General features: G+C 71.0%; 36 protein-coding genes and 2 pseudogenes (1 of these 38 running past the window's edge). 28 read left to right on the top strand and 10 right to left on the bottom strand.

The annotated features are described in order from the left end of the window. A protein-coding gene (locus D7X30_RS36040) for an NmrA/HSCARG family protein (RefSeq protein ID WP_199724644.1) crosses the window boundary here: on the top strand, positions 1-23 show its end. It extends 904 nt beyond the left edge of the window; the window shows 23 of its 927 coding nt (coding positions 905-927); the start codon falls outside the window, past its left edge; the stop codon is at positions 21-23. A 113-nt stretch (positions 24-136) separates the two neighbouring features. Next, positions 137-853, top strand: a complete 717-nt coding sequence (locus D7X30_RS36035; RefSeq protein WP_233592015.1) for a hypothetical protein — start codon at positions 137-139, stop codon at positions 851-853. Here the strand turns inward: D7X30_RS36035 and D7X30_RS36030 are convergent, their stop codons facing one another. After that, positions 854-1,153, bottom strand: a complete 300-nt coding sequence (locus D7X30_RS36030) for a hypothetical protein (protein WP_199724643.1) — start codon at positions 1,151-1,153, stop codon at positions 854-856. Positions 1,154-1,302: 149 nt separating this feature from the next. On the opposite strand from D7X30_RS36030, the gene D7X30_RS36025 reads away from it, so the two are divergent. The 3 genes from D7X30_RS36025 (at position 1,303) to D7X30_RS36015 (ending at position 5,214) form a co-directional block, all read left to right on the top strand. Further along, entirely contained in the window at positions 1,303-2,844 is a 1,542-nt protein-coding gene (locus D7X30_RS36025) for an FAD-binding oxidoreductase (RefSeq protein ID WP_120567503.1), read from the top strand. 120 nt (positions 2,845-2,964) lie between these two features. Beyond that, a complete protein-coding gene (locus D7X30_RS36020; RefSeq protein ID WP_120567502.1) occupies positions 2,965-3,903 on the top strand; it encodes a hypothetical protein in 939 nt (312 codons plus the stop codon). 123 nt (positions 3,904-4,026) lie between these two features. Next, a complete protein-coding gene (locus tag D7X30_RS36015; protein ID WP_120567501.1) occupies positions 4,027-5,214 on the top strand; it encodes a tetratricopeptide repeat protein in 1,188 nt (395 codons plus the stop codon). Positions 5,215-5,238: 24 nt separating this feature from the next. Here D7X30_RS36015 and D7X30_RS36010 read toward each other — a convergent pair whose 3' ends face one another. Beyond that, on the bottom strand, positions 5,239-6,201 hold the full coding sequence (locus D7X30_RS36010; RefSeq protein ID WP_120567500.1) for an ornithine cyclodeaminase family protein: 963 nt from the start codon (positions 6,199-6,201) through the stop codon (positions 5,239-5,241). A 242-nt stretch (positions 6,202-6,443) separates the two neighbouring features. Here D7X30_RS36010 and D7X30_RS36005 point away from each other — a divergent pair, with 242 nt between their 5' ends. After that, on the top strand, positions 6,444-8,498 hold the full coding sequence (locus tag D7X30_RS36005; RefSeq protein WP_120567499.1) for an ATP-binding protein: 2,055 nt from the start codon (positions 6,444-6,446) through the stop codon (positions 8,496-8,498). A 7-nt stretch (positions 8,499-8,505) separates the two neighbouring features. On the opposite strand, the gene D7X30_RS36000 is transcribed toward D7X30_RS36005, so the two are convergent. Beyond that, entirely contained in the window at positions 8,506-10,134 is a 1,629-nt protein-coding gene (locus D7X30_RS36000) for a Sapep family Mn(2+)-dependent dipeptidase (protein WP_120567498.1), read from the bottom strand. 108 nt (positions 10,135-10,242) lie between these two features. Between D7X30_RS36000 and msrA the strand changes: the two genes are divergently transcribed. The 6 genes from msrA to D7X30_RS35970 all read left to right on the top strand — a co-directional run bounded on the left by msrA (position 10,243) and on the right by D7X30_RS35970 (position 17,879). Next, positions 10,243-10,899, top strand: coding sequence for a peptide-methionine (S)-S-oxide reductase MsrA (gene msrA, locus D7X30_RS35995; protein WP_120567497.1), 657 nt, complete (start codon positions 10,243-10,245; stop codon positions 10,897-10,899). A 110-nt stretch (positions 10,900-11,009) separates the two neighbouring features. Next, positions 11,010-11,534: an aminoacyl-tRNA deacylase gene (locus D7X30_RS35990; protein WP_233592014.1), complete on the top strand. Its 525-nt coding sequence runs from the start codon at positions 11,010-11,012 to the stop codon at positions 11,532-11,534. After that, the gene (gene argH / locus D7X30_RS35985) at positions 11,531-13,054 is read left to right on the top strand and encodes an argininosuccinate lyase (RefSeq protein WP_233592012.1); all 1,524 of its coding nucleotides are present in this window, start codon (positions 11,531-11,533) and stop codon (positions 13,052-13,054) included. Before D7X30_RS35990 ends, argH begins: the two co-directional genes overlap by 4 nt. Positions 13,055-13,103: 49 nt before the next feature. Continuing rightward, positions 13,104-14,186 carry a cysteine synthase family protein gene (locus D7X30_RS35980; protein ID WP_233592010.1) on the top strand — a complete coding sequence of 361 codons (1,083 nt, stop codon included), beginning with the start codon at positions 13,104-13,106 and terminating at the stop codon, positions 14,184-14,186. Continuing rightward, a complete protein-coding gene (locus D7X30_RS35975; RefSeq protein WP_120567495.1) occupies positions 14,186-15,445 on the top strand; it encodes an ATP-grasp domain-containing protein in 1,260 nt (419 codons plus the stop codon). The genes D7X30_RS35980 and D7X30_RS35975 overlap by 1 nt, the downstream gene beginning before the upstream one ends. 10 nt (positions 15,446-15,455) lie before the next feature. Next, positions 15,456-17,879 carry a M20/M25/M40 family metallo-hydrolase gene (locus tag D7X30_RS35970; protein WP_120567494.1) on the top strand — a complete coding sequence of 808 codons (2,424 nt, stop codon included), beginning with the start codon at positions 15,456-15,458 and terminating at the stop codon, positions 17,877-17,879. Between the two features lie 6 nt (positions 17,880-17,885). Here the strand turns inward: D7X30_RS35970 and D7X30_RS35965 are convergent, their stop codons facing one another. After that, positions 17,886-18,641, bottom strand: coding sequence for a thioesterase II family protein (locus tag D7X30_RS35965; protein WP_120567493.1), 756 nt, complete (start codon positions 18,639-18,641; stop codon positions 17,886-17,888). Between the two features lie 46 nt (positions 18,642-18,687). Between D7X30_RS35965 and D7X30_RS35960 the strand changes: the two genes are divergently transcribed. The 4 genes from D7X30_RS35960 to D7X30_RS42105 all read left to right on the top strand — a co-directional run bounded on the left by D7X30_RS35960 (position 18,688) and on the right by D7X30_RS42105 (position 24,219). Next, the gene (locus tag D7X30_RS35960; RefSeq protein ID WP_120567492.1) at positions 18,688-19,545 is read left to right on the top strand and encodes a bifunctional 2-polyprenyl-6-hydroxyphenol methylase/3-demethylubiquinol 3-O-methyltransferase UbiG; all 858 of its coding nucleotides are present in this window, start codon (positions 18,688-18,690) and stop codon (positions 19,543-19,545) included. Between the two features lie 108 nt (positions 19,546-19,653). Then, on the top strand, positions 19,654-20,526 hold the full coding sequence (locus tag D7X30_RS35955; protein WP_233592009.1) for an ABC transporter ATP-binding protein: 873 nt from the start codon (positions 19,654-19,656) through the stop codon (positions 20,524-20,526). After that, the gene (locus D7X30_RS35950) at positions 20,519-21,616 is read left to right on the top strand and encodes an ABC transporter permease (RefSeq protein ID WP_233592008.1); all 1,098 of its coding nucleotides are present in this window, start codon (positions 20,519-20,521) and stop codon (positions 21,614-21,616) included. The genes D7X30_RS35955 and D7X30_RS35950 overlap by 8 nt, the downstream gene beginning before the upstream one ends. Before the next feature lie 11 nt (positions 21,617-21,627). Then, a complete protein-coding gene (locus D7X30_RS42105) occupies positions 21,628-24,219 on the top strand; it encodes a DUF5916 domain-containing protein (protein ID WP_158619449.1) in 2,592 nt (863 codons plus the stop codon). 76 nt (positions 24,220-24,295) lie between these two features. Here the strand turns inward: D7X30_RS42105 and D7X30_RS35940 are convergent, their stop codons facing one another. Then, positions 24,296-25,369, bottom strand: coding sequence for a cupin-like domain-containing protein (locus D7X30_RS35940; protein ID WP_158619448.1), 1,074 nt, complete (start codon positions 25,367-25,369; stop codon positions 24,296-24,298). Positions 25,370-25,553: 184 nt separating this feature from the next. Here D7X30_RS35940 and D7X30_RS35935 point away from each other — a divergent pair, with 184 nt between their 5' ends. The 4 genes from D7X30_RS35935 (at position 25,554) to D7X30_RS35920 (ending at position 46,900) form a co-directional block, all read left to right on the top strand. Further along, positions 25,554-34,085, top strand: coding sequence for a non-ribosomal peptide synthetase (locus tag D7X30_RS35935; protein ID WP_158619447.1), 8,532 nt, complete (start codon positions 25,554-25,556; stop codon positions 34,083-34,085). Then, positions 34,082-36,928: an amino acid adenylation domain-containing protein gene (locus tag D7X30_RS35930; protein WP_120567488.1), complete on the top strand. Its 2,847-nt coding sequence runs from the start codon at positions 34,082-34,084 to the stop codon at positions 36,926-36,928. Before D7X30_RS35935 ends, D7X30_RS35930 begins: the two co-directional genes overlap by 4 nt. Before the next feature lie 29 nt (positions 36,929-36,957). Continuing rightward, entirely contained in the window at positions 36,958-38,082 is a 1,125-nt protein-coding gene (locus D7X30_RS35925; RefSeq protein WP_199724642.1) for an inosamine-phosphate amidinotransferase 1, read from the top strand. Positions 38,083-38,143: 61 nt separating this feature from the next. After that, complete coding sequence (locus D7X30_RS35920) at positions 38,144-46,900, top strand: non-ribosomal peptide synthetase (RefSeq protein WP_120567487.1); 8,757 nt, start codon at positions 38,144-38,146, stop codon at positions 46,898-46,900. Positions 46,901-46,906: 6 nt separating this feature from the next. Here the strand turns inward: D7X30_RS35920 and D7X30_RS35915 are convergent, their stop codons facing one another. Both D7X30_RS35915 and D7X30_RS35910 read right to left on the bottom strand, forming a co-directional pair. Beyond that, positions 46,907-47,431: a hypothetical protein gene (locus D7X30_RS35915; protein WP_147443404.1), complete on the bottom strand. Its 525-nt coding sequence runs from the start codon at positions 47,429-47,431 to the stop codon at positions 46,907-46,909. A gap of 314 nt (positions 47,432-47,745) precedes the next feature. After that, on the bottom strand, positions 47,746-48,711 hold the full coding sequence (locus D7X30_RS35910; RefSeq protein ID WP_233592007.1) for an AraC family transcriptional regulator: 966 nt from the start codon (positions 48,709-48,711) through the stop codon (positions 47,746-47,748). 55 nt (positions 48,712-48,766) lie between these two features. On the opposite strand from D7X30_RS35910, the gene D7X30_RS35905 reads away from it, so the two are divergent. Further along, on the top strand, positions 48,767-49,855 hold the full coding sequence (locus D7X30_RS35905; RefSeq protein ID WP_120567484.1) for an alkene reductase: 1,089 nt from the start codon (positions 48,767-48,769) through the stop codon (positions 49,853-49,855). Positions 49,856-49,873: 18 nt separating this feature from the next. Beyond that, positions 49,874-50,737 carry a pirin family protein gene (locus D7X30_RS35900; RefSeq protein ID WP_120567483.1) on the top strand — a complete coding sequence of 288 codons (864 nt, stop codon included), beginning with the start codon at positions 49,874-49,876 and terminating at the stop codon, positions 50,735-50,737. A 21-nt stretch (positions 50,738-50,758) separates the two neighbouring features. Here the strand turns inward: D7X30_RS35900 and D7X30_RS35895 are convergent, their stop codons facing one another. Then, positions 50,759-51,133 (bottom strand): DUF962 domain-containing protein, encoded by a 375-nt coding sequence (locus D7X30_RS35895; protein ID WP_120567482.1) that lies wholly within the window; start codon positions 51,131-51,133, stop codon positions 50,759-50,761. Between the two features lie 242 nt (positions 51,134-51,375). Here D7X30_RS35895 and D7X30_RS35890 point away from each other — a divergent pair, with 242 nt between their 5' ends. The 4 genes from D7X30_RS35890 (at position 51,376) to D7X30_RS42100 (ending at position 55,791) form a co-directional block, all read left to right on the top strand. Then, positions 51,376-52,446: a hypothetical protein gene (locus D7X30_RS35890; RefSeq protein WP_199724641.1), complete on the top strand. Its 1,071-nt coding sequence runs from the start codon at positions 51,376-51,378 to the stop codon at positions 52,444-52,446. A gap of 215 nt (positions 52,447-52,661) precedes the next feature. Next, positions 52,662-54,332 carry a hypothetical protein gene (locus D7X30_RS41765; protein ID WP_147443403.1) on the top strand — a complete coding sequence of 557 codons (1,671 nt, stop codon included), beginning with the start codon at positions 52,662-52,664 and terminating at the stop codon, positions 54,330-54,332. 30 nt (positions 54,333-54,362) lie between these two features. Continuing rightward, on the top strand, positions 54,363-55,439 hold the full coding sequence (locus D7X30_RS41760) for a hypothetical protein (RefSeq protein WP_147443402.1): 1,077 nt from the start codon (positions 54,363-54,365) through the stop codon (positions 55,437-55,439). A 208-nt stretch (positions 55,440-55,647) separates the two neighbouring features. Further along, entirely contained in the window at positions 55,648-55,791 is a 144-nt protein-coding gene (locus D7X30_RS42100) for a hypothetical protein (RefSeq protein WP_158619446.1), read from the top strand. Between the two features lie 79 nt (positions 55,792-55,870). On the opposite strand, the pseudogene D7X30_RS35885 reads toward D7X30_RS42100, so the two are convergent. After that, a pseudogene (locus D7X30_RS35885) lies at positions 55,871-56,152 on the bottom strand (transposase domain-containing protein); the annotation flags it as partial. 79 nt (positions 56,153-56,231) lie between these two features. Further along, positions 56,232-56,474, bottom strand: a pseudogene (locus D7X30_RS35880) (transposase domain-containing protein); the annotation flags it as partial. Between the two features lie 418 nt (positions 56,475-56,892). Between D7X30_RS35880 and D7X30_RS35875 the strand changes: the two are divergent. Next, positions 56,893-57,207: a hypothetical protein gene (locus D7X30_RS35875; RefSeq protein WP_120567480.1), complete on the top strand. Its 315-nt coding sequence runs from the start codon at positions 56,893-56,895 to the stop codon at positions 57,205-57,207. 4 nt (positions 57,208-57,211) lie between these two features. After that, positions 57,212-57,577, top strand: coding sequence for an IS66 family insertion sequence element accessory protein TnpB (gene tnpB, locus D7X30_RS35870; protein WP_147443401.1), 366 nt, complete (start codon positions 57,212-57,214; stop codon positions 57,575-57,577). Positions 57,578-57,671: the final 94 nt, after the last annotated feature.

Below are 57,671 nucleotides of genomic sequence, written 5' to 3'. Positions count from 1 at the left end.
AACCGGTGACGCCCCAGCCCTGAGAGACTCGGGGGTGAAGAGCCCTGTCCCGCCCGCCCGCTGCCCGGGTTGGAGCACGAGGCATGTCATCCCCTGAACGCCGCACGCCCTACCTTGAAGTGCGAGGAGGCATGCGATGCGGAGAGCACTGGGAGTGGGGGCCCTGGGGTTGATGCTGATGGCGGGCTGCGCGGCGGAGACGAAGCTGCGGCCCATGCCGGAAGCGGGAGTCCTCCAGGGAGGCAAGAGCAGCGCCATCAAGGAACAGGAGGGTGTGCGGCTCACGGCGGACGGCTCGGCGTGGAAGGGCTCCCCATCCGACCTGGAGCGGCGTGTCACCCCCGTCTACGTCCGGCTGGAGAACAATGGGGACCGCCCGCTCCGCCTCCAGTACAAGGACTTCGCGCTGGTGGGCCAGGAGTCGCGCTTCCGCTACAGCGCGCTGCCGCCCCTGGCGCTGCGGCAGGCCACGTCCTCGAATGATTCGGAGGCGCCCGCGCGCATCAGCCCGGTGATGTACCCCGGGGGCAGGGCGTGGGCGGGCGGCGGCTACGGCTACGGGCCCTGGCGCGGCGGCTGGGGACCGGGCTGGTACGGCGGGCCCTGGGGCTGGGGCAGCTCCTTCTACGGCGCGCCGTACTACTACGAGCCGCCGCTGCCCACCGAGGACATGCTCAACAACGCACTGCCCGAGGGCACGCTGGAGCCCGGCGGCACGCAGGAGGGCTTCCTCTACTTCCAGGGCGTGGCCCACCGCGAGAACGCGGTGACGCTCCAGCTGAAGCTGGTGGACGCGGAATCAGGGGAGCCTTTTGGTTCGATGGGCATCCCCTTCCAGGTGAGCACGAAGTAGCTAGTGCAGCAGCGTGCTGGGCGGCGCGTAGGGAGAGCGCCCCCCGTCGTGCGCCAGGTCGAGCAGCGGTGCTTCCTCCGGCTGCCCCAGCGCGCGCCGCACGTCCGCGCCCTTCAGGGGCAGGCCCATCAGCGGCCCCAACGGGAACAAGTCCAGCGCGCCGGTCAGGAGCGGCAGCAGGCCCGTCAGCGCCACCATCGCGCCCCGGGGCGTGCCCGTGCCCAGCCCGCCCAGGACCATGCCCGTGCCCGCCAGAATCCGAATCCACCGTCCGTTGCGCGAATTGATGAAGCCGACCATGAACACCTCCCCACGCCGAAGATGAACACGCGGCAGGGAGCGACCATGGCCGGTGTCCACCCGGCGACCCTCCCCGCCCGGGGCCCGCCCGCCCGCTCGCCGCCCGGGGAGCCAGCGGGGGGACGCCCGCGCGGGCATACTGCGGCCCCGTGAGCGAGACCGAAGCGAAGGCCCCCCCTCACCCCGGTGACCCGCAGGCGGCCCTGGCCGCGTGGCGGGAAGCGGTGGGTGAAGCGCACGTCATCCTGGATCCGGAAGCGCTGGAGGCCGCCCAGACGGCCACCTTCGCCACCACCCAGCGCATCCCCGCCATCGTGCGGCCGGCGGACACGGCGCAGGTGCAGGCGTGCCTGCGCATCGCGACCGCGCACCGCGTGCCGGTGTACCCGGTGAGCGCCGGCCGCAACTGGGGCTACGGTTCGCGCGTGCCTCCCGGCGACGGCAGCGTGCTGCTGGACCTGGGGCGCATGAACCGCATCCTCGCGCACGACGAACAGCTCGCGTACCTCACCGTGGAGCCCGGCGTGACGTTCCGCCAGGCCTACGAGTACCTGCGCGACAAGGGCTCCTCCACGTTCATCACCACCATCGGCGGATCACCGGACGCGAGCATGGTGGGCAACGCGCTGGAGCGCGGCGACGGGGCCGGCCCCAACGCGGACATCTTCCAGAACGTGTGCGCGCTGGAGGCCGTGCTCCCCACGGGCGAGCGCGTGGAGACGGGCCACGCGCGCTTCCCTGGCGCCCGCTCCGCCCCCGTCTTCCGCTGGGGCCTGGGCCCGGTGCTGGACGGCCTCTTCAGCCAGTCGTCACTGGGCGTGGTGACACGGATGACGTTCTGGCTGGCGCGCAAGCAGCCCTGGCTGCGCGACTTCTTCTGCGCCGTGAACGACGACGCCCAGCTCTGGGACATGGTGGACCGGCTCCAGGCCCTGGCCCTGGACGGCACGCTCAAGGGCAGCTTCTTCTTCTGGAACGACATCAAGGCGTACAGCATCACCCAGCAATTCCCCTACCCCTCCGTGGGCCGGGCACCGCTGCCGGACTGGGCCCGCGAGAAGCTGCGCGAGGGCTTTGGCCGCTGGGCCATCAGCGGCACCCTCATCGCCCCGGACGCGGAGCTGGGCGCCCTGCTGGAGAAGCGGCTCGCGCGCGCCGTGGAAGGCGCCTTCCGCCCCCTGTCCTTCGGGCCGGTGGCCCCGTTTGGCGAAGGCACGCTCCAGGGAGTCCCCACCGAAACCAACCTCGCCATGGCCTACTGGCGCAAGCGCACCCCCAAGCCGGAGGACCCGCACCCGGACCGGGACCGCTGCGGCTTCATCTGGTGCTCCGTCGCCGTCCCCTTCACCGGCCCGGAGGCGAAGCGCGCCACGGACATCGCCGACCGCGTCCCCCGCCTCTTCGGGTTCGAACCCAACCTGGCGCTCCTCGCCCACTCCCCGCGCTGCGTCTACCTGGTCACCGCGCTCGCCTATGACCGGGACGTCCGCGGCGAGGACGCCCGCGCCCAGGCCTGCTACCGCGCCCTCACCCGCGAACTGGCGGACGCCGGGTACCACCTGACCCGAGCCGGACTCCAGGCGCAGGACGCCGCACCGCCCGTGCGGGACGACTCCGCGGAGGTGCGCAAGCGGCTGAAGTTGGCGTTCGATCCCGAGGGAATCCTGGCTCCCGGGAGATCCGAACCCTGAGGGCTCGGGCGGATCAGAAAGAAAAAAGAGGAGCGGAAACTTTCTCGGGTGGGCGCTCGATACTCTCTCAAGTCACAAGATTTCCCACCGCGCTTTGCGCCCGCCGGAGCACCCTCTTCCATGGCCATCGAGACCAACCGCTACCGCCCCGTGTTCCGGAACCCCGCGAAGCCCACTCCGGCCAACGGGATGCAGACGCGCCGTGAGGTCCAGGCTCACACGGAGAACCGGGCGCAGGGCGAGGCGACCCTCGATCTGACCCGCGGCGCGAAGGGCAACCGCGTCACCACCAGCAACAAGGCCAACCCCAACACCACGGCGGACATCCAGAAGCAGCTGGAGACCAGCCGCTTCGACAAGACGGTGGCCCAGGGTGAGTGGAACAAGAACTGGACCGCGGCCTCCGGCTCCCACACCTCCGGTGACGTGAACGGCAACTTCCACAACACGGTGGAAGGCCAGGTGCTGACGGCGGACGTGGCCGCGCAGGGCAGCGTCTCCATCGACCCGCTGCACGGCAAGATTGGCGCCGAGGGCTCCGTGGACGTGCGCGCCGACCTGGTGCGCGGCTCCGTGGAAGGCCACGCGGACACCGCGCTGGGCCGCTCCGAGTGGGGCGCCGAGGGCAACGTGGGCGCCGAGGCGACCGCCACGGGCCAGGTGGTGCTGGATCCGCTGCACGGCCAGGCCGCCGCCTCCGTTCACGGTGAGGCGTTCGCCGGCGCCCGCGCCAGCGCGGAGGTCACCCAGGAGATTGGGCCCGCGACCGTCACGGCCGGCGCGGAGGCCTTCGCCGGCATCGGCGTGGAGTTCGAGGCCAACGTCGGCCTGAAGGACGGCAAGCTGTCCGCCAACTTCGACGTGGGCGCGGCGCTGGGCATCGGCGCCAGCCTGGAGTTCGGCTTCTCCGTCGACGTGGGCAAGGTCGGCGACGCCGCCAAGGCCGCCGTCGAGGGCGTGGGCAACGCGGTGCAGAACGTCGGCGAGGGCATCAAGAACGTCGGCGAGGGCATCAAGAACGTCGGTGAGGGCATCAAGGACGTGCTGACCAAGTGGTAGCGGCGGGCCGCCTCCGGCCGCCTCCCACCTGAAGCTCTTCCCAGGGCCTCGTCCATCCGGGCGAGGCCCTTCCTTTTTCCCCGTTGCTCGACAGCCCCCGCCCCCTGGGGGACACTTTCCATCATGAACTCTCTGGAAACCCTCCTCGCGCAGGGTCAGGTGACCCAGGCCAAGGCCGAGGCCGAGAAGCTCCTCGCGAAGAACCCCAACCACCGCGACGCGCTGGTGGTGATGGCCAAGCTGGCCCTGGTGGAGAACAAGGTGCCCCAGGCGGAGGGCCTGCTCGCCAAGGCGGAGGCCCAGGGTGCCACGGCGGAGACCGGCCTCGTGCGCGCGAACATCGCCGCCCAGAAGGGCCAGCTCGACGCCGCCCTCAAGGCCTACCAGGGCGTGCTCGCGGTGGAGCCGAACCGCGCCGAGGCTCACTTCGGCAAGGGCATGATGCTGATCAAACAGGACAAGGCGCCCCAGGCGCTGGAGGCCCTGTCCCAGGCCGCGAAGCTGGCGCCCCAGAACCCGGTGTTCCGTTACCGCCTGGGCCAGGTGCAGCTGGAGGCCGGCCAGACGGACGCCGGCCTCGCCACGCTGCGCGAGGTCCTCACGCTGGCGCCGCGCTTCGTGCCCGCGTACCTGAGCCTGTCGCACGCGCTGTCCGCCCAGGACAAGCTGGTGGACGCGCGCAAGGTGCTGGAGCAGGGCCTCAAGGCGGTGCCCTACCAGCCGCGCCTGCTCGCGTCCGTGACGGTGCTGTCCATGGCGCTGCGCGACCTGCGCACGTCCTACGAGGCGGCCTCCGCGCTCGCGGCCCAGCGCCCGAAGGACGCGGATGCCCAGGCGAACCTGGCGCAGCTGATGCTCGCGCGCGGTCAAGTCGAGCAGGCCCGCTACGTGTGCCAGACCATGGCGTCGCAGGGCGTCGCCAGCGAGTCGCTGAAGATGGCGGAGGCCACCTGCTTCGAGTCGCAGGAGCCGCCCGCGTACGACAAGGCCATCGCCGCGTACGAGCAGGGCATGGGTCTGGCGCCGGACGGCTGGCGCGCGGCGAACAACCTGGGCCAGCTGCTCCTGCGTGTCCCCACGGAGCCGGCGAACACCCACCTGCCGCGCGCGGTGACGGTGCTGGAGGAGGCCGTGCGCCGCGCCCCGGACCGCCCGGAGCCGCTGCTCAACCTGGCGCTCGCGCAGGCGCGCCTGGGCCAGGAGCAGAAGGCGAAGGAGCTGGTGCAGAAGGTGCTCGCCATGCCGCTGGCGGAGGACACCGACCTGCACGAGGAGGCCGTGCGCCTCTCGAAGACGCTGTCCAAGGCCTGAAGAAGGCCGGACGGACGGCCCGCGCTACTCGTTGAAGTCGAGCGTGGGCACGTCCTCGTCGCCGGTCGCCGACTGGTACACGTGCCAGGCGGCGGCCAGGTCCTGGAAGGGCAGGCCCACCCCGGCGAACACCGTCACCTGGTCCTGGGACGTGCGCCCGGGCTTGAGGCCCGCGAGGACCTCGCCCAGCTCCGCGTGGATGGCGGCCTCCGTGAGCCCCACCGCGCCCGCCGCGCCGGTGGAGACGCTCAAGCCGCGGTGGTCGCAGACGAACAGCGATTGCTCGAGCAGGTCCTGGGACAGCTCCGCCTTGCCCGGCTCGTCCGCGCCCAGCGCGGTGATGTGCGTGCCCGGCCGCACCATGCCCGCGTGCAGGAAGGGCTGGTGGCTCCACGTCGCCGTCACCACGATGTCCGCGTCCGCTACGGCGTCCGCCACGGACGTCTCCACGCGCACGGGCAGGTTCAGCTCCTGGTACATGCGCTGCGCGTAGGCGTTCGCGTGCGCGATGTTCGTGTCGTAGACGCACACCTGGCTGAGCGTGCGCACCAGCCGCAGCTGCTTGAGCTGGAGCACGCCCTGTCTGCCGGCGCCAATCACCGCCACGCGCGTGGCGTCCGGCCGGGCCAGCACGTCCGCGGCCAGCGCGCCCACCACGCCGGTGCGCACGGCGGTGAGGTGGCCGGAGTCCATCACCGCGAGCAGCCCTCCCGTCACCAGGTCGTGCAGGTGCACCACGCCCTGGATGGCGGGCTTCTGGGCCGGGAACTTCGCGTGCACCTTCACCGTGTACGCGGGGATGCCGGGCACGCAGCCGGGGAAGAGCACCATCGCGGTGCCCACCGAGTGCAGCGGCGCCCGCACGCGCTGCGGGGCCACCGTGCGGGCCAGGACGTCGGTACGGAAGGCCTCGCGCAGGTCGTCCAGGAGCAGGAGCGCCTGGATGTTGCGGGCCACGGCGGAGCGGTTGAGCAGGAGGGTGCGCATGCTTTGACGGCCACCCTACCCGAGCGTGCGCATGCCCTGGGGCGCGAACGTCCCCAGGGCCAGCCGAGCGCACGAAGGTGAACGGCGCGCCGGGCGGTGCGTCCGGGGCCCGGCCCGGAACTGGCGGCCGAGGGCTCGTGGCGAGCCCCCATCCGCCACGGGGGCGAAGCGCGCCGGGAGCACCATGCGCAGACTTTCCGCGAGGGGCGGCGCAACCGGGCGAGGGCCCGGGGAGACGGGCGATGCAGGAGCCGGATTCACACTCCGTGGACGAGGATGCGCGCGGCGGCCCCCGCCCGTCCGCGGCGGAGTTCCTGCGCGCGAATCACGACGCGCTGCTGACGGACTGGCAGCAGGCCGTGTTCGAGCACCTGGGCCGGACGGACTCCGCCCGCCCTCCCTGGCTCATCGACCACATGCCGGAGCTGCTCACCGCGCTGGCGGACGCGATGGAGCTGGGGCCGGAGGCGCTGGACGAACGCCTGGAGGCGGCGCACGCGGCGGCCCGGCTGGACGCGGGCTTCAACCTGGGCGAGGTGGCCCAGGAGTACGCGCTCCTGCGCCGCTGCATCCTCCACCGGCTGGAGGCGCGGGAGCAGCGGCTGCGGCCCGGGGACCTCACACGGCTGGAGGAGACGCTCGACCGGGTGGTCACCCGGACGATGACGTTCTTCTGGGACATGAAGCAGCGCATCCTCCAGACGCTGGACCGCATGTCCGAGGCGACGCTGGACGACCCGGACATGGAGACGCTCCTGGAGCGCCTGCTCACCCGGCTGATGGAGTCCGCGCTCACCGTGGACACGGCGGCGGTGATGCTGCTGGAGGACGACGCGCTGGTGGTGCGCGCCTCGGTGGGCCTGAGCACGGACGAGGTGAAGGGCCTGCGCGTGCCGGTGGGCCAGGGCGTGAGCGGGCTGGCGGCGCTGGAGCGGCGGCCCTTCTTCGTCCGCTCGGCCGCCACGGACCCGCGCGTCCTCTTCGGGCCGCTGCGCCGCGCGGGGCTGCGCGCGCTGTACGGCCTGCCGCTCATGGACGGCGAGCGGCTGTTGGGCATGGCGTACATGGGCTCGCGCACGGCCTTCGCCTTCTCCGACGCGGACGTGCTGCTCTTCCACGCCGTCGCGGAGCGGTCGTCCGCGCACATCGCCCAGACGGAGCTGCACGCGCGCGAGCACGAGGCACGCCAGGAGGCCGAGCGGTCGCTGGCGCTGCTGGACTCGCTGCTGGAGGCGGCGCCCGTGGGCATCGCGTTCCTGGACCCGGAACTGCGCTACCTGCGCATCAACGGCACGCTGGCGCGGCTCAACAACAAGCCCGTGGAGGACCACCGGGGCCGCACGCTGCACGAGATGGTCCGCATCGGCGCAGTGGCCCCCATCGAGCGCGCGCTGCGGCAGGTGCTGGACACCGGGCGGCCCGTGCAGGACGTGCTCCTCGAAGGGCCGGATCCAGTGCGGGGCCGCGCGGGAATCTGGCGCGCGGACTACTTCCCGGTGCGCACCTCGGACGGCGTGCTGCTCGGCGTGGGCTCCACGGTGGTGGACATCACCGACCACAAGCGCGCGGAGACCGCGCTCCAGCAGGCCATCGACTTCCGCGAGGAGCTCATCGCGGTCCTGGGCCACGACCTGCGCAACCCGCTGCACGCGGTGAACGCGTCGGCGTTCATGCTGGGGAAGGTCCCGGCGCTGGACACGACGGCGCGCCGGTCCGTGGACCGCATCCGCAAGGCCACAGCGCGGATGACGCGGATGATCAACGACATCCTCGACTTCGCGCGCAGCCGCCTGGGCGGAGGCATCCCGGTGACGCGCCAGCACGTGAACATGGAGGAGCTGTGCCAGGGCATGCTGGAGGAGCTCCAGGTGGTCTACCCGGAGCGGCCCCTCGTGCTGGAGGTGCACGGGGATGACCTGTGGGGGGACTGGGACCCGGACCGGGTGACGCAGGTGCTGGGCAATCTGGTGGTGAACGCGCTGCAACACGCGAAGAGCGACACGCCCGTCGTCACCACGCTCACCAGCGAGGCCAAGGACGTGGTGATGCGCGTGTGCAACGAGGGGGACCCCATCCCGCCGGAGCTGCTGCCGCACCTGTTCGACCCGTTCAAGCAGTCGAGCGTTCCGAAGGCGGGCAACAAGCACCGCAGCCTGGGGCTGGGGCTCTACATCGTGAGTGAGATCGTCCAGGTGCACCGGGGCAGCGTCCGAGTGGAGACCGCCGCCGGGGACGGCACGGCCTTCACCGTGCGCTGGCCCCGCATCCCCCCGCCCCTGGGCTACCTGACGCCGTGAGCCGCCGTCACGGCGCGGCCTTCACCTCGGACGCGGGCGCGATGGCCAGCGTGTGCACGGCCTCCGCGAGCATGCGCGTGCCCAGGTCCAGCGTCTCCAGCGCGATGGATTCATCCGGGGCGTGGCCGGTGTAGGGCTCGTTGGGGAACGCGGGCCCGAAGTCCACGGCGCGAGGAAAGAGCCGCGCGTAGGTGCCGCCGCGGATGGAGCCCGGCACCGCGTCCGGCGCCTTGCGCTGCCGCTGGTAGATGTCCATCAGCGTCTTCACCAGCGGGCCGGACGTGTCCGCCACGTGCGGGTCGCCCAGGTAGCGGCCGGCGCCCTCCTTCACCTGGCCCCCGGAGTCCTCGCCCACGCGCTTCGTGGCGGCGTCCAGCGACGCGTTGAAGGCCGCCGCGTCCTGGCCCTGCGGCCGGCGCATGTTGACGCCCAGGGACACGGTGCCGTCCTTCACGCGCAGCACGGTGGGCGCCACGAGCAGCGGGCCCATCAGCGCGTCCTGGTACTTCAGGCCCAGCTTCTCGCCGTGGTGGTCGCCGTCGAAGCGCTTCGCCACCACGCGCAGCAGCGCCGCGATGCCGTTGTCCTCCAATGACAGCCGCGAGGCCACGGCGGACACGTCCCAGAGCGCGTTGTGGCCCTCGTCCGCGACGGACGAGTGCACCGCCACGCCATGGGTGGTGAGCACCACCGTATTGCCCTCGCGCTTCGCGTCGGCCTTCAGGTCCTTGCGCGAGGAGGATTCCTGGGCGATGGCGGCCTTCACGGCGGCGAGCACCGTCTCCGGCGTCTGGCCCTTCACGGGCGCGAGCTTCAGCGTGGCGGTGCCGGGCACCTGGGTGAGGAACTCGCCCGCGCTCACGTCCACGGCGCGCGCGACGGTGCCCTCCTTCGGCGTGGCGAGGGCCGCGCCCACGAGCGCCTCCAGCGTCCACGCGACGAAGCCGGACTGCGCGGCCATCACCGGGTAGCCGGAGTCCACGGAGATGACGTGCGTGGGCTTGGGCTGCGTGTCCGCGTAGTTCTTCATGCCGGACCAGTCGCTCTCCTCGCCGTTGCCGATGATGATCAGCACCTTGCCTTGCGGCTTGAGGCCCAGGTCCTTCGCCATGGCCAGCGCGACGAGCCCGGAGGCGATGGGGCCCTTGTCGTCCTCCACGCCGCGGCCGTACAGGCGGCCCTTCTCCACCACCGGCTTGAAGGGCGCGCGCTTCCACTCATGGGCGGGCGCGGGGACGACGTCGCCGTGGAACACGAGCCCCAGCAGCGGCTCGCCCTCGCCCCAGGACAGTTCGAAGACGTCGTTCTCTCCCACGGTGCGGAAGCCGAAGCCGTGCTGCTTCGCCCACGCCTCCAGGGCGCGGCCCATGGCGGCCACCTCCGGGTTCTTCGCGGCGGGGGCTTCGCTGCTCACCGTCTTGAAGCGGACGAGCGTCTGCGTGAGGGCCACCACGTCATCCAGTGCACACGCCTGGACGTAGGCGGCGTAACGCTCCGCGGCGGAGGCGCCCTTCAAGGCGGTGTCGGAGAAGCGGGCGGCGCGGGCGGCGGGCTTGCCGGCGCAGCGCGGGTCCTTGGCCGCGAGGGCGGCGGTGGGGGCCAGGAGACAGAGGGCGGCGAGGAGGCGGGTGCGCATGGGAGGCCTGGGGAACCGTCGGGGGGACGGGGCATTCCTGGTGGGAGGGCGGGTGGGCGGGCGTGCGCCGGGCGTGAAAATGGGAAGGCTCGGGGCTAAAGCTAGAGCATGTTCTTCACGTCCCCGAAGAAGTCGAGGCTCCCCACTCCGCAGGAGGCGCTGCCGGGCCGTCCGCAGGAGATGCCGGTTCCGCAGAAGCACACCGTGTTGGGCACCCCGCTGAAGGGGCCGGTGCCGGAGGGCTTTGAGACGGCCGTCTTCGGCATGGGCTGCTTCTGGGGGGTGGAGCGCAAGTTCTGGCAGGTGCCGGGCGTGTACTCCACCGCGGTGGGCTACGCGGGCGGGCTGACGCCGAACCCCACGTACGAAGAGGTCTGCTCCGGGCTCACCGGCCACAACGAAGTGGTGCGCGTGGTGTTCGACCCGGCGAAGGTCACGTACGCGCAGCTGTTGAAGGTGTTCTGGGAGAACCACGACCCGACACAGGGCATGCGCCAGGGCAACGACGCGGGCACGCAGTACCGCTCCGGCATCTACTTCGCGAACGACGCGCAGAAGCGCGCCGCGGAGGAGACGCGGCAGGCGTATCAGGCCGCGCTCAACGCGAAGGGCCTGGGCGACATCACCACGGAGGTCCTGCCCGCGCCGGCCTTCTATTACGCCGAGGATTACCACCAGCAGTATCTGCAGAAGAACCCGGGGGGTTATTGCGGCGTCGGTGGCACCGGCGTGAGCTGCCCGATTGGCGTCGGCGTCAGCGCGTGACACTCGCGCGCACGACGTGAAACACGCGTGCGGAGCGGATCCACCGCCACGGGTTCCGCTCCGCGGGCACTCTGTACGGGAGAAGGGAATCCTTTAAAATCGCGTCCGTCATGCACACGACGGATGAGCCTTCCCGACGCGAGTTCTTGGAGCGGTACCTGCGTGATTCCCAGGTCGCCGCGACGCTGATCAACCCCGGCTCGGACATGCCCACGGTGCCGCTGGCGGCAGCGGCGCTGGGCGTGACACCCGCGCAGATCGTCAAGACCATCGTCTTCGAGGGGAAGAAGGACGCGTCCCGCGCGTGTCTGGCCATCGCGCCCGGCGACATCCGCATCGCCACCGCGAAGGTGGCCGCCGCGCTCCAGCTCACGCAGCTCAAGCTGGCCAGCGCGCAGACGGTGCTGCGGCTGACGGGCTACGCCGTCGGCGGCGTTCCTCCGGTGGGGCACGCGACGCCGCTGCCCGTGGTCATCGACTCGCGCGTGCTCCCGTACGACGTCGTCTTCGGTGGCGGCGGGGATGATCAGCACATGCTGCGCATCTCGCCGCGGGACATCCAGCGGCTCACCGGCGCGGTGGTGGCTGACATCGCCGCGGAGGACGCAGCGGCTTCCCCGGTGGACGCACGATGAGCGCGCAGACCCTGGGCCGCGTTTCGCTGCCGCCCCACCCCGTCCTCTTCCGGCTGTTCTACGAACCGGGCTTCGCGGACGACCAGCGCACGGTGCTGCCGCACCTGTTGCGCATCGACGCGGCCCACCTGGTGATGCTCGCCCACCGGGGCATCCTCCCCGCGGAGACCGTGGCGCGCCTGCTGTCCGTCAACCGCGACCTGCGGCTGCGCTCGGACGCGGGTGAGACCGTGTTCGAGACGCCCGCGTCGCACCGCGGCCTCTATCTCACGTACGAGAACGAATACATCCACCGGCTGGGAGGCGAGGTCGGCGGATCCGCGCACGTGGCCCGCAGCCGCAACGACATCAACGCCACCGTGACGCGGATGCGGCTGCGCACGGAGCTGCTGGGCGTGCTCGCCGGCTGCGAGTCCCTGTCGCGCACGCTGAGCACGCAGGCGCACGCGCACGCGCGCACGGTGATGAGCTCCTTCACCCACCAGCAGCCCGCGCAGCCCTCCACGTTCGGCCACTACCTGACGGCGGTGCTGTCGGAGTTCGTCCGGGGCACCACGTGGCTCGCCGCCAGCTACGGCACGGTGAACCGCAGCCCCATGGGCGCAGCGGCCGGAGGGGGCACGTCGTTCCCCATCGACCCGCACGAGGTCGCGCGGCTGCTGGGCTTCTCCGCGCCGGTGCACAACTCGGCGGACGCCGTCGGCTCGCGGGACTTCGTCATCCAGGTGCTCGGGCCCCTGGCGCTCATGGGCACCACGCTTACGCGGCTGGCCAACGACCTGCAGGCCTGGGGCAGCCTGGCCTACGGCTTCCTCGACTGGCCGGATGACCTGGTGAGCACCAGCTCCATCATGCCGCAGAAGCGCAACGCCTTCGTCCTGGAGCACATCCGCGGACAGGCGGTGCACCCCACCGGCGCGCTGATGAACGCCTTGATGGGCCTGAAGAACACGCCCTTCACCAACAGCGTGGAGGTCAGCGGTGAAGTCTCCGCGCACCTGTGGCCCGCGCTCCGGGGCATCAGCAAGGCGCTCCAGCTGATGGACCTGCTGCTCCAGCACGTGCGCGTCCGCCCGGAGGCCATGCGCTCCTTCCTGGTTCACGCGGACACGACAATGACCGCGGTCGCGGACCACCTGGTCGCGCGGCACGGGCTCGCGTTCCGCACGGCCCACGACGTGGTGGCCCGGCTCGTGGCGCGCAGGACGGGCGACGCGCCCCTCACCGCCGCCGATGCCCGGCGCGAGCTGGAGGCGCTGCTGCTCGAAGTCACCTCGCGCGCATTCACGCTCGACGAGGCGGAGCTGGCGCGCGCGCTGGAGCCCGCCACCTGCGTGGAGGCGTCCGCTTATGGCGGAGGTCCCGCGCCCGCCTCCGTCCTGGTCCAGCTCGCCGCGCTGGAGGACCCGGGCCTCACCGCCTCCCTCCATGGCTGGCGCGTCGAACAGGAAGACGCGCGCGGACGGCTGGACCACGCCGTCACCGCGCTCCTCACCGCCTCCGGATTTCCGACCCCCTAACCCTGCCCGTCCTCTCGCCATGCTCAAGGTCTCGTCCGTCCTGGAGTTGATGAAGAACACCCCCCTGGTCTCGCTGCGGGGCCGCGCCGTGAACCGGCCGCGCGCGACGCTGTGGGGCAAGCTGGAGCTGTCCATGCCCGGGCAGATGAAGGACCGGGTCGCGCTCAAGATGGTGACCGACGCGGAGGCCCGGGGCGACCTCCAGCCCGGCGGCACCATCGTCGAAAGCTCCTCCGGCACCATGGCGGAGGGCCTGGCCCGCGTGGGCACCCTCAAGGGCTACCGGGTCATCATCGTCACCGACCCGCGCATCGACGTGAGCACCGCCGCCAAGCTGCGCGCGCTGGGCGCGGAGGTCCTGGTGGTGGACGCCTACCACCCCACGGGCGGCTGGCAGCAGTCGCGGCTGGAGCGCCTGCGGGACGTGCTGCGCGATGTGCCCGGCGCCTTCTGGCCGCGCCAGTACGACAGCCCCAGCAACCCGGGCGCGTACAACAGCGCCATGGCCCAGGAGCTGGCCGAGGCGCTGGGCGGCAACATCGCCGCGCTGGTGGCCAGCGTGGGCAGCGGCGGGTCCCTCAGCGGGACGGCCGCCGCGCTCAAGCAGCGCCTGCCGCACGTGCGCGTGGTGGCCGTGGACGCGGTGGGCTCCGTGCAGTTCCACCAGCCCAACCGCCCCCGGCTCCAGAGCGGCCACGGCAACAGCATCATCGCGGGCAACATCAACTACCGCGTCATCGACGAGGCCCACTGGCTGTCTGACGGCGAGGTGTTCCAGGGCTGCCGCGAGCTGGCCCGGCGCGAGGGCATCTTCGCGGGCGGCTCGTCCGGCGCGGTCTACATCGTGGGCTCGTGGCTGGCGGAGCAGTTCGGCCCGGACGCCCACGTCGTGGGCATCTTCCCGGACAAGGGCGACCGCTACGGGGAGACCATCTACTCGGACGACTACCTGGCGAAGCACCACATCGCCGGTCCGGAGTGCGCCGCCGCGGCGGCCCCGCAGGCCATCCGCTACGGCGTGGACGTGGCCGAGCGCTGGAGCCACGCGCCGCTGCCCCACGACGGCGGCGTCCCCTACCACGCGCCCGGCATCACCCTCAGCGGCGACCTCACCCGGGACCTGGGGCTGTGATGCGCGCCCACTTCGCCTTCATCGAGAGCAACACCACGGGCACCGGCAAGCTGGCCGTGGAGCGGCTGGTGGCCCAGGGACAGCAGGTCACCTTCATCACCCGTCAGCCCGGCAAGTACCCCTTCCTCGCGAAGCTCGCGGGCAGCCCGGGCCTCCAGGTGCTGGAGGCGGACACGAACGACCGGGAGGCGATGGACGCCTGCGTGCGGGCCCTGACGGAGCGCACGCGCGTGGACGCGATGCTGACCTTCTCCACGTTCTACGTGCCCCTTGTCGCGGAGCTGGCCGCCCGGTACGGCTTCCGCTACCTGAACCCGGACGCGGCCCGCATCTGCCATGAGAAGCACGAGTCCCGGAGGGTGCTGCGCGCCGCGGGCCTGCCCACCCCGGACTTCTGGCTCGTCACCTCCGAGGCCCAGGCGCTCCAGGTGAGCCGCGAGGCCACCTACCCCTGCGTGGTGAAGCCCACCGCGGAGAGCGGCAGCACCGGCGTGCGGCGCGTGGACTCGCCCGAGGCGCTGCTCGCGCACTACCGGGCGCTCGCGTCGCGCCGGGTGAACGAGCGCGGCCAGGCGCTGGCCGGCGAGGTGCTGGTGGAGGGCTTCCTCACCGGGCCCGAGTTCAGCGTGGAGACCGTGACGCTCGCCCGGGGCGACACACGCGTCATCGGCGTCACGCGCAAGCACCTGTCCGCGCCGCCCCACTTCGTGGAGCTGGGCCACGACTTCCCGGCACCTCTCGACGCCAGCGAGCGGCAGGCGCTCGAGCGCGCCGTGGTGGCCGCGCTGGACGCGGTGGGCTTCGACCTGGGCCCCGCGCACACGGAGATCCGCCTCTGCCCCCAGGGCCCGGTGGTCATCGAAATCAACCCGCGGCTGGCGGGCGGGATGATTCCGGAGCTGGTGCGCCACGCGACCGGCATCGACCTGCTGACGGTGCTGCTGGAGCAGCTGCTCGGGCGGCCCGTGGACCTGACGCCCCGCCAGGAGGCCACGGCCTCCATCCGCTTCCTCACCGCGCCCGGCGCGGGCCGGCTCGCGGCGGTGCACGGCGTGGAGGGCGCACGTCAGGAGGACGGCGTGCGCGAGGTGTCCGTGGACAAGGCGCCGGGAGTCACCGTGCGTCCGCCGGAGAGCTCCGGAGACCGGCTGGGCCACGTCATCGCGAGCGGCGAGGACCGCGCGCACGTGGAGCGCGCGGTGACGGAGGCGCTGGGGCGGATCCGCTTCGACGTGGTGGCCCCGGAAGCGGCGGCGTGAGGGTCCGCGCGTGAGCCCCCGCCTCGCCAGCCTCGCGGCCGTGGTGCTCACCGCGCTCACCGCCGCCATCGCCCTGCACTTCGCCTCCGCGCCCCGGGCGCTGTCCGCGACAGCGCCCCCGGAGGTGTTCTCCGCGGGGCGTGCGCGCGAGCACCTGGCGCGCATCGCGGCCCGGCCGCACCCCGTGGGCTCTCAGGCCCACCGCGAGGTGCGCGAGTACCTGGTGGACACCGTGCGCGGCCTGGGCGTCACGCCCGAGGTGCAGGCCACGGCCGCCATCCACCCGGACATGGAGGAGAACTCCATCCCGGGCGCCACCGTCCACAACGTGCTCGCCCACGTGAAGGGCCAGGACAGCCGCGGCCTCATCGCCATCGTCGCGCACTACGACTCCGTGCCCACGTCGCCCGGGGCCTCGGATGACGGGGCCGGCGTGGCGGCGATGCTGGAGACGCTGCGGGCGCTGCGCACGGGCCCGCCGCTGCGCAACGACGTCCTCTTCCTCTTCACGGACGCGGAGGAGACGGGGCTCGTGGGGGCACGGGCGTTCGCGTTCCATCACCCGCTGGCGGAGCAGGTGTCCGTGGTCCTCAACTTCGAGGCCCGGGGCTCGCACGGGCCCTCGCTGATGTTCCAGCCGGGCCCCGGCAACCGCTGGCTCATCCAGCACCTGGCGCGCTCGGGGGCGCCCGCCCAGGCCAGCTCGCTGTTCGACGAGGTGTACCGGCGGCTGCAGAACGACACGGACTTCTCCGTCTTCCTCCAGCGGGGGAAGACGGGCCTCAACTTCGGCTTCCTCGACGGGTTCATGCGCTACCACGCGCGCACGGACGACCTCGCCCACTTCGGCCTGGACAGCCTCCAGCACCACGGCGAGGTGATGCTCGCGCTCGCACGGCACCTGGGCGACGACGCGCTGGAGCCCGCGCCCCCGGAGGACGCCGTCTACTTCAACGCCGGGCCCTTCCTCGTGCACCACCCTGCCACCTGGGCCCCGCCCATCGCGCTGCTGGCGCTGCTCGCGGTGGTGGCGGTGCTCGTCATGGGACTGCGCCGTGGCCGGCTGCGCGCGTCCGGGCTGGCGTGGGGTGCGGGTGCGTTGCTCGCGGCGGCGGTGGCGGGCGCGGCGGTGGTGCAGGCCGCGTGGTGGCTGGTGCTGCGCGTCGACGGGGGCCTGGGCGTGCTGCCGCAGGGCGACGCCTACCACGGCGACTTCTTCATCGCGGGACTGCTGGCGCTCACGCTGTCGGCGGTGGTCGGCGTCCAGGCACTCTTCCTGCGCAGGGCACGCGCGGAGGAGCGGGTGGCGGTGTCCGTCCAGTCGCTCTCCCCGCACGGGGCACTCGCGGAGGAGCGGGTGGCGGGGGCCGGCGTCCAAGCGCGCTTCCCGCGAGGGGCGCTCTCGGAGGAGCTGGTGGCGGGGGCGCTCTCGGTGTGGGCCGTGCTGGGCGTGGCCAGCGCATTCGTGGCGCCGGGCCTCAGCTACCTGTTCGCGGTGCCCGCACTCTTCGGCGCGTTGGCGCTCGGAGGACGGCTTCGCGGGCCGACGGTGCAGCCCTCCGCGCGAGGCCGGCTGCTGCTGGCCTTGAGCGCCATTCCGGCCCTGCTGCTGTGGGTGCCGCAGGTGATCAACCTCCATGTCGCGCTGACGCTCGCCCTGGCACCGGTGGCGACGCTGGCGGTGGCGCCCTGGCTCGCGATGCTGTGGCCGCAGGTCTTCGCACCGATGGCGCGGCCCGGCCGGACGGTGGCGCTGCCCGTGCTCGCGCTGGCGTGCGTGCTGCTGGGCGTAGGCGTGGTGCGGGAGCGCTTCGACGCGAGCGACCCGCGCCCCAGCAGCGTCGCCTACGCCGTGGATGCAAACCGGGGCGAGGCGTACTGGCTCTCCAGCGACTTCGAGGTGGACGCGTGGGCCTCGCGCTTCGTGAGCGCGGATGCTCCGGCGCGCCGCCTGGACAGCTACCTGCCCCGCTTCTGGCGCGACGTACGCGTGGCACCCGCGCCACACCGGCCCCTGCCGGCCCCCAACGTGCGCGTGACGAAGGACGAGACGCGGGACGGACTGCGACGGCTGGTGCTCCTCGTGGAGTCCGTGGAGAAGGCGCCGCTGCTCCAGGTCCGGTTCGGCGCGGGCACGCCGCTGCGGGCGCTGACCATCGCCGGCCAGCCGGTGGACTCGAGCGCCGTGGCCCGGCTGCGCGACGTCCCAGGCGGAGGTCTGCTGGAGTACTGGGACGTGCCGCCGGGAGGCCTGCCGCTGGAGCTCACCGTGCCCGAGGGCGCGCGGGTCCAACTCCGCGCGACCGCCGTGCGCTACGACCTGGACCAGGCCCCCGGCACTCCCGCGGCCCAACGTCCGGAGGACACCATGCCGGTGCCCTTCGGCTTCGCGGTGACGGACGAGACGCTGGTGAGCGTGACGGGCGAGTACTGACGCGCTTCAGAGTCCCGGCACGGCCGCGCGCAGCTTCCGCCACAGCACCTGGATGACGGCGGGATAGCCAGCGCGGATGAAGAGGTGTCCCCCGGGCAGCATGTGCTGGGAGAACGCGCCGCGCGTCCGCTCACGCCACGCGCCCAGCTCCTCCCGGGAGACGGCCGCGTCATCCAGCCCTCCGAAGGCGGAGAGGGGAACGTCCACCGGCTCACCGGGCCCGGGGGCCGCGCTCTCCGCCAGCTGGAGGTCCGCGCGCAGCAGGGGGCCCCACGCGTCCAGGAGCCCCGCGTCCGGGAGCCCGTCGAAGGCCCCCGCGCCCAGCTGCCGCACCACCTGGAGGAACTCCGGCTCCGGCAGCGCGTGCAGCAGGGGGCCCGTGCGCGGCAGGCCGGGCGCGGGCGCGCCGGACACGAAGAGGTGCAGCGGCGCGGGCCCGCCTCGCTGGCGCAGGCGCCGCGTCCACTCGAAGGCCACCAGCGCCCCCAGGCTGTGTCCGAAGAAGGCGAACGGCCGGTCCTCCAGCCAGGGCGACAGCGCCGCGTCCATTTCCTCCAGCAGCGCGGGCAGCGACGTGAAGGGCGGCTCCGCCAGGCGCTCCTCGCGTCCTGGCGGCTGCACCGCGGCCAGCTCCATGCCCTCCGGCAGCACGCCGGCCCAGGGACGGAACACGGACGCGCCACCGCCCGCGAACGGGAAGCAGAACAGGCGCACCCGGGTGCCGGCGCGGGCCCGGTGCAGGGGCAGCCAGGAGGAAGTCACCCCTCCCTTCTACCCTTCCCCCCCGCACCCCTGGAATCATGGCCCCATGGCTCCCTCCAAAGAACTGCATGAAGCCAACCGGCGCTCGTGGAACGAGGCCACCCCGGCACACAACAGCCACAAGGGCGACCAGGCCCGAGCGCTGCGCGAAGGCCACTGCACCCTCTTCCCCGAGGAGCGGGAGCTGGTGGGGGACGTGCGGGGCCGGTCGCTGGTGCACCTCCTGTGCAACAGCGGGCAGGACACGCTGAGCTTCGCGGCCCGGGGCGCGCGGGTGACGGGCGTGGACATCAGCGACGAGGCCATCGCGTTCGCGCGCTCGCTCTCCGACGCGTCCGGCCTCCCGGGCACCTTCGTGCGGCAGGACGTCTACGACTGGCTCGCCGCCGCCTCCGCGGAGGGCACGCGCTACGACGTCGCCTTCTCCTCCTACGGTGCGATGTGCTGGCTGTCCGACCTGGGCGCGTGGGCCCGGGGACTCGCGGGCGTGCTCGCGCCGGGAGGCCGCTTCGTCGTCGTCGACTTCCATCCGCTGGCGCTCACGCTCGACGAACAGTGGAGGCTCCACTACCCCTACGGTGGAGGCGTGCACGTGGAGACCTCTGGCGTGACGGACTACGTCGCGCAGGCGCAGGACGCGCTCGTGCCCTGGGGCTTCCAGGACGGCGTGAAGGACTTCCGCAACGCGCACCCGGACCACACGTTCCAGTGGGGACTGGGGGAGATCATCACCGCCCTGTTGTCCGCGGGCCTGCGGCTCGAGGCCCTCCGCGAGTACCCGTACGCGAACGGCGCGCGCCTCTTCCCGCGCATGCGCGAAACAGAGGGCCGCCGCATGTGGCCACCAGAGGAGTTGCCCACCATCCCGCTGATGTTCGGACTCGTGGTGATCAAGCCAGCTTGAGCCCCGCGCCTACCCGGCACCTCCTTGTTCGCATCCTGGAATTTGTCTATTTCCAGACAGGTGGGGATTTCCATCCGTGTGCGGGGACTGCACAAAGAGTTCGGTGATGTGGCTGCCGTTCGGGGCCTCGACCTGGAGGTCCGCACCGGCGAGTGCTTCGGACTCCTGGGCCCCAACGGCGCGGGCAAGACGACGACGCTGGAGATCCTCGAGGGACTCCAGACGGCCACCCGCGGCGAGGTGGAGGTGCTGGGGCGCACCTGGGAGAAGGCCGGGAACGCGCTGCGCGAGCGCATTGGCGTGGTGCTCCAGGAGAACCTCCTCTCCGACAAGCTGACGGTGCGCGAGACGCTGGAGCTCTTCCGGTCCTTCTATTCGCAGGGACCGGACACGGAGGAGCTGCTGGCGCTGCTCCAGCTCACGGACAAGTCCGACAGCTGGGTGGTGCGGCTGTCCGGCGGCCAGCGGCAGCGGCTGTCCATCGCGTGCAGCCTGGCGGGCGACCCGGAGCTCATCTTCATGGACGAGCCCACCACGGGCCTGGATCCGCAGTCGCGCCGGGCGCTCTGGCAGCTCATCTCCGCGTTCCGCGCGCGCGGGCGCACCGTGGTCTTCACCACGCACTACATGGACGAGGCGGAGCAGCTCTGCGACCGCGTGGCGGTGGTGGACAAGGGCCAGGTCATCGCGGTGGGGACGCCCGCGGAGCTGGTCGCGTCGCTGGGCGGCGAGCACGTGGTGGAGCTCACCACGCAGCCCGCGCTGGGCCCGCCGGACTTCGAGTCCGTGGCCGGGGTGACGGCCGCGCGCACCACGCTCACGGGCCGCCTGGCGCTGTCGGTGTCGCGGCCCCACCTGGCGCTGCCCGCCATCCTCGCGCGCATCGCGGAGCGCGGCGCGGAGCTGTCCGGGCTGACCACGCGCAACGCCACGCTGGAGGACGTCTTCGTGTCCCTGACGGGGAGGAACCTTCGTGACTGAGCCCACCATGGACGCGGCCGCTGGCGCGCGGCCCGCGCGGGGACGGCGCATGCCGCCGCTGGCGCGCCTGACGCTCACCCGGTTGCGGGAGTTCATCCGCGAGCCGGGCACGATCTTCTGGACGTTCGTCTTCCCCATCCTCCTCACGGTGGCGCTGGGCAGCGCGTTCAACCACGGCGTGACGCCGCGCACGCGCGTGGCGGTGGTGGACGGGCCCGGCGCGGAGCGCATCGCCGCGGCCCTGGCCGCCCACCCGAGCCTCACGCCCGAGCGCGTCCCGGCCTCCGACGCGAACGCGGGCCTGCGGACCGGCCGGTTCGCGCTGCAGGTGACGCCTCCGGAACAGACCGGGGGCGCGCTGGCCTACCGCTTCGACCCCACCCGCCCGGAGTCTCCCGCCACGCGCACCTTCGTGGACGACGTGCTCCAGCGCGACGCCGGCCGCGCCGACGCGCGCCCCGTGAAGGACGACGCGGTGAGCGCGCCCGGCACGCGCTACGTGGACTGGCTGGTGCCCGGCCTCGTCGGCATGAACGTGATGGCCGGCAGCATGTGGGGCATCACGTTCGTCATCGTCCTGGCCCGGCAGCGCCGGCTGCTCAAGCGCTTCGCGGCCACGCCCATGCGCCGCCCGGAGTACCTGCTGTCCTTCGCGCTGGCACGGGTGGTGTTCGTGCTGTGCGTGGACCTGCCGCTCGTGCTGGGCTTCGCGCGCGTGACGTTCGGCATGCCCATCCACGGCTCGCTCGCGGCGGTGGCGGCGGTGGCCCTGGCGGGGACGTTCGCCTTCAGCGGGCTGGCGTTCCTGTGCGCCTCACGCGCGCGCACCAGCGAGACGGCCGTGGGCCTCATCAACGTGGTGATGGTGCCCATGATGGGGCTTGCGGGCATCTTCTTCGCCTCCAGCCACTTCCCGGACGCGGTCCAGCCGCTCGTCCGGGCGCTGCCCCTGAGCGCGATGAACGCCTGCATGCGCGCCGTCATCAACGAAGGCGCGCCGCTGTCCGCGCTGCTGCCGGACCTGGCCATCCTGGGCACGTGGGGCTCCGCGTGCTTCGCCCTGGCCGTGCGCCTGTTCCGCTGGACCTGAGCACCTCTCCCATGTCTTCCGTTCTCCGTCCGCGTTCCACGGCGCCCGTCGTCATGGGGCTCCTCACCCTGCTCTGGGCCTCCTCTCCGCGCGCGGAAGGGCCGCCCGCGTCCAGCGCCATCCAGGCCCGGCGCACGCTCAAGCCCATCCAGTTGGACGGCCGGCTGGACGAGGCGGAGTGGGCGCTGGCGCCGCTGTTCGACCGCTTCGTGCAGACCTTCCCGAAGAACGGCGCGGCGCCCAGCGAGCGCACCGACCTGCGCGTCCTCTACGACGACGACAACCTCTACGTCGGCATCCTGGCGCGCGACTCGCAGCCCCTGCTCATCAACCGCCAGCTGGGGCGCCGGGACCGGCCTCCGGAGTCCGACTCCGTGACGGTGATGGTGGACAGCGCGCACGACCACCGCACCGCGTACGCGTTCACGGTGAACGCGGGCGGCATCCTGCGGGACGTCCTCTACTTCGAGGACATCAAGTACACCGAGGACTGGGACGCGGTGTGGGACGGCGCCGCCGCGGACCTGCCGGACGGGTGGTCCGCGGAGCTGGTCATCCCCCTGCACCTGCTGCGCTTCCCGGAAGCGCCCACGCACACCTTCGGGCTCGCGGTGCGCCGCAACCTGGCCCGCACGCGGGAGGTCATCGACTCCACCCTCCTGCCGCGCAACGACAACGCCTTCGTGTCCCGCTTCGGGCACCTGGAGGGCCTGGAGCGCATCCCGTCCCGCGGCGGCGTGCAGCTGACGCCCTACGTCGCCGCGCGCTTCGGCATGAGCCCCCGCTACGCGGACCCGGCGCGGCCCTCGCCCCGGCTGGGCTCCCCGTCCGCGGACGTGGGCGTGGACCTGCGCGCGGCGCTCACCAGCGACCTGACGCTCACCGCCACGGTGAACCCGGACTTCGGCCAGGTGGAGGCGGATCAGCTCATCCTCAACCTCAGCACCTTCGAGCAGTTCTTCCCGGAGAAGCGCCCCTTCTTCCTCCAGGGCATGGACGTCTTCCAGCCGGTGGGGGACTCCTCGCAGACGCTCTTCTACACGCGGCGCATCGGCCTGCAGACGCCCATCCTGGCGGCGGTGAAGCTGACCGGAAACCTCACCGACACGCTCCAGGTGGGAGTGCTGGACGCGGTGGTGATGGGCCCCTCCGCGCCCAGGACAGGCCTGGTGGACGCGGACGGCGAAGCGCTGCCGGACCGGCGCATCCGCTTCCACCCGTCCCGGCCGCTGCACCTGGGCCCCAACAACGAGCTGCCCGCGCAGGCGGGCGCCGCGCAGAACTTCCTCACCGTCGTGCTGCGCCAGCAGCCCGTCACCGGCGTGTCCGTGGGCGGCACCTTCGCGGCGGCCACGCCCCTGTCGGACCTGTGCGCGGGCATCCTGCCCTCGGACCCCGAAGAGCGCGACGCGTGCCGGGTGGCCGGCGGGAACGCGGCGGCGCTGGACTGGGACGTGCGCAGCACGGACGGCGCGTGGGGCGTGCGCGGCCAGCTCACCGGCTCGCGCGTGGCGGGAGGCCCGGAGGCGGGACGTCCCTTGCGCGACGGCACGCTCCTGCGCCCGGGGGACCTGGGCCTGGGCGCCTACGTGAGCGGCGGCAAGCAGGGCGGTGAGCCCTTCCGCTTCGACGTGGGCTACGAGTACCTGTCGCCGCGCCTGGAGCTGAGCACCACGGGCTACCAGCCGACCCAGAACCTCCAGGAGGCGTCGGGCCGGGTGTCCTTCGTGCGGCCCACCGGCTTCGGGCCGCTGCTGGACTTCTCCTCCTCCGTGCAGGGCTTCACCAGCTGGACCACGGACGGGCGCGGCATCCGCCTCAGCCACAAGGTCACGGTGGGCGCGCTGGCCACGCTGCCCGGCTTCCACGCCGTGGAGTGCGAGCTGGGCCAGCTCACCGGGCGCAGCGACATCCGAGAGATTCCCCTCACCGGCATCCCCTACGAGCGCCCGCCGTACCGGTACGCGGCGTGCGCGGGCTCCACGGACAAGAACCGCGCCCTCTCCTTCCAGCTGGACGGCTACGTGGGCCGCATCTCCGCCCCGGCGCCGCTGCCCTCCAAGACGGGCGGCGGCGGCGCGGTCACCATGACGTGGCGCCCCACGCCGCGCCTGGAGACGCAGCTGACCAGCGAGCTGCTGACCAACCTGGACGGGCCCCGCTACGTGGGGGACGAGGACGGCCGGCTCGTGTTCGGCCAGCTGCACCCGCGCGCCATGTCCTTCACGCTGCGCCAGCTGCTGGTGCTCACCCCGCGGCTCACGCTCCAGGCGTACGCGCAGTTCTTCTCCGCGTACGGCCGCTACGGCCCCTTCTTCGAAGGCACCCCGGACACGAACGGCCGGCTGCGGCTCGCGGGGCTGACGCCCACCACGACCGCGCTGGACCCGGACTTCCACGAGTCCGCGCTCAACCTCAACGCCGTGCTGCGTTGGGAGTACCGGCTGGGTTCCACGCTGTACTTCGTCTACTCACGCGCGCAGACGGAGCTGCCCACCACGCCGGGCACCGCGCAGGTGACCCGCCTGGCGCCCAACCAATTGCTGGACGGCGCCACCACGGACACCTGGCTGTTGAAGTGGTCCCACCAGTGGGGGCTTTGAGACGTATCAGGTCCGGCGCCCACCCCATCCCCCGCCGATGCAAGGGATTGGGCGGGCGCCAGCCCTCAAAGCCAACTCAGACAGTGGGCCGTTCGTCTGAATACAGAGAACCCGCCAGGACATCCATGTTCCGGATGGCGCCGCGAATCTCTTCCAGGAAGGGACGGCTCAGGTCTCCCTTCAGGCCATCCGTGCAGAAGCTCTCGTAGATCTCATTGATTGCCTTCTGGAGAAGGGTCGCCTTCTCCATGGGGTTGTCCATGGGCTTGCGGAACTCCGCCTCCAGCCGCGCGAAGGCCTTGAGGCCCTGCTCGTCCACCGCCCGCTCGTTCGCCAGCTTCCAGGCGATGTGCTGGAGGCGGTAGTCGGTGTGGAAGTTCTCCGCCAGGAAGCGCAGGTACTTGTTACGGCGGAAGCGCATGGTCAGCGCCATGCTGGTGTCCATGTACTCGAAGTAGTGCCACATCAGGGCGGGCATGAAGAGCGTCTCGCCGGTGCGCACCACCGCCTGATAACCCCCGACGTAGCGCACGAAGTTGTCATTCTCCTCCTGGCTGAGTCCTTCCGGGCTGAGCGCGCTGTTGTTACGCATGGGCAGGATCTTCCGCGACGACGTGGGCGGGACCAGCACCACGCGTTTCTCCCCCCAGAGCTGGTACTGGAAGATGTTCTTGTAGTCCGCGTCGAAGTGCATGTGGGTGAAGTTGCCCACGTTGCCCAACCACAGCATCGACGTGTACTCGTCGGGTTCCCCCGGGTCCGGATGGCAGTACTCGGGGATCGTGTATCCAGCCTCCACCTTCTGGATCATCGACCGGGGGACCTCCGCGCAGACCAGACGGCTGTCAGGGTCCTTTGCCACCATCTCCAGATAGCCGTTCACCGTGCTCTGGTTCTTTCCGATGTCGGAGAAGGTGAAGTCCTTGGAGATGAGCATCGACAGCATGCGGGTGAAGTATTCCTCGTGGCCCTCCTGCACCACGACGGGCATGTCCCCCAGTTCCTTGCGGGCGATGTCCAGGCTGGACAGCCGCCGGATGGGCTGTCCGTCGAACAGGTTCGTGATGATGACGGGCTTCTGCTTCCGCACGTACTCGTCGAGGAAGACTTCGCGAGTAGGGGCCTTGATGCGCTCGATGTTCTCGTACATCCGCTCTCCTAGAGGGACCCGGTGTTGGAATTGAAACCTGGATGGTTGTCTTTGGGCCGGAAGAAACCAGTCATCAAGGAATTTACAGGGTTCAAGTATATCAATGCAAGATTTGACAGACACACTTTGGCCGTGACACATGAATGCCGTCTTCCAAGCCATACATCGCGTGGAGCCCAACGACATGTCACCGGCGAGCCTGATTGAACTCTTGCGTCTTCGTTCAGCCGAAGCGCCAGGACATCAGGGCTACACATTCCTGGTGGATGGCGAATCCGAGGAAGCGGCGCTCACCTATGGCGAGTTCGACCGGCAGGCGCGTGCCATTGGTGCGTGGCTCCAGGCGAACGGGGCGAGGGGGGAGCGGGCGCTGTTGCTGTTCCCGCCGGGCAACGAATACCTGACGGCCTTCTTCGGGTGCCTGTACGCGGGCGTGGTGGCGGTGCCGGCGTATCCGCCGGACGTCATGCGCCTCAACCGCAGCCTGCCGCGCCTGGAGGCGATGGTGCGCGACGCGCGGGCGCGCTTCGTGCTCACCACGGAGATGATCCACGGCATGGCCGGGATGCTCTTCGAGCAGGCGCCGGAGTTGGCGGGGCTCACCTGGGTGGCCACGGACGCGCTGGCGCCGGGGCTGGAGGACGGCTGGAAGGACCCGGGCGTCACGGGGGACGCGCTGGCGTTCCTCCAGTACACGTCCGGCTCCACGGGCAGCCCCAAGGGCGTGATGCTGACGCATCGCAACCTGCTGGCGAACCTGGCGCTCATCCACCGCGCGTTCGGCCACTCGCGCGACAGCCGGGGCGTCATCTGGCTGCCGCCGTACCACGACATGGGGCTCATCGGCGGGCTGCTCCAGCCGCTCTACGGCGGCTTCCCCGTCGTGTTGATGTCGCCCATCGCCTTCCTGCAGCGCCCCTTCCGCTGGCTGCAGGCGGTGTCGCGCTACGGGGCCACGACGAGCGGCGGCCCCAACTTCGCCTACGACCTGTGCGTCCGGAAGGTGAGCGCGGAGGAGCGCGCGACGCTGGACCTGAGCCGCTGGAAGGTGGCCTTCAACGGCGCGGAGCCCATCCGGCCGGAGACGCTGGAGCGCTTCCACGAGGCCTTCGCGCCGCAGGGCTTCCGCAGGGAGGCCTTCTACCCCTGCTACGGGCTGGCCGAGTCGACGCTCATCGTCACCGGGCACGCGCTGGGCACAGCGCCGGTGACGGACGGCGTGAACCTGGTGGGCTCCGGACGGGTGCTGGAGGGGAACACGGTGCGGCTGGTGGACGCGCGCACCGCTCGCGAGTGCGCGCCCGGCGAGGAGGGCGAAATCTGGGTGGCGGGCGCCAGCGTGGGCCAGGGCTACTGGGAGCGCCCGGAGGAGAGCGCGCGCGTCTTCCACGCGCGGGTGGAGGGCGGGGGCTCGGACGACGCGCGCTACCTGCGCACGGGCGACCTGGGCGTGCTGCGCGGCGGCGAGCTGTTCGTCACCGGGCGCATCAAGGACCTCATCATCCTGCGCGGGCGCAACCTGTACCCGCAGGACGTGGAGTCCACCACGGTGCGCGTGCACCCCGCGCTGCGGCCGGGCTGCACCGCGGCGTTCTCCGTGGAGCTGGAGGGCGAGGAGCGGCTGGTCGTCGTGCAGGAGGTGGACGCGCGCCACGCCGGCACGGACCTGGAGGCGCTGGCCCGGAGCATCCGCGAGGCCGTGGCGCTGGCGCACGACGCCCAGGCGCATGACGTGGTGCTCATCCAGGCGGGCTCCCTGCCGAAGACCTCCAGCGGCAAGGTGCAGCGCTACGCGTGCCGTCAGGCGTGGCTCGCCGGGGAGCTGGAGGTGCTGGGCCAGAGCACGCTCCAGGCCTCCGTTCCGCCCGTGCCCACGCTGCGTCCGGAGCAGCTGCTCGCGCTCCCGGAGCCGGAGCGCGCGGCGCTCCTGGAGGCGTCGCTGGTGGACGCGGTGGCCGCGCGGCTGCGCCTTCCCCGCGCGCACGTCGACGCGGAGCGGACGCTCATCAGCCTGGGGCTGGACTCGCTGGCGACGGTGGAGCTCAAGAGCGACCTGGACGCGTGGCTGGGCACGGATACGTCCCTGGCGCGGCTGATGGACGCGGTGAGCCTGCGGGCCCTGGCGCGGGAGCTGGTGGGCACGCTGGGGCAGCGGCCCCTCGCGCCCGTGGCGTCGGGGGACGCGCTGGGGCGCCACCCGGTGTCCGAGGGACAGAAGGCGCTCTGGCTGGCGCAGCTCCTGGCGCCGGACAGCACCGCGAACCACCTGGCCTTCGCGGTGCGCTTCCACACGCCCGCGGACGTGCCCACGCTGCGCGAGGCGCTGGCGCGGCTGGTGGCGCGGCACCCGGCCCTGCGCACCACCTTCCACCTGGAGCGCGACGGTGAGCTCGTGCAGCAGGTGCACCCGGCCCTCCAGTTGGAGCACGGCAAGCTCGTGCAGCGGGCGGACGCGGCCCCGAACACCACGCTCCACCTGGAGCACGGTGAACTCGTGCAGCGGGCGGACACGGCCAGGAGCGGAGGGCTCCTGGAGGACGCGACCTCGCTTCCGCTGGAGGACGCTCCGCTGCGGCGCGCGCTGGCGGCGGACGCGTCACGCCAGTTCTCGCTGGAGAAGGGGCCGCTCTTGCGCGCCTCGCTGTACGCCCACGCTGGCGGCGGCCAGGTGCTGCTGCTCGCGGCGCACCACCTCATCCTGGACCTGTGGTCGCTGGCGCTGCTCGCAGAGGAACTGCACGGGCTCTACCCCGCGTTGAAGGAGGGACGGGACTCCGCGTCCCCCGCTCCGGCCCTGCGTCCGTCGGACTTCGCCCGCTGGCAGCGCCCGTTCCTGGAGGGCCCCGAGGGCGAGCGGCTGTTCGCGTACTGGCGCCAGCGGCTGGACGGCGTGCCGGACGTGCTGGAGCTGCCCACCGACCGCGCCCGTCCCCCGGTGCGCGCGTTCCGGGGCGCCGCGTGCACCTTCCGGCTGGACGCGGACCTGACGCGGCGGCTGCGCGCGCTGGCGCGCGAAGAGGGCACGACGCTGTTCTCGCTGCTGCTCGCCGCGTGGCAGGTCCTCCTGGCCCGGCACGCGGGACAGGAGCGCTTCGCGGTCGGCTCGCCCGCGGTGGGGCGCACGCGCTCGGGGTTGGAGGACGTCGTCGGCTACCACGTCAATCCCGTGGCGCTGGTGGCGGACCTGTCCGGGGACCCGCCGTTCCGCGCGCACCTGGGCCGGGTGCGGCGCACGGTACTGGAGGCGCTGGAGCACCAGGAGTATCCGTTCCCCTTGCTCGTGGAACGGCTGCGGCGTCCGCGCGACGCGAGCCGGTCTCCGTTGTTCCAGGCGGTGTTCGCCTGGGAGCAGCCCCACCAGCGCGAGGAGCTGACCCCGCTGGTGCTGGGCCTTGCCGGCGTGCGCGTGCGCTTCGCGGGTCTGGAGGCGGAGAGCGTGCCAGTGGAGCTGGGCACCGCGCAGTTCGACCTCGCGCTCCAGATGGCGGATGCGCCGCGCGGGTTGGACGGCGCGCTCCGCTACGACACGGACCTCTTCGACGCGGACACGGCTGGACGCATGGTGGCGCGCCTCACGTGCCTGCTCGCGGGCATCGCGGCGGACGCGGACCAGCGCGTGTCGGCCCTGCCGCTGCTGCCGGACGCGGAGCAGGCGCGCGTGCGGACGTTCAGCGCGGGGGCACTGGCGCCCGCGTCCTTCACTCCCGTTCACCACGCCATCGCGGCACGTGCCGTGATCGCGCCCGACGCGCTGGCCATCGCTTCGGACGGGCGACAGTGGTCGTACGGAATGCTGGAGCGCCAGGCCCACGCACTCGCGCACCGGCTGCGCCAGCTGGGCGTGGGTCCGGACGTACGCGCGGGCGTGCTGATGCACCGCTCGCCCGAGCAGGTACTGGCGCTGCTGGGCATCCTCAAGGCGGGCGGCGCGTACGTGCCGCTGGATCCGGATGCACCGCGGGCGCGACTTGAGGCGCTGCTGGAGGACGTGGGCGCGGCGGTGGTGCTCACGACGCCGGCACTGCGCTCACGGCTGCCCGCGTCCACGCGGGTGCTGGACGACGTGACGGCCCCGGTCCACGACGCACTGGACACCGCGCTGGACGTCACGCCCGTCGCGGACCACCTCGCCTACGTCATCCATACGTCCGGCTCCACCGGGCGGCCCAAGGGCGTGCAGCTCACGCACGGTGGCCTGGCCCACTTCGCGGGTTGGTACCAGCGGACCTTCGCCCTGTCGCCCCAGGACCGGGCCACGCACCTGTCCACGCCGGTCTTCGACGCGTCCGTGCTGGAGGTGTGGCCCGCGCTCATCGCGGGTGCCAGCCTGCACCTGCCCGGCGATGACGTGCGCGCACTGCCGGAGCGGCTCGTCGGGTGGCTCGCCGCCGAGCGCATCACCCACACCTTCCTCACCACGGCCCTGGCGGAGGGCGTGCTCGGCCAACAGTGGCCCCAGTCGCTCGCCCTGCGCGAGCTGACCACCGGCGGCGACCGGCTGCGCCAGCGGCCCTCCGCGCACACTCCCTTCCGCGTCACCAACCTCTACGGCCCTACCGAAGGCACCGTGGCCGCCACCTTCGCCCCGGTCGGATCCGCGGATGTGGAGTCTGGACTCCCCACCATCGGCCGGCCGCTGGACGGCGTGCACGTGCACGTGCTCGACGCAGGGCTGCGGCCCCAGCCGCTGGGCGTCGCGGGCGAGCTGTGCATCGGCGGACCGGGCGTGGCGCGGGGCTACCTGGACCGCCCCGGCCTCACCGCCCGCGCCTTCGTGCCGGATCCCTTCAGCACGGTTCCCGGCGCGCGTCTGTACCGGACCGGGGACCTCGCGCGCCTGCTGCCGGACGGCGAACTCCAGTTCCTGGGCCGGCTGGACCATCAGGTGAAGCTGCGCGGCTTCCGCATCGAGCTGGGGGAGATTGAAGCCGTCCTCCAGCGTCACCCGGACGTGCGGCAGTGCGTGGTCGCGGTGCGCGACGAGGCGCCCGCTGGCAGGCGCCTCGTCGCCTACGTCGTCGCCGCGCCGGACTCAGCGCTCACCGGCTCCACGCTGCGCGAGCACGTGCGCCGCGAGCTGCCGGAAGTCATGTGCCCCGCGGCCTTCGTGCTCCTGCCCGCGCTGCCGCTGACCCCCACGGGCAAGGTGGACCGTCAGGCCCTGCCCGCGCCCGAGCTGGAGCGCTCCACGTCCTTGGAGGACACGACGCCACGCACCGCCACGGAGCAGAAGCTCGCGGACCTCTGGGCGGAGCTGCTCGGCGGGGCCGTGGGCCTGCACGAGGACTGGTTCGCGCTGGGCGGCCACTCGCTGCTGGCCGCGCGACTGCTCGCTCGCGTGCGCGAGGTGTTCGGGGTGGAGCTGCCCCTGCGCACGCTGTTCGAAGCGCCCACGGTGGCCTCGCTCGGCGCGCGCATCGACGGAGGCGTGCGTGCTCCGGCGCGCGGTCCCGCGCTGACGCACCGGACGGACCGAGCGCCGGAAGCGCCGCTGTCCTACGCTCAGGAGCGGCTGTGGTTCCTGGACCAGCTGGAGCCCGGCGACGCGCGCTACCACCTGCCCGCGGCGGTCCGCCTCCAGGGTCCGCTGGACGTCGCGGCACTGCGCCGAGGCCTGGATGAAGTGGTCCGCCGCCACGAAGCGCTGCGGACCACCTTCTCCCAGCACCAGGGCCGCACCGTGCAGCGCGTCCACGCGCACGTCCCCCTTGAACTGCCCGAAGTGGACCTGGGCAGCCTGTCCCCGGAGGCGCGCGACGCGCGGGTGCGCCAGCTCGCGAAGCATGAGGCTCGCGCTCCGTTCGCCCTCGCCCAAGGTCCCCTGTTGCGGGCACGGCTGCTGCGGCTGGGTCCGGACGAGCACGTCCTGCTCCTGACGCTCCACCACATCGTCGCGGATGGCGAGTCCGTCACCGTGTTGCTGCGGGAGCTGGGGGCGCTGTACGCGGCGTTTTCCACGGGCGCCCCTCCGGCGCTCGCGCCCCTGCCGCTCCAGTACATCGACTTCACGCTGTGGCAGCGGGAGTGGCTGGCGGACGGCGTGCTGGCGCGGCAGCTCGCGCACTGGAAGCAGCGGCTCGCGGGCACCCCTGGTGTCCTGGAGCTGCCCACGGACCGTCCCCGGCCCGCGGTGCGGACACTCGCGGGCGGACGTCACGCGGTCCACCTCCCGGCGGCGCTCGCCGGAGGACTCGCGGAGCTGGGCCGGCGCGAAGGCGCCACGCCGTTCATGACGCTGCTGGCGGCGTTCCAGACGCTGCTGCTGCGCTACACGGGCCAGGACGACCTCGTCGTGGGCTGCCCGCTGTCCAACCGCACGCGCGTGGAGACCGAAGGCCTCATCGGCTTCTTCGTCAACACGCTGCCCCTGCGCACGGACGCCTCCGGCAACCCCACCTTCCGCCAGCTGCTGGGCCGGGTGCGCGAGTCCGTGCTCGCGGCGCACGAGCACCAGGACGTGCCCTTCGAGAAGCTGGTCGAAGCGCTCGCGGTGGAGCGCGACCTGGGCCGCACGCCGCTCTTCCAGGTCGCGTTCTCCTACCAGGACGCGCCCCTGCCCTCCCGCGCCCTCCAGGGGCTGCGCCTGACGCTCCTGGAATCCGAGTCCGCTCCGGCGAAGTTCGACCTGGACCTCGCGCTGGAGCGCGGCGAGGACGGCGGGCTGACCGCGCGCTTCGAGTACGACGCGGACCTCTTCGACGCGGCCTCCATCGCGCGCCTCGCGGGGCACTTCCAGGTGCTGCTCTCCAGCATCGCGGCGGATCCCGACGCCCACGTAGGCGACCTGCCCCTGATGACGGCCGGGGAGCGGCACACGCTGCTCCACGCGTGGAACCCGCGCCCGGTGGCACCGCCATCCCACGTCCCCGTGCACGCGCGCTTCGAGTCCTGGGCGCGGCGCACGCCGGACGCGCTCGCGGTGGCCTTCGCGGGCGAGGCCCTCACCTACGGCCAGCTCGAAGTCCGCGCGAACCGGTTGGCCTGGCACCTGCGCGGGCTGGGCGTGGGGCCTGACGTGCCCGTGGCGCTCTGCATGGAGCGCTCGACCGCGTTCGTCGAAGCCGCGTTGGGCGTCCTCAAGGCAGGCGGCGCCTACGTTCCGTTGGACCCTTCCGCGCCCCCGGAGCGGCTCCAGTCCATCCTGGAGGATGTCCGCGCGCCGGTGCTCCTGTCCTCGCGCGGCACCGCCGCGCTGACGCTCCCACCGGACTGCCGCTGCCTGCTCGCGGAGGACGGCTTCGGCGCCACTGCTGAGCCCGCGAACGCTCCGCCGGAGTTCACGGGTCCGCGCCACCTGGCGTACGTCATCTACACGTCGGGCTCCACCGGCCGCCCCAAGGGCGTGGAGCTGGAGCACGCGGGCCTGGCCCACCTGGTGGACTGGCATCAGCGGACCTACGCGCTGACGCCGGAGGACCGCACGACCCAGGCCGCCGGCCTCGCATTCGACGCCGCGGTCTGGGAGCTGTGGCCCACCCTCGCGGCGGGCGCCAGCCTCCACATCGTGGAGGACGAGGTGCGCGCCATGCCGGAGCGCCTCGTCGCGTGGCTCACCGAGGAGCGCATCACCCGCTGCTTCCTCCCCACGCCGCTCGCGGAGGCGGTGCTCACGCAGCCGTGGCCCGCGCACGCGGCGCTGCGCACGCTCCTCACCGGCGGAGACCGGCTGCACCGGGGCGCACCCGAAGGCACCCCGTTCCAGCTGATCAACCACTACGGCCCCACGGAGTGCACGGTCGTCGCCACCAGCGGCCCGGTCTCTGTTGGCGCGGTGAACCCGCCCATCGGGCGTCCCATCGCGAACACCCAGGCCTACGTCCTGGACGCGCACCAGCAGCCCGTCCCCGTGGGCGTCCCTGGCGAGCTGTGGTTGGGCGGTCTGGGTCTCGCGCGCGGCTACCTGAACCATCCGGAGCTGACCGCGCGCGCCTTCGTGCCCCACCCCTTCGACACGCGCGACGGCGCCCGCCTCTACCGCACCGGCGACCGGGTCCGCTTCCTGCCGGACGGGGCGCTCGAGTTCCTGGGCCGCACCGACGCGCAGGTGAAGCTGCGCGGCCTGCGCATCGAACCCGGCGAGGTGGAGTCGCTCGCGCTGGAGCACCCCGCCGTGCGGCAGGCCATCGCCACGGTCCGCGAGGACGGGCCCCGCGGCAAGCGGCTGGTGCTCCACGCGGTGCTGGCGCCGGAGCAGGCGTGCACGGAAGGCGACCTCAAGGTCCACCTGCGCCGCCGGCTGCCGGAGTCCATGGTGCCGTCCGCCATCATGTTCCTGGACGCGCTCCCGCTCACCCTCAACGGGAAGGTGGACCGGCGCGCGCTGCCCGCTCCGGATGCCACGCCCCGCGCGGACGGCGTGGCGCCCCGCGACGCCACGGAGCAGCGGCTGGCGGACATCTGGACGGAGCTGCTCGGGACGCCCCGGGTGGGCGTCCACGACGACTTCTTCGAACTGGGCGGCAACTCGCTGCTCGCCACCCAGGTCATCTCGCGCGTGCGCGAATCCTTCGGCGTGGACGTGCCCCTGCGCAGCGCCTTCGAGGCGCGCACCGTGGCCGCGCTCGCGCAGGTCGTCTCACGGCAGGCGGAAGTCAGGAAGCAGCCCGTCCTCACGGCGCGCGCGCCAGATGAGGCGCTGCCCCGGGTGGATGGGCTGTCCGAGGCGGAGCTGGACGCGCTCATCGCGGAGCTCGAAAGCGGAGAAATCGAATCATGAGTGACGAGAAGCAGTCCTCCGCGTTGGAGGAGAAGCGCGCCCGCGCCCGGGCCCTCATCCAGCAGCGCGCGGCGAAGCCCCGGGCCTTCCAACCCTCCTTCGCCCAGCAGCGGCTGTGGTTCCTGGACCGGCTGGAGCCGGGCAGCCACCACTACGGCATCCCCTTCGCCGTGCGCCTCAGCGGGACGCTGGAGCGCGGCGCCCTGGAGAAGAGCTTCCAGGAGATCGTCCAGCGCCACGAATCCCTGCGCACGACCTTCCAGGCCCGCGAGGGCGAGGCCGTGCAGGTCGTGGGGCCCGCGCCCGAGCTGCCCTTGCACGTGGTGGACCTGGGCGGACTGGACGCGCGGGAGACCGCGCGCCGCGTGCGCGAACTGACCGCCGAGGACGTGGCCGCGCCCTTCGACCTGGAGCGCGGTCCGTTGATCCGCTGGAAGCTGCTGCGCCTGTCGGACGCCGAGCACATCCTGCTGCTGTCGATGCACCACATCGTCTCCGACGGCTGGTCCATCGGCGTGTTCGTGCGCGAGCTGGCCGAGCTGTACGCGGCCTTCCTCCAGGGCGCGCCCTCGCCGCTGCCGCCACTCAAGGTGCAGTACTCCGACTTCGCCCGCTGGCAGCGCGACTGGCTCCAGGGCGACGTGCTGGAGGAGCAGCTCGCGTACTGGCGCGCGCACCTGGCGGACGCGCCCACCGCGCTGGGCCTGCCCACGGACCGGCCGCGTCCTCCGGCCCAGACCTTCCGCGGCACGCAGCTGCCCCTGGGCGTGAGCCCGGCCGTCACCGCCGCGCTGAACACCCTCTCCCGCCAGGAGGGGGCCACGCTGTTCATGACCCTGCTGGCCGCGTGGCTGGTGCTGCTCCAGCGCTACACGCGCCAGGACGACCTCGTCGTCGGCACGCCCATCGCCAACCGCAACCGCGCGGAGACCGAAGGGCTCATCGGCTTCTTCGTCAACACGCTGCCCCTGCGCACGAACCTCTCCGGCGACCCGCGCTTCACGGACCTGGTGGCCCGCGTGCGCGAGACGGCCCTGGGCGGCTTCGCCCACCAGGACGTCCCCTTCGAGAAGCTGGTGATGGACCTGCGCGTGAAGCGGGACCTGAGCCGCTCGCCGCTCTTCCAGACGATGTTCGTGCTCCAGAACGCGCCGCTCCAGCCGCTGGCGCTCCCGGGGCTCACGCTCACGAACCTGGACCTGGAGACGGACACCGCCAAGTTCGAGCTCACCCTCACGCTGGTCGAGACGTCGGGCGCGCTGACGGGCTGGCTCGAATACAACACGGACCTCTTCGACGCCTCCACCGCCGACCGGCTGGCGCGGGCCTACGAACGCCTGCTGGAAGGCATCACTGCGGATCCGCGGCGCCGCGTCTCCGAGCTGCCGCTGCTGGACGCGGCCGGACGCCAGCAGGCGCTGGAGTCCTTCCACCCGCCCGCGGTGCCGCTGTCCCCGCGCCCCCTGCACGTCCTCTTCGAGGAGCAGGCACGGCGCACGCCGGACGCCATCGCGGTGGAGTGCGAGGACGAGCACCTCACGTACGCGGAGCTGGAGCGCCGGGCCAACCGGCTCGCGCACCTGCTGCTCGCGTCCGGGCTGGAGCCCGAGGAGCGCGTGGCGTTGTGCCTGCCCCGTTCGACGGAGGTGCTGGTGGCGATGCTCGCGGTCATGAAGGCCGGCGGTGCCTTCGTGCCGATGGACGCCGGAGCCCCCACGCAGCGGCTGGCCCTGATGGTCGCGGAGTGCCGCGCCCGCTACGTGCTCGCGCCCCCCTTGCTCGCGGTCAAGCTGCCGGTGCCGCCGGAGGCGCGCCTGGAGCCCGGCGCGTGGCGGCAGGAAGGCCTTCCGGAGACGCCTCCCGCGCGGACCGTCCACCTGGAGCAGCTGGCGTACGTGGTCCACACCTCCGGCTCCACCGGCGTGCCCAAGGGCGTGATGATCGCCCATGCGGGCATCGCCAACCGGATGCTCTGGGAACAGCACGCGCTGCCCATCGGACCGGAGGACCGCGTCCTCCAGGTGGCCTCGTTCGGCTTCGACGCCTCCATCTGGGAGTTCTTCCGCGCGCTGCTCGCGGGGGCCCGCGCGGTGATGGTGCGCGACGGCGCGCACCAGGACAGCCGCTACATCGCGGACCTCATGGCCCGGCGCGGCGTCACGCAGATGAACGTGGTGCCGTCGCTGCTGCGCGTGGTGCTGGAAGAGCCCCGCATGGCGGACTGCCACGCGCTGCGCACGGTGGTCTGCGGAGGCGAGGCGCTGACGACCGACCTGGTGGACCGGCTGGCGGAGCACTCCTCCGCGACGCTCTTCAACTTCTACGGCCAGACGGAGGTGTCCATCGACGCCACGTGGTTCACCTGCGCGCCCGGCATGGCGCGCAAGGCGGTGCCGCTGGGCCAGCCGCTGGGCAACATGAAGATGCACGTGCTGGACGTGCGCGGACAGCCCGTTCCTCCGGGCGCGCCCGGCGAGGTGTACCTGGGCGGCCCGGGCCTGGCCCGCGGCTACTTCCTGCGGCCGGACCTGAGCGCGGAGCGCTTCGTGCCGGACCCCTTCGGCCCTCCGGGCTCGCGCCTGTTCCGCACCGGCGACCTGGCCCGCCAGCTGCCGGATGGCGAGCTGGAGTTCCTGGGGCGCGGCGACCACCAGGTGAAGATCCGCGGCGTCCGCGTGGAGCTGGGCGAGATTGAAGCGGCGCTCCGCCAGCACCCCGCCATCCAGGACGTGGTGGTGCTCGCGCGCGAGCAGGCCGTGGAACCCGGGCCCACCGCGCTGGTTCCGCGCCTGCTCCCGCTGGAGCCGCCCCCGCGCGGCCCGTCCCCTCATCCCCTGCCCTGACCCTCACCCCCTCGCGGAGTAGACACGCCATGCAACGCACCAACCTCCAACTGGCTCCTCAGCATCCGTCGCTGGCCCCGCAGCCCCAGTCACTTCCGGTGGTCTCCTCGCACACCGAATGGGATCCGCTCGAGGAGGTCATCGTCGGCGTCGCGGACGGCGCCACGGTGCCCTCGTGGCACGTGACCCTCAAGTCGACCATGCCCCGCAAGCACTGGGGCTTCTTCCAGGAGCACGGCGGCAAGCCCTTCCCCCAGGACATGGTGGACGCGGCCAACCGCGACCTGGACGAGTTCGCGCACATCCTGGAGGCCGAGGGCATCCGCGTCCGCCGCCCCGAGCGCGTCTCGCACACAAAGCCCTTCTCCACGCCGGACTGGCACTCGCCGGGCGGCCTCTACACGGCCATGCCCCGCGACCTGCTGCTCGTCGTGGGCGACCACCTCATCGAGACGCCCATGCCGTGGCGCTCCCGCTATTTCGAAGTACATCCGTACCGGAAGCTATTGAAAGAGTACTTCCACGCGGGCGCGCGGTGGACCTCCGCGCCCAAGCCGCAGCTGACGGACGAGTCGTTCGACGACACCTGGGAGGTGCCGGGTGACGACGAGCCCATGCGCTACGCCCTCACGGAGTTCGAGCCGCTCTTCGACGCGGCGGACTTCGTGCGCTGCGGCCGGGACCTCTTCTACATCCGCAGCCACGTGACGAACGCGTTCGGCGTGGAGTGGCTGCGGCGGCACCTGGGCAGCGAGTACCGCATCCACGAGCTGAAGTGCCGGGACACCAAGCCCATGCACATCGACACGACGTTCATGCCGCTGGCCCCCGGCAAGCTGCTGGTGAATCCGGAGCGCGTGGACGAACTGCCGCGGATGTTCAAGTCGTGGGACATCCTCCGCGCGCCGCCGCCCTGCGCGTCGGACGACCTCATCCTCTACTTCAGCGGCAAGTGGCTGAGCATGAACATCCTCATGCTCGATGAGCAGCGCCTCGTCGTGGACAAGAACGAGCACACGCTGATCCGCGCGTTCAAGGACTGGGGCTTCAAGCCCATCACCTGCAACTTCACCAACTTCTACCGGCTGGGAGGCTCGTTCCACTGCGCCACGCTCGACGTGCGCCGCCGTGGCGTCCTCCAGTCCTACTTCTGAGCCCGGGCTGCACGCGTCGCATCCCCTCTCCTTCGACAACCCTCCCGAGGACCGCTCCAACATGTCGTCCACGCCCCACCGGCTCTCCGAATCCCCTTCCGAACAGCGTGAACCGCCGGCCCGAAACCTGGCGCGGGAGGACGCCCCCACCGCGCCCTCCCGGGAGCTGGTGGCCTACGTCGTCCCGCGCCAGGGACAGACGGCGCCCACCGTCGAGGAACTGCGCGGCTTCCTCAAGGAACGGCTGCCGGAGTCACTCATCCCCCAGGCGTGGATGCTGCTGGAGTCGCTGCCCCTCACCATCAACGGAAAGGTGGACCTGCGCGCGCTGCCCGCGCCCCTGCGCCCCCAGGCGGCGCAGGCCTTCCTGCCACCCCAGGGCGCGACGGAGGAGCTCATCGCCGGCACCTGGGCGAGCCTGCTGCGCGTGCCGCGCGTGGGACGGCACGACAACTTCTTCGAGCTGGGCGGACACTCGCTGCTGGCCACCCAGGTGATGTCGCGCCTCAACTCCGCGCTGGGCACCGAGCTGCCCCTGCGCATCCTCTTCGAGGCGGCCACGGTGGCGGGGCTCGCCGCCCGCGTGGAGGGCGCGAGCGCGCAGGGGCCGGGAGAAGCCCTGCCGCCGCTGGTCCCCGCGCCGCGTGACGCGCCCCTGCCGCTGTCCTTCGCCCAGCAGCGGCTGTGGTTCCTCGACCAGTTGGAGCCCGGCCTCACCGCCTACAACGTCGCGGGCGCGGTGCGGCTGCTAGGCCCGCTGGACGTCCAGGCCATGGCGAAGAGCCTCCAGGCGCTCGTGCAGCGCCACGAAACGCTGCGCACCACCTTCGCGCTGGTGGACGGCCAGCCCGTGCAGCGCGTGCACCCCACGGTGGAGGTGCCGGTGCACGTGGAGGCGCTGTCCGGCGCCAGCGGGGACGCCGTGCGCCAGCGCGTGGAGGAGGAGGCGCGCAGGCCCTTCGACCTGGCCACGGGTCCGCTCCTGCGCGCGCGCCTGCTGGACCTGGGCGGCATGGAGCACGTGCTGCTCGTCACGATGCACCACATCATCTCCGACGGCTGGTCCATCAGCGTCTTCGTGCGCGAGCTGGCCGCCTTCTACGGCGCCTTCACCTCCGGGCAGCCCGCCGCGCTGGCGCCCCTGGCCGTGCAGTACGGGGACTTCTCCGTGTGGCAGCGTCAGTGGATGCGCGGCGCGCGGCTGGACGCGCAGCTGGCGTACTGGAAGCAGCAGCTGGCGGGAGCGCCGCCCTCGCTGGAGCTGCCCACGGACCGGCCCCGCCCGGCCGCGCAGCGCTACCGCGGCGCGCGCCACGCCTGGAAGCTGGGCCGGGCGCTGACGGACGCGCTCCAGCAGCTGTCGCGCCGCCAGGACGTGACCCTCTTCATGACGCTGCTGGCGGGCTTCAACGTGCTCCTGGGCCGCTACGCGCGCACGGAGGACGTCGTCATCGGCAGCGCCATCGCCAACCGCGGCCACGTGGAGACCGAGGGGCTCATCGGCTTCTTCGTCAACACGCTGGCGCTGCGCACGGACCTCTCCGGCGACCCGCGCTTCGTGGAGCTGCTGGGCCGCGTGCGGCAGACGACGCTGGGCGCCTACGCCCACCAGGACGTCCCCTTCGAGAAGCTGGTGGAGGCGCTGCAACTGCCGCGCGACCTGAGCCGCCCGCCCCTCTTCCAGGTCATGTTCGCGCTGCAGAACATGCCCCCGCCCCGCCTGGAGCTGGACGGCATGACGCTGACGCCGGTGGACGTGGAGACCGGCTCCGCGCAGTTCGACCTCACCCTGAGCCTCACCGAGGACAAGGACGGCCTGGTCGCCTGGTTCGAATACAACACCGACCTCTTCGACGCGGCCACCGTCCAGCGGCTGGCGGGCCACTACCAGACCCTGCTGGAGGGCGCCGCGCGCGACCCGCGCCTGCGCCTCTCCCGGCTGCCGCTGCTCACGCCCGCGGAGCACCAGCGGCAGCTGCTGGACTGGAACCGCACGGACGTGCCCTGGCGGCGCGACGAGTGCTTCCACGAAGTGTTCGAGGCCCAGGTGGACCGCACACCGGACGCCATCGCGGCCACATGTGAAGGCCGCTCCCTCACGTACCGGGAGTTGGACGCGCGGGCCAACCGGCTGGCGCACCACCTGCTCGCCGCGGGCGTCTCCACGGACCGCATCGTCGCGCTCTTCCTGGACCGGGAGCTGGAGTTCCTCATCGCCATGCTCGCCGTGTGGAAGGCGGGCGGGGCGTACGTGCCCATCGACCCGGCCCTGCCCCGGCACCGGCTGCGCTCCGTCGTGGAGCAGAGCCAGTGCGTGATGCTGCTCACGGAGGAGCGCCACCTCGCGGACGCCCGGGACATCGCCTCCGGCCGCCCCGTAGCGCGGGTGACGGAGCTGCTGGAACAGGACGCGCCCGGGACGCGCCCGGACGTGCACGTGCCGCCGGAGAGCCTCGCCTACGTCATCTTCACCTCGGGCTCCACCGGCATGCCCAAGGGCGTGATGATCGAACACGTCGGCATGCTCAACCACCTGCGTGCGAAGCAGCACACGCTGGGCATCACCGCCAGGGATGTGGTGGCGGAGATCGCCACGCCCAGCTTCGACGTGTCGGTGTGGCAGTTCGTCTGCGCGCTGCTCGTGGGCGCGCGCACGGCCATCTTCAAGGACGAGTCCGCGTGGGAGCCCGTCCAACTGCTGGCGAAGATGCGGGACGAACGGGTCACCGTCCTGGAGACGGTGCCCACGCACATGCGCATCATGCTGGAGGAGCTGGAAGCGAACCCCGGCCGCTACGACCTGTCTGGGATGCGCTGGTTCATCGTGAACGGTGAGCCGCTCTTGCCGGAGCTGTGCGCGCGCTGGTTCAAGCTGTGGCCGGGCGTGCCCATGGTGAACGCCTACGGCGCCACGGAGGTCTCCGACGACAGCGCGCACTACCCCATGCGCTCCGCGCCCTCCATGCACTGGGCCAGCCTGCCCATCAACGGCACGCTGCCCAACCTCCAGGCGTACATCCTGGACACCTTCCTCCAGCCGGTGCCCATCGGCGTCGCGGGGGAGATGTACATCGGCGGCGTCGGCGTGGGGCGCGGCTACCTGGGGGACCCCTTCAAGACGGCCCGGTCCTTCGTGCCGGACCCGTTCGCCACGGAGCCCGGCCAGCGGCTGTACCGCACCGGTGACCTGGTGCGCTTCCTGGAGGACGGCAGCATCGAAGTGCTGGGCCGCATCGACCACCAGGTGAAGATCCGCGGCTTCCGCATCGAGATTGGCGAAGTGGAGGCCGCGCTCGCCCAGCACCCGGCCCTGCGGGACTCGGTCGTCGTCGCGCGCGGGGACAAGGGCCACGCGAAGCGGCTGGTGGCCTACGCCGCCGTCAAGGAGGCGGAAGCCGTCACCCCGGCCGCGCTCGCGGAGCACCTGTCCAGCCGGCTCGCGGACTACATGGTGCCGTCCGCCTTCGTGCTGATGGACGCGCTGCCGCTGTTGCCCAACGGCAAGGTGGACCGCAACGCGCTCCCCGCGCCGGGAGAGGGCGACCAGGGTTCGCTCACCGCGTACGTGGCGCCCCGCACGCCGCTGGAGCAGCGGATCGCGGACGTCTGGGCGGACCTGCTGGGCCTGCCCCGCGTGGGCGCGGAGGACAACTTCTTCGCGCTCGGCGGGCACTCGCTGGTGGCCATCCAGTCCAACGCGAAGCTGCGCGCCCTCACCGGCGTGGAGCTGTCCGTGCGCGACCTCTTCGAAGGCCAGACGGTGGCGCGCATCGCGCAGCGCATCGAGGCCTTGCAGAGCGTCCCCGCGGACGGTGCCGCGCCGGCGGTGGCGCTGCCGCCCCTGCGCAGGCTGGAGCCCCGGGCGCACTACCCGCTGGCCACGTACCAGTTCCCCGAGTGGTACATGCACGAGCTGGAGCCGGACAGCCCGTTCTACAACGTGTGCATCGGCGACCTGGTGCTCACCGGCGCCCTGGACCTGGACGCCTTCACCCGCGCCTGGCAGACGCTGGTGGACCGCCACGACATCTTCCGGCTGCACTTCGGTTACGTGGACGGCCAGCCCGTGCAGTACGTCCGCCCGCACGTGGCCGTCACCCGCGAGTCGCTGTACCTGGACCGGCGCGACGTCCCGGACGCGGACTTCCACGCGGAGGTGCAGAGGCTGGCGCGGCACCACAGCGGGCAGTCGCTCGACTTCGAGAACGGCCCCATGTTCCACGTGAAGCTCGCGCACTTCTCCGGCGACCGCTTCCTCGTCCTCTTCCTCGTCCACCACATCATCTGGGACGAGACCTCCACCATGAACCTGGCGCGGGAGCTGAGTGAGCTCTACAACGCCTTCCGCGCGGCGCGAGCCCCTCGCCTGCCGGAGCTGCGGCTGGGCTACGTGGACTACGCCGCGTGGATCCACGGCGCCGTGGCCTCCGGAGGCCTGGAGCCCCAGCGCCGCTACTGGCTCCAGAAGTTCGCCACGCTCCCGCCGCCCCTGGAGCTGCCGCTCGACTTCCCGCGCCCCGCCTTCCAGACGTTCAACGGCGCGGAGGTCCACCGCGTCATCCCCAGGGAGCGGAGCGCCGCCATCGACGCCTTCGCCCGCCGGCACCACACCACGCTCAACATCGTCTTCCTCTCCGCGCTGCACGCGCAGCTGCACCGGCTGAGCGGACAGCGGGACTTCGTGGTGGGCACGCCCATCGCCAACCGCGACGACGAGCGCGTGGCGCCGCTCCTGGGGCTCTTCGCCACCGCGCTGCCCATGCGCTGCACCGTGCGGTCCGGCATGACCTTCCAGCAGCTGCTGGAGGACACGCGCCAGACGGCGGCGGAGGCCTATGACCACCACGTCTACCCCAGCGTGCTGGCCATCCAGGAGCTGAACCCGGACGCGGACCTGTCCCGCAACCGCCTCTTCTCCGTGATGTACGGGCTGCAGAACAACAAGCTGCGGCTCGCCGACGAGGTCCGCTTCGACGGGCTCCAGCTGGAGTTCCTGCGCGGCATCGAGGTCGCCGAGAGCGAGACGTCCAAGTTCGACCTCACGTACATCGTGGACCACGTCGCCAGCGGCGTCATCGTCCGGCTCAACTACAACACCGACCTGTTCAAGGCCGCGACCGCGGAGCGGATGCTGGAGCAGTACCTCTCGCTCGTCGAACAGCTGGTGGCGGACCCCACCCGCGCGCTCGCGGACTACCGGATGTTGTCCACGACGTCGGAGCAGCGGCTGCTGCACGCGTTCAACGACACGGCGCTGCCCTTCGACGCGGACACCGGCGTGCACCGCATGGTGGAAGCACAGGTGGAGCGCACGCCGGACGCGGTGGCGCTGTCCTGGGAGGGCGGACACCTCACGTACCGGCAGCTCGACCGCGAGGCCAACCGCTGGGCCCACCACCTGCGGGCGCACGGCGTGGGCCCGGAGGACCGGGTCGGCGTGCGACTGGAGCCGTCACCGGAGCTGGTGCTCGCGCTGCTGGCCGTGCTCAAGTCGGGAGCCGCGTACGTGCCCGTCAGCCCGGAGCATCCGGAGGAGCGTCAGGCCCAGGTGCTGGACGCGGCAGGAGCCCGGCTGCTCATCACCCTGGGGCAGCCGGTTGAAAGCCTCCAGCGCCCGGGGCTGACGGTGCTCTCCATGGACGCGGAGCGCGCTGGCGTCGCGTCCCGGCCCCCCACCGCTCCGGCGGGTTCGCTGGGGGGCCGCGCGCTGGCCTACGTGCTGTTCACGTCGGGCACCACGGGCGTGCCGAAGGGCATTGAAATCGAGCACCGGGGCATCGCCAACGTCGTCGCCTCCACCCAGCGGGACTACGCGCTGGACGCGAGCGACGCGGTGCTGCTGCTCACCTCGTTCACGTTCGACCCGTTCGTGCTGGACCTCTACTGGCCGCTGACCGTGGGCGCGCGGGTGGTGATTCCGCCGCACGCCGCGGCCCGCTCGCCCCAGTACCTGGCAGAGGTCGTGCGCCGCGAATCCATCACCCTGTTCCAGTGCGTGCCCCTGATGCTGGGGGAGCTGGTGGACGCGCGGCGTGCCGGGCGCATCCCGGAGCTGCCGTCGCTTCGGCGGATCCTCTCCGGCGGCGCGTACCTGCCGCGCGAGCTGCGCGACGCGTTCCTCGCGACGTTCCCCGCACGTCTGGCGAACCACTACGGCCCCACGGAGGTCACCGTGGACGCCAGCCGCTTCGACTGCGCGCGGCCGGTGGAGGGCGACATCGTTCCGCTGGGCCGGCCCATCGCCAACACGCGCCTCTACCTGTTGGATGAAGCGCTGCGCCCCGTGCCCTTCGGCGTCACGGGCGAGTTGTACGTGAGCACGCCAGGGCTCGCGCGAGGCTACCTGGGCGACCCGGCGCGCACCGCTCGCGCCTTCCTGCCAGACCCCTTCCACCCGGAGCCGGGCACGCGGATGTACCGCACCGGAGACCTGGGCCGGTACACCGAGGCGGGCGACGTCGAGTTCATCGGCCGCGTGGACAAGCAGGTGAAGGTCCGCGGCAACCGCGTGGAGCTGGAGGAGATTGAATCCCGGCTCGCCGCGCACCCGGCCGTGGCCGGCTGCATCGTGCGGCACGCGAAGAAGCCGGGCGGCGGCGACGGTCTGGTGGCCACCGTGGAGCTGCACGAGGCCGCGAGCACGCTCCAGGGAGAGGGCCTGCGCTACCGGATGTTCACGCTCGCCCAGCGCCCGGAGCTGAAGCGGGCCATGGACGACCTGCACGTGGGCGCGTGGCCGGACTTCTTCGCGGGGGACACCGTCCTGCGCGAGCTCTGGCCGAGGCTCGCGGAGGAGTTCGCCGCGCACCAGTTCGCGCTCGTCGACGAGGACGACGCGGTGGTGGCCGCCGGCAACGCGCTGCCCATCCGTTGGGACGGCACGCGCGAGGGCCTGCCCGCGGGTTGGGACGCGGGGCTGCGGCAGGGCTTCGAGGACGCGGCGCGCGGCGTCCCCGCCGACACGCTGATGATCCTCACCGGCGTGGTGGCCGAGGACGCCCTGGGCCGGGGCCTCGCCACGCTCATCCTGCGGGGCTTCAAGGCGCTGGCGCGCGCGCACGGGCTGGGCCGGGTGGTCGTCCCGGTGCGGCCCACGGGCAAGGCGTCGCGCCCGGACCTGTCCTTCGAGCAGTGGTGCCACGCGCGCCGCGAGGACGGACAGCTCCAGGACCCGTGGCTGCGCATCCACGAGCGCGTGGGCGGGCGGATGCTCCACGTGGAGCCGCGCTCACAGTACATCCGCGCGGACCTGGCCTCGTGGGAGCGGTGGAGCGGCCAGCGGCTCACCGCGTCCGGCGAGTACACGCTCCCGGGCACCATGCAGCCGGTGACGGTGGACGTGGAGCAGGGCTTCGGCGAGTACCACGACCCGAGCGTGTGGATGGAGCACCCCCACGCGCAAGGCGAGGCCTCCCCGTGGCAACACGTGGACGGCGCCCGGCTCCAGGACTTCCTCGCGAGGACGCTGCCGGACTACATGCTGCCGGAGCGCTACCAGTTCGTCTCGCGCCTGCGCCGCCATCTCAGCGGCAAGGTGGATGAGCGGGCCCTGCCCCCGGCCTTTGGCGACGAAGGGCCCGCCGCGCCGCCGGTCGCGCCCCAGACGCCGCTCCAGGAGCGGCTGGCGGCCCTCTGGAAGGAGGTGCTGGGCCTGACCAGCGTGGGCATCCACGCGGACTTCTTCGAGCTGGGAGGGCACTCCATGCGCGCCCTCCAGCTGCTGGCGCGCCTGACCGACCAGTTCGGCGTGACGCTGGGCCTGCGGCAACTGCTCAAGCACCGCACCATCCACGGCCTGGAGAAGCTCGTCGGCGACGCCCTGGCCACCCGGGCCGCCGCTCCGGACGCGGCGACTTCCCCGGCGGTCCCCCTCACGGCCGTGCCCGTGGCGGAAGCAGCCGGGGCGCCCTCCCTCGTGGGCCAGGGCGAGGCCGTGGGCCACCACGGGGAGCTGCTCCAGGGCGTGTTCCGCGACGCGGACGGGCGCCTGCACCGGGGCCTGCTGTCGCTGCCGTGCGGCATGCTGCGCTCGGAGGCGCGCTTCCAGCTCACGTCCGGCGCGGGGCTCACCGTGGAGCCCGCGTGGAAGACCAAGGCGGGCCGGGCCGCCGCGCTCACCCTGGAGTGGGCGGGCGTGGAGCCGCGCGGCGCGCACCTGGTGGTGCACAGCAACATCCCGGTGGGCTGGGGGCTGGGCTCGTCCACGAGCGACGTGGTGGCCACCATCCGCGCCGTGTCCGCGGCGCTGGACCGGCCGCTGACGCCGGAGGACACCGCGCGGCTGGCGGTGAAGGCGGAGACGGCGTCGGACTCCACCATCTTCGGCAACAGCGCCCTGCTCTTCGGACATCGCGAGGGCGTCGTGCTCCACCGCTTCAGCGGCGAGGTGCTCGACCTGCGGGTGGTGAGCATCAACCTGGACGCGGGCGGCAAGGGCGTGGACACCCTGGCCCACGCGCCCGCCCGCTACGACAGCGAGGAGATCGAGACGTTCCAGCGCCTGCGAGCGTCGCTGGAGCAGGCGCTCGCGACGCGGGACTACCGGCTGCTGGGAGAGGTGGCCACGGCCAGCGCCCGCATCAACCAGCGCTTCCTGCCCAAGCCCCACTTCGAAATGCTGCTGGAGGTGATGGAGTCCTCCGGCGCGGTGGGGCTCCAGGTGGCGCACAGCGGAACGGTGGCGGGGCTCCTCTTCGACCCGCGCACGCCGGACGTGGAGGCGCGGTTGTCCAGGTGCCAGGCGCTCCTCGCGGAGCGGGGCTTCCCTGACACGTGGCGCTTCTCCAGCCGAGACCGGGGCCGGCCCGCCCCCGCCTGACGCGCCCTACGCGGGAGGCCGATGCGCGGCGACGTAGCCGCGCATCACCTCCTGGAAGAAGCGCCGTCCGACGAAGAAGCCGCCCAGCGGAGCACCGGACCAGAGGTCCCCGGTGGACGGGTCGAGGATCCACGGCGTGATGTCGACACCCTCCGCGCCCGAGGCCCTGCGCAGCGCTCCCAGCCGCGCCCGGTCCTCGGACATGGGCGGCCGTCCCAGCTCGAACACCTCGATGGACGCACGCCGCGCCGGGGAGCGCGCCGCGCCGGCATCGAGGCCGCGAAGGGCCAGCGCCGTCACCTGCTCGCGCGTCAGGGAGAAGCGCCGCTCCGGGGTCTCCTCACGGTCCACCATGCACGCCAGCTTCAGCCCGCGCGCGTCCCACCGGTGCACCACCACGTCCACGGCGTCCGCCAGGGCCTGGGCTCCGTCGGGGGCGCCCCACACGAAGCCGCGCTCGGCGATGGCGCGGTGGGCGAAATAGGAAGCGAAGGACGCGGCATCACCGCGCTGCTTGGGAGAGGTCGTCATGGGAGAGGGGCACGCGCCGCCTCGATTCTAATTCCAACAGCCCCCCGCGAGCGAAGCCCAGGAGGCCCGCACACGATGGACGACGCACCCCGGCTGTGGACCCGCGGGTGCATGCGGGGGCCACGGGGGGATTCATCACCGCGAGCGCGCGGATGCCCCCGGTGTTCGCCGCCGCGCCACCGCACGGTCATCCAGATTGCGCGCAACAACGAACTCAACAGCCAGGAGCCCACCCGGGCACGGCTGCCTCAAAACCTGTCCGACAGTCGGTCAGGTTGAGGCGTCGCGTCTCCAACGGACCTCCAACTCCCTATTCACGCCCGGCGGTGGCTGCGGCGGTACGCGCCGGGAGCGGTCCCGTCCCAACGCTTGAAGGCCCGGTTGAAGGACGCCTCGCTCTGGTAGCCGATGGCCGGAGCGACCTCGCTCAGGGGCAGCTCGCTTTCGCGCAGGAGCTGGGCGGCCTTGATCATCCGCCACCCGACCAGGTACTCCAGCGGCGGCTCTCCCACGAGCTCGCTGAAGCGCGCGGCGAAGCCGGACCGCGACAGGGCCACGGAGGACGCGAGGCTCTCCACCGTCCAGGGCTCCTCGGGGCGCTCGTGGATGAGCGCGAGCGCCTTGCCAATCTGCGGATCCGCCAGCGCCCGCAGCCCGCTCTCCCGGCACGACTCCTCCGACTTCATGATGTGCGCTCGCAGGGCCTGCACCAGCAGGATGTCCGCGAGCCGGCTCATGATGACGGTGGCGCCCGGGTGCGACGACGCGCTCTCCGTCAGCAGCAACTGCACCGTGGACGCCAGTGAAGGTGCCGTCGCCGCGTCGTCCGCGGCCAGGTGGATGACACGAGGCAGCTCCTTGAAGAGGAGCGTGCGCGGCGCGACGCCCAACTGGAACGACGCCGCGACCAGCGTCGTCCGCTCTCCGTCGCCGCCCAGCCGGATGGAACCCTTTCCCCGGGCGCTCGCGCAGGCTCCCGGAGCAAGGACATGAACGGGGCTGTCCTCCGCGTCGCGCAGCGTGTGGCCTCCGCCATGCGGCAGCACCGCCAGGTCCCCCGCGGACAGCTCCAGGGCGCCTGGAACGCCCTCCACCTCCAGCCGGGCCCCGCCGCGCGCGACGAGGATGATGTGCGCGCCCGGGGACGTCCCGAACTGGAGCCCCCACGGCGCGAACAGCTCGAAACGGCCGTGCATCCGGGTGGACAGGCGCAGGGTGTCCAGCACGTCCGCCAGCACATCCGCACCCTGTCCCTCCAGCACTCCTGGACGATCGGTCAATTTATTTGGACTGGATGCCATGGAACGTCCATAGCGCCTGGAGCATTCAACGGCCATGGCAAATACACTGAAGCTGCTCTCCCCCTTGCGTCTGGGCCGGCTCGAACTGAAGAACCGGCTGGTGATGGCCCCCATGACCCGCAGCCGGGCGCTGGTGGACGGCAACGTCCCCAACCCCCTGGCGGTGACCTATTACGTGCAGCGGGCGTCCGCGGGCCTCATCGTCTCGGAGGGCACCCAGGTCAGTCCCCAGGGCGTCGGGGGCATCCGCACGCCGGGCATCCACTCGCCGGAGCAGGTGGCGGGCTGGCGCAAGGTGACGGACGCGGTCCACGCGGCGGGCGGCCTCATCTTCGCGCAGCTGTGGCACGTGGGGCGCGTCTCGCACCCGGACTTCCATGGCGGCGAGCTGCCGGTGGCCCCCTCCGCCATCGCGGTGGAGCAGGAGGTCTTCACGTTCCAGGGCAAGAAGCGCGCGGGGACGCCCCGGGCCCTGGAGACGCATGAGCTCCCCGGCATCGTCGAGCAGTTCCGCCAGGCCGCTCGCAACGCGAAGGAGGCCGGCTTCGACGGCGCGGAGCTGCATGGCAGCAACGGCTACCTGTTGGACCAGTTCCTGCGGGACGGCTCCAACCAGCGCACGGACGCGTACGGCGGCAGCATCGAGAACCGGGCGCGCCTCCCGCTGGAGGCGGCGCGGGCGGTGGCGGAGGTGTTCGGCGCGGACCGCGTGGGCTACCGGCTCTTTCCGCAGAACTTCCCGTACACGGGCATGCACGACTCCACGCCCGCGGAGACGTTCGCGTACATCGCGCGGGAGCTGGGCAAGCTGGGCCTGGGCTACCTGCACGTGACGGAGCTCGTCACGGGCCCCGCCGCTCCGGCGCCCGAGCAGCGCATCACTCCGGCGCTCCGCAAGGCCTTCCCGGGCGTCCTCATCGCCAATGGGGGCTACGACGCGCAGGCCGGTGAAGCAGTCATCGAGCGCGGCGAGGCGGACCTCGTGGCGTACGGCGTGCCGTTCCTCGCCAACCCGGACCTGCCGGAGCGCTTCCGCCGGTCCGCCCCGCTCAACACGCCGGACGCGTCGACCTTCTTCCAGGGCGAGGAGCAGGGCTTCACCAGCTACCCGGCGCTCACCTGAGCCCGGAAGGGAACCATCATGAGCACGCAGCGAATGGACGTCCTGGAGCGAAGGCTGGAGCGGATCATCGACCTGCCGGAGCCCACGCAGGGGCAGTTCGGGCCCGCGCACACGGTGGTGCCGGTCATCTCACCGGAGGACTACGCGCGGTCGGATCCGTTCATCTTGTTGATGGACGACCGCATCGACGGCAAGCCCATCGGCGGGCCGCATCCGCACGCGGGCTTCGAGACGGTGACCCTCGTGGTGAAGGGCGGGATGACCCACGACAGCGGCAGCCTGGGTGAAGGCGACGTGCAGTGGATGACGGCGGGCAGCGGCGTCATCCACGGCGAGGGACTGGAGGGCGACCTGGGCCAGGCGCGCATCCTCCAGCTCTGGCTCACGTTGCCAAAGGCCCAGCGCTGGGTGCCCGCGGGCTACCAGGACCTGCCGTACGCGGAGCTGCCGGTGCGGCGCGAGCCGGGCGTGGAGGTGCGGCTGTACAGCGGCACGTCGGGGACGGTGCGGTCGGCGACGAAGAACTACGTGCCCGTCACGCTGGCGGAGCTCCAGTTGGAGCCGGGCGCGTCCATCGCGCAGGAGCTGCCCGCTTCGTACAACGGCTTCTTCTACGTGCTGGAGGGAGAGGTCGCGGTGGGGCCGGACCGGCGGGCGCTGAAGCCCGGACAGGTGGGCTGGCTGGACCGGCCGGTGTCGGGAGGCGACAGCACGGTCCGCGTCACCGGGACGACGCGGGCGCGGGTGCTGCTGTACGCGGGTCAGCCGCAGCACGAGCCGCTGGTGAGCCACGGGCCGTTCATCGGGGACACCCAGGAGGACATCCTGAGGTCCTTCGAGGGGTACCGCGCGGGCCGCTTCGGTCCGCCACCGCCGAGGTAGCGAACCGCGGAGCCGCGAGCGTCAGCGGCTCTCGACGGGGGCCGGCGCCAGGGTGGCGCCGGCCGGCGCGCCGGAGTTCGCGCGCTCCAGGTGCGGGCCCAGCTGGCCCATCAGCATCAGCCCGGCCATGCGGAAGTCGGAGATGAACGACCAGAGCGGGTACTTGAAGGTCGCGGGGCGGTTGTGCTCGATCTTGAAGTGGCTGGCCCAGGCGAAGCCGTAGGCGCACACCAGGGCGGCGGGAATCAGCGCGCCGCGTCCGGTGACGGCGGCGGTGATACCCAGACCCACGCCCAGGCTGGTGCCGGCGAGGTGCAGCCAGCGTGTCGACGCATGCGAATGCTCGCGCAGGTAGAACGGCCAGAACTCGGCATAGGTCTGGATGCGGTCGGACATGAAGTGAAGTTGTGTCCAGCTGCCCGCCTCTCGTCAACCCATGAGGGCCTCCTTCGTGCCTGCACCGACACCGGTCGGCTCCGCCAGGGCCGCAACCCGGACGGGGACCGAGGGCAGGAGGGCAGCCAGGCGGTCCTCGACGCGGCCTGTCGTTTTCGGACGGACCGGGAACAATCCGGTACGGACGGCCCAGACGGAAGGAGGCGCGAACCGCGCGTGTCGTGAAAGACTCGGGGGCGCGCATGAGTGACTGGACGCCCAAGCTGAACCCCACGGTGGACCTGCGGCGGCTCCCGCTGAACGCGGAGGAGGGCTTCGTGCTGTCGCGGCTGGACGGCCACACGCGCGAGAAGGACCTGCCCGCGCTGACGGGGTTCCCGCCAGACAAGCTGCGAGACATCCTCACGAGGCTGGTGTCCCAGGGAGCGCTGCTGCCGGGCACGGAGGCCGCGAGTCCCGTGAACACGGTGCGGCCGCCGGAAGCTCCGGCCCCGTTGACGGATCATCCCGCGCCGGCGCTCGACGCGAGCGACACCGAACCGCTGCCGGAGGCGGAGTCCTCGGACGGCTCCGACGACGAAGCCGGCCCCGTGGACGACGTACCGGAGACGGTGCAGGGCGACTACCGCAAGCTCTTCGAGACGCGGCTGCACGCGCTGCCGGAGGACCAGCGGGTGGCGCTCGCGCACGGGGCGGAGGACCCGGAGCTGTCCGCGCTGTGCTTCGACCCGGTGCCCGCCGTCATCAAGGCCGTGCTGGAGAACTCGCGAGTGGGCCTCGCGCACGCACGGCTCATCGCGAGGCACCACCGCAACCCCGTGGGCCTGGAGGCGCTGGTGGCCCGAGCCGCCTTCGCGTCCGACACAGGCGTGCGCCGCTTCCTCGTGCGCAACCCGCAGCTGCCGGCCGCCCTCTTCCGCCGCCTGTGGGCGATGCGCCGGCTGATGGAGCACCACAAGCTCACGGTGGACCGCGACGTGCCGGAGCAGACCCGCCGCACCGCGCGCGAGCTGTTGCGCCAGCGCTTCTCCACCGGCCCGTCCGAGGAGAAGGTGGAGCTCATCCTCAACACGGAAGGCCGAGCCCTGGGCGCGCTCGTGGGCATGCCGGTGGACGGCAAGACGACGTCGCTCCTGTGCGGGCGCACGTACCGTTCGCCCATGCTGGTGCAGAACATCGCGCGCTGGAGCGCCGCGCCGCCCGCGCTCATCGCGCACCTGCTCAAGCAGGAGCTGGTCCGCCGTCAGCCCCAGCTCCGCATGATGCTCGCGCGCCACCCCAACGCCCCCGCTGACGCGAAGCGACTCTCTTAGCAATGCCAAGGCCGCAAGGATGCAAGACGACGTTTCTGGTAGTGCCCACGTGCTGGTGGCAACATGAGGCCTTAGAGTCGAATTTGACGAGATCAAAGCTCCACGTCGTCAGCCCCCCAATGCGCTCCCAGAGCCGCGAGCAAACGCTACCCACCCAAGCGCGCCCGCCCACCTCAACCCCAAAAACACACAAACCCACAGCCTAAAACCACAGCATGGAAAAGTCAAAAACATACAGCGCAATCTTCTTCCGTCAACGCCCAGACGCGCCCCTACAAGTAGCCTTCACGGCACCAAGCAGCGAGATTGACCAATGGGCCAGGGTTCCAACAAAGCGCACCGGCAATGTAAGAAATTTCCAACGAGCAGAAATTCCCAAACACATTGAAGAAGTTGGGCAGTTCTTCAACAACACTGCCAACGCCTCACCGACCGCAGTCGTCATTGGCTTTGACCCCCTCCGCTCTCAGGGACGGCTCTCCGCCAAAGACAGCACCGGAAAGCCAATCAAGGATTCCGACATCACACCGAACACCCCCACCACGGGCACTATCCAGGTCAAATGGACCGAACTACCGCTATCTCAAGACCCCACTGAAACCATAAAAACAATCCTCTCAAGCGTCCCAGCCCTCAAGAACATCACCTACCTCGAACTAACAGATATCACAAAAATAAAAGAAGACACACTGGACGAACTTTCAAACCTATTCGACAAGCAAATACAATCCGGGAAAACCATTGCCCTCGACGAACCCACAGAGGAGAGCACGACTCATGAAACAGAAGACTCTCCGTCCGAAGCCGAATTCCCTCAAGAAATCCAGGAAAAGCTCTCCGGGCTTTCTCCAGGCGAGCAGCAGATTGTCGCAGGGAGATTGACGCTACTAGGCCATCTAAAGGCAGAACTCCTTCAAGAGCGAAGTGCAAGCTTCCTCAAAACCATCCACCAGGACATACAAGACGAACTCAAGCCAGGAATCCTGATTGATGGCCAACATAGAGTCATGGGAACAAAGAACCTGGGCGACATTCCGTTTCTCGTCACAGCACTGCCAACTGCCAACTGGCCGGAACTGGCCTTTCAATTCATTGTAACAAACAGAACCGCACGAAGAGTGCCAGAAAGTCTACTCATCAGCATTGTCGGCAACTCACTCTCAAAGAGCCAAAGAGCCCAAATCGAACAGCGACTTCGCCAAGCAAATATCCGCGTCGGCCTTATTGAGGCAGTCATGCGGATTCACGAGGACGAGCAAAGTCCCTTCTTTGGATTGCTCGCCTTTGGGCTCAAGAAAGAAGATGGATTCCTTGATGCTGCAGCCATGCGCGGCAAAGTTGTTCAAATCTGGTATGAGCGCCAGTCGCCCATTCTTGAACTATTCGATCACCTCAACCAAGGAAAGCGGAGAACAGATCGAACCGAGTATTGGAAATCGGAAGAACTCTGGTTTGAGATGTTCATAGCCTTTTGGAGCGCCACAAGAGAGCGCTACAAGGGTTCAGGAGTGTTTTCATCAGAGCTCAAAGACAAAAACAAAAAACTACCGGCATCCAAACTGATGACCGCCACGGTTCTGAAGATTTTCCAAGAGACCGTCCTTGGCTACTTAAATAAGTTTCTTCAGACGAAATCCACAACCGAAGGGACTCCACTAAACCAGTCACTGCCGAACGCTGATAAGTTCTCAGAACTAGTAAAAAACACCCTCACACCCTTGTCGCCTGAATTTTTCACAGAGTGGGGGTTGAGCGGATTCGACGGTAGCAAAGGGGCTCGCGACGACCTGAGCGACGCAATTCGAAAAGTCCTCTCCCACGAAAAAACGATCGCGCAGCTAAAAAACAAGAAGAACCCTCATCGTCTCTTCAAGCAGCAAGATTAGCAAATTAAACATCATCGGATTGCCTGCCCAATGAGCACCAACACGAACGCACCACACCAAGGCGTGACAACATTGGAGAGCGCACTACGACAGACTCTCGGTGCGGTCTTTGATGATGAACTGCGTGCACTAGTAGAAGGCAAGCAGTGGTATTCGAGTTCTCTTTCTAGCGCAGAAGTCTTTCGATTCTGGGTAAGAGAGAATATTGAGACCCGGAATGACGCACTATGGGTCTTCCAGGCGCTTCGAGCCTCCGAACGGAAGAGCCTACTTGTAAATCTGGGGATAGAGAAATCATTAATAGCGGGTGAACCACCCCAGGAATGGGCGAATCGCGTACTCGATGCGGTGGGCCTGCCCAGAATGGCTGTTTTTGGCCTAAAGAGCGTGCGAACCGCATGGCTCGATATTCAGCAACTAGCGATATCCCAACAGGACGAGAAGGCGGCGGCACTAAGCCGGCAGCGCGCCGAACGTCTACTTCGAACTGTTCTACTTTTCTACCTATCCATTGGCCACGACAAGGCCTTTGCAGAAATCCTTGCAGACCCCGGCACTCTCAACATTCCAAGACGACTCCAGAAAATCGTTTCACCTGACCTAGAGAACACGCGAAAAGAACTCGCATCAGTCATTTGCGAGGATGGCTGGGCAGACTTAGGCTTTCTCAATCTTGCCCTAAGGAAACTATCTTCAAAGCTGGAGAAAATTGGTACAACCGACATTCGGGATGTACCGCTTCAAATCTTCACGCCTCCGGAACAGAGCCAGTTCAACAACCTCAGCACCGCTCTGCAACCATACACTCACGACAAGCCTTCAGCCTTTAAATCACGAAGACTCCAACTAGAAGAGGCAATAGCAGGAGTGATTGCCGTCGTCGACGGAATGATTTCCCGCAATGTAATTCCAGACGAAATGCTCGTTGTTGAGTCCTGCAATGGAATTCTTGGCCCTGAGTTTCGTGGGATTCTCGACACAGGCCAGGAGCGAAGGCTCTCAACAAACAACTTGCCTCCGGTAGGTCGTAGAATTTTATTCATTGCTAGAGCGCCATGCGACTTTGCACATTGCGTATGGATGCCGACCCCTTGGCCTACTCATTGACAGCCCCCTAACAAATGTCAGGGCAGAAGCGACGTAGGAGTATGACGCAGCAACCGCGGAGGAGAAATCCGAAGTGGTCGTTGCCCCTGCGTCTGTCTTCGACTCGAAGCCGGCGCAACTGGCTCTTTCAGGCCAGCGGTAACCGTCCGGCCAATGACGTGCCGTGAGGGATTGCTGGCGAAGCGGCGCGCGGCGGACGATTCAGGGCATGGCGAAGCAGGTGGAGAATCCGGAGTGGGCGCGCATCGAGGAGGCCTTCGAGGCGAGCGGGCAGACGCAGCGGGAGCTCGCGTTGGCGCACGGCGTGCGGTTGCTCACGTTGCAGTCGTGGGTGTTCCGTAACCGTCCGTAACCGTCCGGCCAATGACGTGCCGGGAGGCTTGATGACAGACGCGGACCGTGCTCGGCGAGCGCCGCGAGGAGTCCGCTGTTCAGGGACTGGGCTGGAGGGGTGACTCGGGCGGGGCAGCAGCGCGCCGCCGCTTCCACTCGTGGGGTAGCAGCTCACCGATGCGCGAGTGGGGGTGCGTCTGCACGCGCAACAGGACGTCGGCGAGGTAGGTCTCGGGATTGACCTGGTTGGCCTCGCAGGTGGCGACGAGGGCATAGAGGCCGGCGAGATTCGCCCCCGCGGCCTCGTGGCCGACGAAGAGAAAATTCTTCCGGCCCAGGGCCGCCTTGCGCAGCGCCGATTCCGAGCGGTTGTTGTGTATCCGTCCGGCCAGTGACGTGCCGGGACGCTTGAAGACAGGCCCCGGCCGTGCTCAGCGAGCGCCGCGAGGAGTGAGCTGGTCAGGGACTGGGCTGGAGGGGTGACTCGAGCGGGTCAGCGGCGCGTCGCCGCTTCCACTCGTGAGGTAGCAGCTCACCGATGCGCGAGTGTGGGTGCGTCTGGACGCGTAGCAGGACATCCGCGAGGTAGTCCTCGGGATTAACCTGGTTGGCCTCGCAAGTGGCGACAAGAGCGTAGAGGTCGGCGAGGTTTGCCCCCGCGGCCTCGTGGCCGACGAAGAGAAAGTTTTTACGCCCCAGGGCAATGGGGGTTTCATTGTGCGTCACCTCTTCGGGGTGTTGTCGACCGCATAGGCTTGCGCGCGCCTCGCGGGCTCGTACGACGCTTCTGGGCTGCCTCGAGCACGTGCGCGGCTCGCAGGTCCTCCACTCGAATCTGCCATGGCGCATCCGGCATCACCTGCTTGGCGGGCAGCAGTCCACGCTGGATGAGTTTTCGAATCACCTGGCTCGGCACGCCGAGCGCTACAGCGGCATCCCGCATCGTGAGCCAGGCGCCGTCCTCGCGGGCGGGGGCATAGGCTGGAATCCGGGCCGTCCGCCTGTACGCGGCGACGCGACCCTCGGTCCACTCAAGGCCTTGGCCCGTTCGTAACCGTCCGGCCAACGACGTGCCGTGAGGGATTGCCGGGGTAGCGGCGCGCAGCGGACGCTTCCGGGCATGGCGAAGCAGGTGGAGCAGCCGGAGTGGGCGCGCATCGCGGAAGCCTTCGAGGCGAGCGGGCAGACGCAGCGGGAGTTCGCGTTGGCGCGGGGCGTGCGGCTGAGCACGTTGCAGTCGTGGGTATACCGGGCACGCCGGGCCACGCTGTCACGAGCCGAGCCGGTGCGGTTGTTGCCCGTGCAAGTGGCGGCGTCCCCCGAAGCGACGGAGTGCCTGCTGGAGGTGGTGGTCGCGAGCGGAGCGCGGGTGCGATTCGCCGTGGGCACCGACGTGGCGTACGTGGCCCGGCTCGTCGCCGCGTTGGGGCGGTGAGAGGGTGTTCGCACTTCCGGCTTCGGTGCGTGTGGTGCTGGCGGTGGAGCCGGTGGACATGCGCAAGTCGATTGACGGCCTCACGGCGCTGGTGCGTGGCGCATGGGGGGAGGACGTCTACTCGGGGCACCTCTTCGCCTTCGTCTCCAGGCGGGGCGACCGAGTCAAGGTGCTGACGTGGAGTCGGGGCGGCTTCGTGCTTCTGTACAAGCGGCTGGAGACGGGCCGCTTCCGGCTACCCCCGGTGGACGAGGGCGCGCAGGCGGTGACGCTGGACGCCACGCAGTTGGCGATGCTGCTGGACGGCATCGACGTGGCCCAGGTGAGGCGCCAGCCCGCCTGGACGCCTCCCGGGCGTACTGGCACCTGACGTGCCCGGCCCGGGACGCGGCGTGGCGCAGGCGTGTTGAGGCGAAGTGCCGCGCGAGCTTCCGCAAGACCACTTCTGCCCCTGGCGCGAGGAG

This window comes from Corallococcus sp. AB011P (assembly GCF_003611605.1).
GTDB lineage: Bacteria > Myxococcota > Myxococcia > Myxococcales > Myxococcaceae > Corallococcus > Corallococcus coralloides.
The sequence above is the reverse complement of the archived record's forward strand: the minus strand, read 5'-3'. Positions and strand labels throughout refer to the sequence as shown.

Excerpts from the sequence above, each read along its gene's own strand:
- D7X30_RS36035 (WP_233592015.1), top strand. The coding sequence starts at position 137 with ATGCGGAGAGCACTGGGAGTGGGGGCCCTGGGGTTGATGCTGATGGCG.
- D7X30_RS36030 (WP_199724643.1), bottom strand. The coding sequence starts at position 1,153 with ATGGTCGGCTTCATCAATTCGCGCAACGGACGGTGGATTCGGATTCTG.
- D7X30_RS36020 (WP_120567502.1), top strand. The coding sequence starts at position 2,965 with ATGGCCATCGAGACCAACCGCTACCGCCCCGTGTTCCGGAACCCCGCG.
- D7X30_RS36015 (WP_120567501.1), top strand. The coding sequence starts at position 4,027 with ATGAACTCTCTGGAAACCCTCCTCGCGCAGGGTCAGGTGACCCAGGCC.
- D7X30_RS36010 (WP_120567500.1), bottom strand. The coding sequence starts at position 6,201 with ATGCGCACCCTCCTGCTCAACCGCTCCGCCGTGGCCCGCAACATCCAG.
- D7X30_RS36005 (WP_120567499.1), top strand. The coding sequence starts at position 6,444 with ATGCAGGAGCCGGATTCACACTCCGTGGACGAGGATGCGCGCGGCGGC.
- D7X30_RS36000 (WP_120567498.1), bottom strand. The coding sequence starts at position 10,134 with ATGCGCACCCGCCTCCTCGCCGCCCTCTGTCTCCTGGCCCCCACCGCC.
- msrA (WP_120567497.1), top strand. The coding sequence starts at position 10,243 with ATGTTCTTCACGTCCCCGAAGAAGTCGAGGCTCCCCACTCCGCAGGAG.
- D7X30_RS35990 (WP_233592014.1), top strand. The coding sequence starts at position 11,010 with ATGCACACGACGGATGAGCCTTCCCGACGCGAGTTCTTGGAGCGGTAC.
- argH (WP_233592012.1), top strand. The coding sequence starts at position 11,531 with ATGAGCGCGCAGACCCTGGGCCGCGTTTCGCTGCCGCCCCACCCCGTC.
- D7X30_RS35980 (WP_233592010.1), top strand. The coding sequence starts at position 13,104 with ATGAAGAACACCCCCCTGGTCTCGCTGCGGGGCCGCGCCGTGAACCGG.
- D7X30_RS35975 (WP_120567495.1), top strand. The coding sequence starts at position 14,186 with ATGCGCGCCCACTTCGCCTTCATCGAGAGCAACACCACGGGCACCGGC.
- D7X30_RS35960 (WP_120567492.1), top strand. The coding sequence starts at position 18,688 with ATGGCTCCCTCCAAAGAACTGCATGAAGCCAACCGGCGCTCGTGGAAC.
- D7X30_RS42105 (WP_158619449.1), top strand. The coding sequence starts at position 21,628 with ATGTCTTCCGTTCTCCGTCCGCGTTCCACGGCGCCCGTCGTCATGGGG.
- D7X30_RS35940 (WP_158619448.1), bottom strand. The coding sequence starts at position 25,369 with ATGTACGAGAACATCGAGCGCATCAAGGCCCCTACTCGCGAAGTCTTC.
- D7X30_RS35935 (WP_158619447.1), top strand. The coding sequence starts at position 25,554 with ATGTCACCGGCGAGCCTGATTGAACTCTTGCGTCTTCGTTCAGCCGAA.
- D7X30_RS35930 (WP_120567488.1), top strand. The coding sequence starts at position 34,082 with ATGAGTGACGAGAAGCAGTCCTCCGCGTTGGAGGAGAAGCGCGCCCGC.
- D7X30_RS35925 (WP_199724642.1), top strand. The coding sequence starts at position 36,958 with ATGCAACGCACCAACCTCCAACTGGCTCCTCAGCATCCGTCGCTGGCC.
- D7X30_RS35920 (WP_120567487.1), top strand. The coding sequence starts at position 38,144 with ATGTCGTCCACGCCCCACCGGCTCTCCGAATCCCCTTCCGAACAGCGT.
- D7X30_RS35915 (WP_147443404.1), bottom strand. The coding sequence starts at position 47,431 with ATGACGACCTCTCCCAAGCAGCGCGGTGATGCCGCGTCCTTCGCTTCC.
- D7X30_RS35905 (WP_120567484.1), top strand. The coding sequence starts at position 48,767 with ATGGCAAATACACTGAAGCTGCTCTCCCCCTTGCGTCTGGGCCGGCTC.
- D7X30_RS35900 (WP_120567483.1), top strand. The coding sequence starts at position 49,874 with ATGAGCACGCAGCGAATGGACGTCCTGGAGCGAAGGCTGGAGCGGATC.
- D7X30_RS35895 (WP_120567482.1), bottom strand. The coding sequence starts at position 51,133 with ATGTCCGACCGCATCCAGACCTATGCCGAGTTCTGGCCGTTCTACCTG.
- D7X30_RS35890 (WP_199724641.1), top strand. The coding sequence starts at position 51,376 with ATGAGTGACTGGACGCCCAAGCTGAACCCCACGGTGGACCTGCGGCGG.
- D7X30_RS41765 (WP_147443403.1), top strand. The coding sequence starts at position 52,662 with ATGGAAAAGTCAAAAACATACAGCGCAATCTTCTTCCGTCAACGCCCA.
- D7X30_RS41760 (WP_147443402.1), top strand. The coding sequence starts at position 54,363 with ATGAGCACCAACACGAACGCACCACACCAAGGCGTGACAACATTGGAG.
- D7X30_RS42100 (WP_158619446.1), top strand. The coding sequence starts at position 55,648 with ATGGCGAAGCAGGTGGAGAATCCGGAGTGGGCGCGCATCGAGGAGGCC.
- D7X30_RS35875 (WP_120567480.1), top strand. The coding sequence starts at position 56,893 with ATGGCGAAGCAGGTGGAGCAGCCGGAGTGGGCGCGCATCGCGGAAGCC.